The sequence below is a fragment of the Faecalibacterium tardum genome, assembly GCF_040096515.1.
Lineage (GTDB): Bacteria > Bacillota > Clostridia > Oscillospirales > Ruminococcaceae > Faecalibacterium > Faecalibacterium tardum.
On the sequence record NZ_JBBMEO010000007.1, the window covers coordinates 57672 to 111567 of the forward strand.

At 56.6% G+C, this 53896-nt stretch carries 54 protein-coding genes, 4 tRNA genes, 1 pseudogene and 1 riboswitch (1 of these 60 running past the window's edge); of the genes and pseudogenes, 39 read left to right on the forward strand and 20 right to left on the reverse strand.

Annotated elements, in window-relative coordinates; genetic code table 11:
• The 13 genes from WMO44_RS06710 to WMO44_RS06770 form a co-directional block, all read left to right on the forward strand.
• Positions 1–359, forward strand: partial view of a CbrC family protein gene (locus WMO44_RS06710; protein ID WP_020225633.1) — the 3' portion only. 505 nt of this gene lie to the left of the window's left edge; 359 of the gene's 864 nt are visible here — the last part of the coding sequence; its start codon lies beyond the left edge, outside the window; the stop codon is at positions 357–359.
• A 15-nt stretch (positions 360–374) separates the two neighbouring features.
• The gene (locus WMO44_RS06715) at positions 375–1154 is read left to right on the forward strand and encodes a hypothetical protein (protein WP_024724967.1); all 780 of its coding nucleotides are present in this window, start codon (positions 375–377) and stop codon (positions 1152–1154) included.
• A gap of 17 nt (positions 1155–1171) precedes the next feature.
• Entirely contained in the window at positions 1172–2056 is an 885-nt protein-coding gene (locus WMO44_RS06720; RefSeq protein ID WP_435387729.1) for a spondin, read from the forward strand.
• Positions 2053–2931 carry a DUF4261 domain-containing protein gene (locus WMO44_RS06725; RefSeq protein WP_349152123.1) on the forward strand — a complete coding sequence of 293 codons (879 nt, stop codon included), beginning with the start codon at positions 2053–2055 and terminating at the stop codon, positions 2929–2931. Before WMO44_RS06720 ends, WMO44_RS06725 begins: the two co-directional genes overlap by 4 nt.
• A 169-nt stretch (positions 2932–3100) precedes the next feature.
• Positions 3101–4063: a helix-turn-helix transcriptional regulator gene (locus WMO44_RS06730; protein ID WP_002589002.1), complete on the forward strand. Its 963-nt coding sequence runs from the start codon at positions 3101–3103 to the stop codon at positions 4061–4063.
• A 131-nt stretch (positions 4064–4194) separates the two neighbouring features.
• Positions 4195–4563: a helix-turn-helix domain-containing protein gene (locus WMO44_RS06735; protein WP_002569119.1), complete on the forward strand. Its 369-nt coding sequence runs from the start codon at positions 4195–4197 to the stop codon at positions 4561–4563.
• Positions 4564–4631: 68 nt separating this feature from the next.
• Positions 4632–5189 carry an ImmA/IrrE family metallo-endopeptidase gene (locus WMO44_RS06740; RefSeq protein ID WP_006059621.1) on the forward strand — a complete coding sequence of 186 codons (558 nt, stop codon included), beginning with the start codon at positions 4632–4634 and terminating at the stop codon, positions 5187–5189.
• Positions 5190–5293: 104 nt separating this feature from the next.
• Positions 5294–5830, forward strand: a complete 537-nt coding sequence (locus WMO44_RS06745; RefSeq protein ID WP_002592913.1) for a hypothetical protein — start codon at positions 5294–5296, stop codon at positions 5828–5830.
• 300 nt (positions 5831–6130) lie between these two features.
• The gene (locus WMO44_RS06750; protein ID WP_006059623.1) at positions 6131–6679 is read left to right on the forward strand and encodes a sigma-70 family RNA polymerase sigma factor; all 549 of its coding nucleotides are present in this window, start codon (positions 6131–6133) and stop codon (positions 6677–6679) included.
• 487 nt (positions 6680–7166) lie between these two features.
• Positions 7167–7547: a type II toxin-antitoxin system PemK/MazF family toxin gene (locus WMO44_RS06755; RefSeq protein WP_002569115.1), complete on the forward strand. Its 381-nt coding sequence runs from the start codon at positions 7167–7169 to the stop codon at positions 7545–7547.
• A gap of 30 nt (positions 7548–7577) precedes the next feature.
• Positions 7578–7805 carry a helix-turn-helix domain-containing protein gene (locus WMO44_RS06760; RefSeq protein WP_002569114.1) on the forward strand — a complete coding sequence of 76 codons (228 nt, stop codon included), beginning with the start codon at positions 7578–7580 and terminating at the stop codon, positions 7803–7805.
• A 104-nt stretch (positions 7806–7909) separates the two neighbouring features.
• Positions 7910–8347 carry a helix-turn-helix domain-containing protein gene (locus WMO44_RS06765; protein WP_349152124.1) on the forward strand — a complete coding sequence of 146 codons (438 nt, stop codon included), beginning with the start codon at positions 7910–7912 and terminating at the stop codon, positions 8345–8347.
• Positions 8325–9716: a tyrosine-type recombinase/integrase gene (locus WMO44_RS06770; RefSeq protein ID WP_024724965.1), complete on the forward strand. Its 1392-nt coding sequence runs from the start codon at positions 8325–8327 to the stop codon at positions 9714–9716. Before WMO44_RS06765 ends, WMO44_RS06770 begins: the two co-directional genes overlap by 23 nt.
• A gap of 348 nt (positions 9717–10064) precedes the next feature.
• On the opposite strand, the gene WMO44_RS06775 is transcribed toward WMO44_RS06770, so the two are convergent.
• Positions 10065–10141 (reverse strand) — tRNA-Arg (locus WMO44_RS06775).
• A 258-nt stretch (positions 10142–10399) separates the two neighbouring features.
• Between WMO44_RS06775 and WMO44_RS06780 the strand changes: the two genes are divergently transcribed.
• Positions 10400–11797 (forward strand): TrkH family potassium uptake protein, encoded by a 1398-nt coding sequence (locus WMO44_RS06780; protein WP_118658831.1) that lies wholly within the window; start codon positions 10400–10402, stop codon positions 11795–11797.
• A gap of 357 nt (positions 11798–12154) precedes the next feature.
• Here WMO44_RS06780 and pepT read toward each other — a convergent pair whose 3' ends face one another.
• Entirely contained in the window at positions 12155–13372 is a 1218-nt protein-coding gene (gene pepT / locus WMO44_RS06785; RefSeq protein ID WP_349152125.1) for a peptidase T, read from the reverse strand.
• A 262-nt stretch (positions 13373–13634) separates the two neighbouring features.
• Here pepT and WMO44_RS06790 point away from each other — a divergent pair, with 262 nt between their 5' ends.
• Positions 13635–14630, forward strand: a complete 996-nt coding sequence (locus tag WMO44_RS06790) for a D-isomer specific 2-hydroxyacid dehydrogenase family protein (protein WP_349152126.1) — start codon at positions 13635–13637, stop codon at positions 14628–14630.
• A 197-nt stretch (positions 14631–14827) separates the two neighbouring features.
• On the opposite strand, the gene WMO44_RS06795 is transcribed toward WMO44_RS06790, so the two are convergent.
• Positions 14828–15907, reverse strand: coding sequence for a 6-phosphofructokinase (locus WMO44_RS06795; protein WP_005924931.1), 1080 nt, complete (start codon positions 15905–15907; stop codon positions 14828–14830).
• A 272-nt stretch (positions 15908–16179) separates the two neighbouring features.
• Here WMO44_RS06795 and WMO44_RS06800 point away from each other — a divergent pair.
• Together WMO44_RS06800 and WMO44_RS06805 are read left to right on the forward strand one after the other, a co-directional pair.
• Positions 16180–16253: transfer RNA gene (locus WMO44_RS06800), tRNA-Gln, on the forward strand.
• Positions 16254–16284: 31 nt separating this feature from the next.
• Positions 16285–16360: transfer RNA gene (locus tag WMO44_RS06805), tRNA-Pro, on the forward strand.
• A 105-nt stretch (positions 16361–16465) separates the two neighbouring features.
• On the opposite strand, the gene WMO44_RS06810 is transcribed toward WMO44_RS06805, so the two are convergent.
• The 5 genes from WMO44_RS06810 to WMO44_RS06830 all read right to left on the reverse strand — a co-directional run bounded on the left by WMO44_RS06810 (position 16466) and on the right by WMO44_RS06830 (position 20221).
• A complete protein-coding gene (locus WMO44_RS06810; protein WP_349152127.1) occupies positions 16466–17116 on the reverse strand; it encodes an HAD family hydrolase in 651 nt (216 codons plus the stop codon).
• A gap of 15 nt (positions 17117–17131) precedes the next feature.
• A complete protein-coding gene (locus tag WMO44_RS06815) occupies positions 17132–17659 on the reverse strand; it encodes a QueT transporter family protein (RefSeq protein ID WP_349152128.1) in 528 nt (175 codons plus the stop codon).
• A 7-nt stretch (positions 17660–17666) separates the two neighbouring features.
• Positions 17667–17768: riboswitch (PreQ1-III riboswitch) on the reverse strand.
• 220 nt (positions 17769–17988) lie between these two features.
• On the reverse strand, positions 17989–18879 hold the full coding sequence (locus tag WMO44_RS06820) for a DegV family protein (RefSeq protein WP_330220871.1): 891 nt from the start codon (positions 18877–18879) through the stop codon (positions 17989–17991).
• Positions 18870–19376: a tRNA (cytidine(34)-2'-O)-methyltransferase gene (locus WMO44_RS06825; RefSeq protein ID WP_097779495.1), complete on the reverse strand. Its 507-nt coding sequence runs from the start codon at positions 19374–19376 to the stop codon at positions 18870–18872. The genes WMO44_RS06820 and WMO44_RS06825 overlap by 10 nt, the downstream gene beginning before the upstream one ends.
• On the reverse strand, positions 19373–20221 hold the full coding sequence (locus tag WMO44_RS06830) for a bifunctional hydroxymethylpyrimidine kinase/phosphomethylpyrimidine kinase (RefSeq protein ID WP_118658827.1): 849 nt from the start codon (positions 20219–20221) through the stop codon (positions 19373–19375). The genes WMO44_RS06825 and WMO44_RS06830 overlap by 4 nt, the downstream gene beginning before the upstream one ends.
• A gap of 164 nt (positions 20222–20385) precedes the next feature.
• Here WMO44_RS06830 and WMO44_RS06835 point away from each other — a divergent pair, with 164 nt between their 5' ends.
• A complete protein-coding gene (locus tag WMO44_RS06835) occupies positions 20386–20592 on the forward strand; it encodes a hypothetical protein (protein WP_097779496.1) in 207 nt (68 codons plus the stop codon).
• A 49-nt stretch (positions 20593–20641) separates the two neighbouring features.
• On the opposite strand, the gene WMO44_RS06840 is transcribed toward WMO44_RS06835, so the two are convergent.
• The 4 genes from WMO44_RS06840 to WMO44_RS06855 form a co-directional block, all read right to left on the reverse strand.
• Complete coding sequence (locus WMO44_RS06840) at positions 20642–21115, reverse strand: pilin (protein ID WP_349152129.1); 474 nt, start codon at positions 21113–21115, stop codon at positions 20642–20644.
• Between the two features lie 225 nt (positions 21116–21340).
• The gene (locus tag WMO44_RS06845; protein ID WP_349152130.1) at positions 21341–22894 is read right to left on the reverse strand and encodes a 4Fe-4S dicluster domain-containing protein; all 1554 of its coding nucleotides are present in this window, start codon (positions 22892–22894) and stop codon (positions 21341–21343) included.
• 245 nt (positions 22895–23139) lie between these two features.
• On the reverse strand, positions 23140–24435 hold the full coding sequence (gene mtaB, locus WMO44_RS06850; protein WP_349152131.1) for a tRNA (N(6)-L-threonylcarbamoyladenosine(37)-C(2))-methylthiotransferase MtaB: 1296 nt from the start codon (positions 24433–24435) through the stop codon (positions 23140–23142).
• A gap of 169 nt (positions 24436–24604) precedes the next feature.
• Positions 24605–25198, reverse strand: a complete 594-nt coding sequence (locus tag WMO44_RS06855) for a twin-arginine translocation signal domain-containing protein (protein ID WP_349152132.1) — start codon at positions 25196–25198, stop codon at positions 24605–24607.
• A 218-nt stretch (positions 25199–25416) separates the two neighbouring features.
• On the opposite strand from WMO44_RS06855, the gene WMO44_RS06860 reads away from it, so the two are divergent.
• From WMO44_RS06860 to plsY, 8 genes are all read left to right on the forward strand, one after another.
• Complete coding sequence (locus tag WMO44_RS06860; RefSeq protein WP_349152133.1) at positions 25417–26649, forward strand: D-alanyl-D-alanine carboxypeptidase family protein; 1233 nt, start codon at positions 25417–25419, stop codon at positions 26647–26649.
• Positions 26650–26874: 225 nt separating this feature from the next.
• Positions 26875–28206 (forward strand): glucose-6-phosphate isomerase, encoded by a 1332-nt coding sequence (locus tag WMO44_RS06865; protein ID WP_005920256.1) that lies wholly within the window; start codon positions 26875–26877, stop codon positions 28204–28206.
• Between the two features lie 61 nt (positions 28207–28267).
• Positions 28268–28672 carry a hypothetical protein gene (locus WMO44_RS06870; protein ID WP_005944262.1) on the forward strand — a complete coding sequence of 135 codons (405 nt, stop codon included), beginning with the start codon at positions 28268–28270 and terminating at the stop codon, positions 28670–28672.
• 145 nt (positions 28673–28817) lie between these two features.
• Positions 28818–29321, forward strand: coding sequence for a YceD family protein (locus WMO44_RS06875; protein ID WP_118658822.1), 504 nt, complete (start codon positions 28818–28820; stop codon positions 29319–29321).
• A 23-nt stretch (positions 29322–29344) separates the two neighbouring features.
• A complete protein-coding gene (gene rpmF, locus WMO44_RS06880) occupies positions 29345–29524 on the forward strand; it encodes a 50S ribosomal protein L32 (protein ID WP_005920250.1) in 180 nt (59 codons plus the stop codon).
• Between the two features lie 92 nt (positions 29525–29616).
• Entirely contained in the window at positions 29617–30954 is a 1338-nt protein-coding gene (locus WMO44_RS06885; protein ID WP_217297366.1) for a DUF512 domain-containing protein, read from the forward strand.
• A 50-nt stretch (positions 30955–31004) separates the two neighbouring features.
• Positions 31005–32348: a ribosome biogenesis GTPase Der gene (der, locus tag WMO44_RS06890; RefSeq protein ID WP_005920245.1), complete on the forward strand. Its 1344-nt coding sequence runs from the start codon at positions 31005–31007 to the stop codon at positions 32346–32348.
• A gap of 18 nt (positions 32349–32366) precedes the next feature.
• Positions 32367–33029: a glycerol-3-phosphate 1-O-acyltransferase PlsY gene (plsY, locus tag WMO44_RS06895; protein ID WP_055186517.1), complete on the forward strand. Its 663-nt coding sequence runs from the start codon at positions 32367–32369 to the stop codon at positions 33027–33029.
• 66 nt (positions 33030–33095) lie between these two features.
• Here the strand turns inward: plsY and WMO44_RS06900 are convergent, their stop codons facing one another.
• The 4 genes from WMO44_RS06900 to WMO44_RS06915 form a co-directional block, all read right to left on the reverse strand.
• Entirely contained in the window at positions 33096–33626 is a 531-nt protein-coding gene (locus WMO44_RS06900) for a hypothetical protein (protein ID WP_005920240.1), read from the reverse strand.
• 87 nt (positions 33627–33713) lie between these two features.
• On the reverse strand, positions 33714–34718 hold the full coding sequence (locus WMO44_RS06905; protein WP_349152134.1) for a substrate-binding domain-containing protein: 1005 nt from the start codon (positions 34716–34718) through the stop codon (positions 33714–33716).
• Between the two features lie 17 nt (positions 34719–34735).
• Entirely contained in the window at positions 34736–36364 is a 1629-nt protein-coding gene (locus WMO44_RS06910) for a DUF5046 domain-containing protein (RefSeq protein WP_349152135.1), read from the reverse strand.
• A gap of 122 nt (positions 36365–36486) precedes the next feature.
• On the reverse strand, positions 36487–37875 hold the full coding sequence (locus tag WMO44_RS06915; RefSeq protein ID WP_349152136.1) for an MATE family efflux transporter: 1389 nt from the start codon (positions 37873–37875) through the stop codon (positions 36487–36489).
• Between the two features lie 280 nt (positions 37876–38155).
• Here WMO44_RS06915 and WMO44_RS06920 point away from each other — a divergent pair, with 280 nt between their 5' ends.
• Positions 38156–38980 carry an RICIN domain-containing protein gene (locus WMO44_RS06920; RefSeq protein ID WP_349152137.1) on the forward strand — a complete coding sequence of 275 codons (825 nt, stop codon included), beginning with the start codon at positions 38156–38158 and terminating at the stop codon, positions 38978–38980.
• Positions 38981–39050: 70 nt separating this feature from the next.
• Here WMO44_RS06920 and WMO44_RS06925 read toward each other — a convergent pair whose 3' ends face one another.
• Positions 39051–39938 (reverse strand): hypothetical protein, encoded by an 888-nt coding sequence (locus tag WMO44_RS06925; protein WP_349152138.1) that lies wholly within the window; start codon positions 39936–39938, stop codon positions 39051–39053.
• 119 nt (positions 39939–40057) lie between these two features.
• Positions 40058–40149, reverse strand: a tRNA-Ser gene (locus tag WMO44_RS06930).
• A 262-nt stretch (positions 40150–40411) separates the two neighbouring features.
• Between WMO44_RS06930 and WMO44_RS06935 the strand changes: the two genes are divergently transcribed.
• Positions 40412–41431 carry an alpha-hydroxy-acid oxidizing protein gene (locus WMO44_RS06935; protein WP_349152139.1) on the forward strand — a complete coding sequence of 340 codons (1020 nt, stop codon included), beginning with the start codon at positions 40412–40414 and terminating at the stop codon, positions 41429–41431.
• Positions 41432–41489: 58 nt separating this feature from the next.
• Here WMO44_RS06935 and WMO44_RS06940 read toward each other — a convergent pair whose 3' ends face one another.
• Positions 41490–42440, reverse strand: a complete 951-nt coding sequence (locus tag WMO44_RS06940; protein WP_349152140.1) for an RluA family pseudouridine synthase — start codon at positions 42438–42440, stop codon at positions 41490–41492.
• Between the two features lie 215 nt (positions 42441–42655).
• Between WMO44_RS06940 and WMO44_RS06945 the strand changes: the two genes are divergently transcribed.
• The 7 genes from WMO44_RS06945 to WMO44_RS06975 all read left to right on the forward strand — a co-directional run bounded on the left by WMO44_RS06945 (position 42656) and on the right by WMO44_RS06975 (position 50996).
• On the forward strand, positions 42656–43084 hold the full coding sequence (locus WMO44_RS06945) for a hypothetical protein (protein ID WP_349152141.1): 429 nt from the start codon (positions 42656–42658) through the stop codon (positions 43082–43084).
• A gap of 435 nt (positions 43085–43519) precedes the next feature.
• Positions 43520–46180, forward strand: coding sequence for an alanine--tRNA ligase (gene alaS / locus WMO44_RS06950; RefSeq protein WP_349152142.1), 2661 nt, complete (start codon positions 43520–43522; stop codon positions 46178–46180).
• Positions 46181–46258: 78 nt separating this feature from the next.
• Positions 46259–46591 (forward strand): histidine triad nucleotide-binding protein, encoded by a 333-nt coding sequence (locus WMO44_RS06955; protein WP_055186528.1) that lies wholly within the window; start codon positions 46259–46261, stop codon positions 46589–46591.
• Between the two features lie 27 nt (positions 46592–46618).
• Positions 46619–47158 (forward strand): phosphoribosyltransferase family protein, encoded by a 540-nt coding sequence (locus WMO44_RS06960; protein WP_349152143.1) that lies wholly within the window; start codon positions 46619–46621, stop codon positions 47156–47158.
• 90 nt (positions 47159–47248) lie between these two features.
• On the forward strand, positions 47249–49288 hold the full coding sequence (locus tag WMO44_RS06965) for a ComEC/Rec2 family competence protein (RefSeq protein ID WP_349152144.1): 2040 nt from the start codon (positions 47249–47251) through the stop codon (positions 49286–49288).
• Between the two features lie 68 nt (positions 49289–49356).
• Positions 49357–50385, forward strand: a complete 1029-nt coding sequence (gene holA / locus WMO44_RS06970; RefSeq protein ID WP_349152145.1) for a DNA polymerase III subunit delta — start codon at positions 49357–49359, stop codon at positions 50383–50385.
• Positions 50382–50996: a ribonuclease M5 gene (locus WMO44_RS06975; RefSeq protein ID WP_349152146.1), complete on the forward strand. Its 615-nt coding sequence runs from the start codon at positions 50382–50384 to the stop codon at positions 50994–50996. Before holA ends, WMO44_RS06975 begins: the two co-directional genes overlap by 4 nt.
• A 4-nt stretch (positions 50997–51000) precedes the next feature.
• On the opposite strand, the gene WMO44_RS06980 is transcribed toward WMO44_RS06975, so the two are convergent.
• Positions 51001–51684 carry a sigma-70 family RNA polymerase sigma factor gene (locus WMO44_RS06980; RefSeq protein ID WP_242852972.1) on the reverse strand — a complete coding sequence of 228 codons (684 nt, stop codon included), beginning with the start codon at positions 51682–51684 and terminating at the stop codon, positions 51001–51003.
• A gap of 150 nt (positions 51685–51834) precedes the next feature.
• Between WMO44_RS06980 and WMO44_RS06985 the strand changes: the two genes are divergently transcribed.
• The 4 genes and pseudogenes from WMO44_RS06985 (at position 51835) to WMO44_RS07000 (ending at position 53852) form a co-directional block, all read left to right on the forward strand.
• Entirely contained in the window at positions 51835–52557 is a 723-nt protein-coding gene (locus WMO44_RS06985; RefSeq protein ID WP_349152147.1) for a replication initiator protein A, read from the forward strand.
• A pseudogene (locus WMO44_RS06990) lies at positions 52475–52735 on the forward strand (ParB/RepB/Spo0J family partition protein); the annotation flags it as partial. The gene WMO44_RS06985 and the pseudogene WMO44_RS06990, both read left to right, overlap by 83 nt.
• Positions 52736–52800: 65 nt before the next feature.
• Positions 52801–53271, forward strand: coding sequence for a hypothetical protein (locus tag WMO44_RS06995; protein ID WP_349152148.1), 471 nt, complete (start codon positions 52801–52803; stop codon positions 53269–53271).
• Positions 53272–53405: 134 nt separating this feature from the next.
• A complete protein-coding gene (locus tag WMO44_RS07000) occupies positions 53406–53852 on the forward strand; it encodes a DUF3846 domain-containing protein (protein WP_349152149.1) in 447 nt (148 codons plus the stop codon).
• Positions 53853–53896: the final 44 nt, after the last annotated feature.

A 53896-nucleotide genomic window follows, 5' to 3' on the forward strand; every position in this document is an offset into this window, starting at 1 on the left:
TCGCCAACGGCGAAGCAGCCCGGAAATATGACGGTAGTTTTCAAGATGATTTCTCTGTGGATGATGGTGTAGACGATCCGGAGAAGCTGGACGAGCTGATCCACCGCACCCCCGGCTACTCCGGCTGGCAGCAGGAATACTGGCGCGCCCACTGCGGCGACTACTGCGCCTACCTGGGCCATGTGGGTGCCAGGGAACTGCGGGCCCTGGGTGTGCTGGAGGAGGTACTGGACGATCCGATGTGGGACGATGAGCAAAAAGAAATGATCCGGGAATCTGTCAATGGCGGGCATCTGCAATGCTATCTGTTCCAGTGCCTCCACTGCGGAAAACACCTGGTCTGGATGGATTTTGATTGAAAAGGAGACATTACTATGGGACTTGACATCTACGCCGGGACGCTGACCCGGTACTATTCTCACAACTGGAAAACTGTTGTGCAGCAGTGGGCGGAGGAAAACGGATACTCTTTCAACCGCATCACCCCGGATGGAGAACCCGCCGACAACGAGGAGGAGCTGTCCTCGGCCGAGGTTCAGGCGGCGGTGGAGAACTGGCGGGATCAGATCTTAGCCGCCATTTCCCAGCCGAACCAACCGCCCTACACTCCATGGCCGGAGGACAACGAGCGGCCCTATTACACCGATAAGCCGGATTGGGATGCCTTTGGCGCTATGCTGCTGGTGGCCGCCTGTCGTACATACGAGGAACCGGTGCCTTCCACCGTGGAGAAGGACTGGATCTTCGGGGAGCATCCTCTGGTCGCCCGCCTTGCATCAGATGAGGAGCGGGTGTGGTCCCTGTTTCGTGGGGCTACCTGGTGGCTCCCTCTTTCTGACAGCTTTCTGTTCCAAGGGTCCTTGCCTACCGATGACACCGCCGCTATCGCCACCTTGGGCGGACTGCGGAAGGAGCTGGAAAAGCTGAACCAGCTGGCGTGGCAGGCCGATGAGGACACTATCCTTGGCTGGGCAGACACGGAGGGATACCCGGTAGACGGAACCGTAGACTCAGATGGACAGTACAGCAAGGCAGACATCCCGGAACACACCCAGTATGACACTCAATCCCTTGCCAAGTTTGCCTTCTCCATGTTCTGGCGGGCCATGCGGTTTGCCGAGGAGCAGCAGGTGCCTATCCTGCTTGACTATTAAAGAGAATTCGTCAGGGGGTGGAGACCGTGGAACAAAAACGGCCGGCAGATATAATTCAGGAACTTCTGGACTACCTGTGGAACGGCCTGGGCCTGGAGGAAAAGGGCTGGAAGCGTCTGAAAAAGGGCGACTTCAAAAAGAAAATGAAAAACGGGCTGACCTATCAGATCTGGTTTGACCGGAGCCGCTACAATTACATAGACTACGAAATCGGCCATGGGAATGTGGAGGTGGGCTTCAGCTGTATCATAAGGCAGGGAGATGACTACCTCTACTCTTTCAGAATTGAACCCACAACAGGCGGTTCATTCTTTCGGATGCTGACAGAGGACCTGCGGCTGAACACCGGGCTGCTGGACACCTTTCTGCCCCTGGTCAAAGCCAACTACCTCGACTTCATCGACCGCTTCGAGGCAGACCCCGTGGAGGCATTACAGCCGGTCTGCGCCCCCTTCACCGAGGCGGAGGACTACAGCTGGTTCATCTATGTGCGGGAGCAGATGGTGGAACGGTACGGAACGGCGGAGCAGATGGAGGAGTACCGCCGTCAGGCGGAATTGCGCGGAACGCCTGGACACAAGGCAAAGAACTGGATGGGTTCGATGTTGTTCCACCTCTCCCACGCCAATGATGTGGATCAAGCCTGGGCCTCAAGCCGCACCAGAGAGGAACTGGACCAGGTGGTGGAACCCTTTGTGCAGGCCAAGCGGCAGACAGGACAGTGGACACAGGAGGATGAGGCGGGCTATCAGCTCTACCGGCAGGAAACAGATCCGAAGAAGCGCACCTTTCGGGTATGGTATCTCATCGCCAACCCCCGCGGCCTGCCGAAAGAGTTTGTCCAGAAAGAGCTGGAGTTTCGGTGGAAACTGTTCCCAGAAAAGAAGGCGGAACCCAAATGAGCAATAAAGCTTTCCAGCAAAATCTGGACGACAAAAAAGGCCCCCAGCCCGGAGGTCCCTATCTCATTCAGATGCTGTTCAAAGAGCCGGTAGAAATGCCGGATAAAGAAAAAATGACTGCCATAATGGAGAAGCACATCGGATCAACAGAGTGCTTCTGTTATGATAAGAAAATGGCCGGCTTTGCCGCCCTGGATCATGTCGCGGAATTTCAGGACGGCAAGTGCCCGGTACAGCTGATGGTGATGAAATGCGACAAGTTCAAGGGCAAAGGCTTTGATGCCTTCCTGATGAGCCAGATGTGGGACTGCCAGGAGGACCGGGAGCGGATCTTCCGGGAGTGCAAATATCAGGTGGTGGCCACCGATATGCTGACTGCGGCGCTTCCAGCGCTGGAGCGTGCCAACCTGGACGCCGACTTTCTGGAGGCTCTGGCGGAGCTGTACCCCACCTGTGAGGCATTCTATTTCCAGAACTGCGGCAAGCTGTTTCTGGCAGAGGATGTGCGCTCCCATCAGATTGAGGGGCCAGATCGGTTTATCCGCTTTGGCGTCAATGTCCGTTTCTTCAACATTGAGGGTACGGAGGATATGCTCATCGACACGGTGGGTATGAGCACCCTGCTCCTGCCCGACCTCCAGTACCACTTCCACGGCATGGACCCCAACTGGGTGGTAAACCACGCCTACAATGTGGCATCGTACATATTGGAGCATGATAACCCCATTCAGGATGGGGAAACCATAGACGGCGTGGCGGATGGCCAGATGTGCCGGGAGATTCAGTGGAAGTGCCAGTATGAGGACGCCCTGATCCAGCCGCCCAGAGAGGTGCTGGACATCCACATGGGGAACTATGCCTCGGGAGGACGCTGAATGAACGGCGTTGTGCTCCTGGTGGGCGGACTGCTGCTTGTGGCGGTAATCAAGCTGATTATGGATCGAAATTGGACTGGCCTACTTCTCTGTGCTGTCGCCCTGCTTCTGGTCTTTGGAGCTGGACACCACACAAAATAGGCCATTTTAAGAATCGAGGAGGTGAAGTATGCAGAATTCAACAAATATGCGGATACTGGAATTACTCCGGTTTCTCTATGCGCGGACCGATGAAAACCATCCCGCCACAGTATCTGAAATCATTTCCCATCTGAATGGAAAAGGAATTCAGGCAGTGCGGCAGACTGTTTACGCGGATACCAATACTCTGATCGATGCAGGAATTGATATTGTGGTGGTCAAGAGTACCCAAAACCAATATTTTATGGGAAGCCGCCTGTTTGAGTATCCAGAACTGAAAATGCTGACAGACGCAGTAGCATCCTCGAAGATCATTTCTGCCAAGAAATCCGAGGAACTGGTACAGAAATTATGCCGTCTGACCAGCACACATCAGGCAGAGCAGCTTCAAAAATTTGCTGCTTTATCCAGCCGTGTCAAACCGCATAATGAAAAGGTTTACTATATCATTGATAATATCCAAACAGCGATTGGAAACCATCAGCAAATTCGGTTCCAATACTATGAATATACTCAGGAAAAAAAGAAAATCTTGAAGCATGATGGATATTATTATGTCGTAAATCCCTATGCGCTTGAATGGAAAAATGACCATTACTATTTGATTGGATTTTCTCTGAAGCATCAGAAGATTGCTCACTTCCGTGTAGATCGGCTAACAGGCGTAGAAACCCTTGAAACTTGCTTTATACCGATAGAGGGATTTGATGTAGCCTCCTATACAAACACAATGGTGGATATGTTTACCTCAGAGTCATCGAAAGAAGTAACCCTGGTATGTGAAAACGAACTGATGCGTGTAATCATAGATCATTATGGAGAAGATGTACCTGTTGAGAAATATGATGACGCACACTTCACAGCAAGAATTGAAGTAAACCCCAGTGGAACCTTTTATGGCTGGATATTCAAATTCAAAGGGAAAATAAAAATTCTCTCTCCCAAAGAGTGCATTACGGAAATGCAGCAAATCGCTCAGGAATTTATATAGCGCAAAAGAGGTGTTATTGATTTTTAACACCTCTTTTCAAATGAAATTTTTATCCTTGAAGTGAACGGATGTTCGATATACAATATAAGCAAGATGTTCGCAGTTCGTCGAACAAATGAGAGGTGAATGCTGTGGGCAATATAACTTTTGGATCATTTATAGCCGAGAAACGCAAGGCGCACAAATTCAATTTACGCGATACAGCCAAGCATTTGAATATTGCTTACGGTTATCTGTGTGATATTGAGCAAAGCCGCCGTCCTGCACCCAATGGAGATTTTGTGGAACGCATCTCTGCCTTTCTGAATTTGGATAAATCAGAACATGAGTTGCTTTTGGATCTGGCTGCAAAATCACGCAATACAGTATCTGCTGATTTGCCAGACTATATCATGGAAAAAGATATTGTTCGGGCAGCCTTGCGTGTGGCAAAAGAAGTAGATGCTACCGATGAAGAATGGCAGACATTTATGAAAATGCTAAAGGAGCGTAAACGATAGGGGGGAGAGCTTTGTCAATTCCACAAATCCGTACAGAAGCAATCGAGGCAGTAGGGCGAAAAATCCTGATGGAATATGATCCCTCTCTGCTATCCGGGCAACCATGTCCTGTGCCAATCGAAACCATTATCGAGACAAAGTTTGATCTAATCCTGGAGTTTCATACACTAAGAAAAAACCCCAAGATATTAGGGGAAACAATTTTCGATGACGGTGCTGTTGTCTTATATGACCAGATACAGAGACAGTATCGAATGATTGCAGTAAGAGCCGGTACAATCTTAATTGATGAACGGCTTTGTGATCCGTCAAAATTAGGGCGGCTCCGTTTTACCTGTGCCCATGAGCTGGCTCATTGGGTACTACATAAGAAGTTGTACTCCGGTACTGGAGATGTTGCTGCTTATAACGGAAATGTTTCTTCCGACGAAAGTCATGGCATAATTGAGCGTCAGGCGGATACTCTGGCTTCTGCTCTGCTGATGCCTTTACCGCAGATCAAAAAATGTTTTTACCGGCTTAAAATAGGCCGGACAGATGAACAGCTCATTGCTGAAATGGCAAATATTTTTGAGGTTTCCAAGCAAGCAATGCAGATTCGTCTAAAATCCAGAAACCTGATATAACCAAATGGGGGAATAGAGAGAGGCACTGCCCTCTCTCACGCTCCTCTGCTATGCTATTTTGTACCTAATATGTTCGCAATATTGCGAACAAGGAGGGATGTTCTATGAGAAAAGAAAGCACAACAATCCAAAAATGTAACAGCAGGCTAACAGCTTTGGGGCTTAACAGCGACGCTGCGTTTCATAGAAGTAAGCTGATTCTAAAGATTTACCGTGATGTAGTCTGGGTTCTGAGTGAACGGGCAGAAGAATTACAAGAAACTGCTTGGATTATGGGAGAACAAGATATAGAGTCTGGCCTCTGCTATCTTGAAAATTTTGCACCAGATATTGAACTGCAAGCCTTTGAAGAAAAAGTTTGCTGCCTTGTTCAAAATCAAATGCTGGTCAATATTATTGACCGTGCACTCCTTCGTCTGAAACGGTATCCGGATCGAGGAGAACTTTACTATGAAATTTTGACTAAGCAATTTATCTATCGGTTCAACAGTACAGAGAAAGAATTGCTGGAAGAACTAAATATAGAGCGCAGTGTCTTTTATGACCGAAAACGAGAAGCCATCTATTTATTTTCTGTTTGCTTGTTTGGATATTCTATTCCAGAAGTCCTGGAGGAGCTGCCCCGACTAAATCCCGACTAAATCCCGACAAATCCCCGACCTAATCCCTACTCCCTTCCGACTTCCGACCTGCTATACTTGTTATAGTGGCAGGAATGCGCTAAATTGAATACTTTTCTACATAAGGCCCGGCATTAACCGGGCTTTTTTCATTCCTGCTGCAATATGGCGGCAGGAACATGGCTGGAGGTGAAAACACTTCCGGCCTTTTTCTTTGCCCGGTATTAGGAGGCCGGTATGCGCTGGGAGGCGTACATAGCAAAATATCCATGACACCGTTCAAATTCGCTGACTACCAAGAATTTGAACGGAGGAAAGGATATGACGAGAGTATTCATTTGGAAAAATAACAGCCCACAGGAATGGGAGGAAATCAGTTTTTCAGCGTTCAGTAAGGCACGCCGCAATGGTTGCTTTACTGGGCGCTTTTTTGTTGAAACAGTCAAAATGTTCCGTGATGAAGATGACCGCATTATCATGGAATGTTCTCGCAAAGATTTTGAAAAATACCAACAGGAGGACCGCCACAGCCGCTATCTCCAGGAACATGAGAAAAGTCGCTCTATATTCCCGGCTTCTCATGTGGGAGATCGTGACGGCACAGAGGAAGGTTATCAGGATACAGATTTGTTTGTGGATGAATCTGTTGATACTGCGGAACAAGCTATTCAGAATTTACTTCTTGAGGATTTACACCAAGCTCTATTGAAACTGAGTCCGGCAGAACGAGATTTTATATTGTCCTATTATGAAATGAAAATACCAAATGCAACTTGTTTAGCCCAACGATATGGTATTACTCGGCAAGCCGCAGATAAGCGATTGAAAAAAATTGAAGAAAAAATAAAAAAGTTGGTTGCGATTTTCTAAAAAAGTGGCAGTAGCAAGTGAGAGGGAAATCCTTTCACTTGCACCTTGACAACCTCATATACGAATCATTAAGTTTGATCCTCTTTGGGCGTAATAGCCGCTACATCAGCGGTATATTTTCTGAGAGCTGCCACTCGCATAACAGGCCAACCCATTTTTGCTGTATAGATGAGTTTTCGGTTTATCAGAAATATATCAGGCTGGAATACATCGGATGGCATCCGGTCATGGCATAACAAGGAGGAAAGCTCTCTTACAGCCATAGTCCGAGCGTGATAATAACCGTCGCAGGCCATGGGTAAGACCAAACGAAGTGGAGGTGAAACTCCTGAGAAGCAGGCCAGCCACCTGCGGCTTAATGATTACCCAAATCCCTGGGGTGTCGTGGACAAGTAAGGGATAAAACAGGCGCTAAATTGAAGGAGACTCTGTAATTTGCAGAGCCTCCTTCTTACATAATCAAATCTCAAAACATAGGAGGATGAACATGAAAGAAGATTGGATTTATAAGCGTGGGGATTTATATTATGCCAATTTGAACCCTTATTTTGGATCAGAGCAAGGCGGCACCCGTCCTGTCCTGGTTCTTCAAAACAATGTGGGGAATTTTTTCTGCCCCACTTTGATCGTAGCTCCACTCACCAGTAAATGGATTAAGAAAAAGGAGCTGCCCACACACTATGCACTGGAGAGCGTTCCAGAGCTTGGACTGAAATCTGTTGTTCTGCTGGAGCAAATTAAAACGATTGATAAAAGGCGTGTTTTATCGTACATTGGGCGCGTATCTCGCGAAGAAATGAGAGCGATTGATGATGCTCTGCAAGTTAGTTTAGATATTCATATTCCGGAGGAAATGGAGGCTCCGTAAGGCCACTTACCGGATAAAGGAGGCGTTTTTATGTTTGAAGCAAGAATTGCGGAATTGAACCGCTTTAATGAACAAAATCCTGTCAGCTATGACAAAAGAACCTATACGGTCGATGAGATTCAGGACATTCTGGGTATCAGTCGTCCCACAGCATATAATCTGGTAAAACAGGGTGTATTCCACAGCGTCAGAGTCGGCGGTCATATCCGCATTTCCAAAAAGAGCTTTGATGACTGGCTGGATCACGCAGATGAATGATTTGTCAAGGATGCCGATCTCCAAATCGACATCCTTAACTTTTTTTCTGCTTTCTCTTACAATGAGGCCATAGCAAGAAAAACTTTATAGAGGAGGCAAAAGCCATGCAAAAACAAAGAGTAAAGACCAGTATGTCTGTACCAGAGATGGGCAAAATGCTTGGGCTTGGTAAAGTAGAATCCTACTGGTTGGTTAAAAAGAACTATTTCAAAACAATTCAAGTGGCCGGACGAATAAGAGTTATGCTGGATAGCTTTGAAGATTGGTATGCCGGCCAGTTCCACTATAAAAAAGTGGATGGTACACCGCCCGGAGAGAAATGGAGGCATACTACGATGTCAGTTCCGGAAATGGCGGATCTTTTGGGGCTGAAATCTGGCACAGCTTATGACCTTGTTAAAAGGGGCTATTTTGAGACGACCTTGATTGATCGAAGAATTCGTATCATTACCAGCAGTTTTGAAGCCTGGTATCAAAAGCAAACTCATTATGTGAAAATCTCAGAAAGGAGCAATGAAAATGGCATCTATCGTGAAGCGTAAAAGCAAATATTCTGTGGTGTATGATTACACAGATGAAAACGGAAAACGCAGACAGCGTTGGGAAACCTTCAGCACAAATGCAGAAGCAAAAAAACGAAAAAAGCAAATTGAGTATGAGCAGGACTCTGGAACCTTCTTTATTCCTACGGCAAAGACCCTGAACGATCTGCTCGATGAATATATGTCCATCTATGGTGTAAATACCTGGGCAATGTCAACATATGAAAGCCGCCGTGGTCTGGCGAGAAACTACATAACTCCTATTATCGGAGATATGTTACTATCCGACATCACTCCAAGGATGATGGATAAGTATTACCGTGATCTGCTCTCTGTGAAAACGGTAAGCGTCAACAACCGCAAACCCACAAGCGAATATCTGACCCCGCATACAGTAAGAGAAATTCACAAGCTACTTCGCAGTGCCTTTAATCAGGCGGTGCGTTGGGAACTAATCAGCCGTAACCCTGTCCTGAATGCGACACTTCCCAAAGAAGAACATAAAGAACGGGATATATGGACTGCCGAAACGCTGAGCAAGGCTATGGAAGTCTGTGATGATCCTATCCTCTCCCTTGCCTTAAATCTGGCGTTCTCCTGCTCTTTACGCATTGGCGAAATGCTGGGCCTTACCTGGGACTGCATTGATATTGCACCACAGAGCATAGAAAATGGTTCAGCTTATATATTCGTCAACAAAGAGCTGCAACGGGTTACACGAGGTGCATTGGACGATTTGAGCGACAAAGGTGTTATTAAGAAGTTTCCACCTTGCATAGCCAGTACCCATACTGCTCTGGTCCTGAAAGAGCCTAAAACCAAAACCAGTATTCGCCGCGTGTACCTGCCGAAAACAGTTGCCTATATGCTGGTAGAGAGAAAAAAAGAAATTGATGAGCTGATGGATCTGTTTGGAGATGAATACATCGACAATAACCTGGTCTTTTGCTCCAGCAATGGCCGTCCGATGGAAAGTCAGGTGATTAACCGTGCTTTCAATAAACTTATCAAAGAAAACGGACTGCCTCATGTTGTGTTCCATTCTCTTCGCCACTCCAGCATCACCTACAAGCTGAAACTCAATGGCGGCGATATGAAATCAGTCCAGGGTGACTCTGGTCATGCTCAGGTTAAAATGGTTGCGGATGTCTATTCTCACATCATCGACGAGGATCGGTGCATAAACGCTCAGCGATTGGAGGAAGCTTTTTATTCCTCTAAGACTCCTGACCCTGTTGAAGATACAGAGCCTAAAACTGCGGATACTGCCGTCACTGAAAGAGATGAAAGTGATGCAGCGAAGATACTGGAACTGCTTAAAAATCCCGAAACTGCCGCACTGCTCAAGCAGCTGGCAAAAGCTTTATAAAGTCCCTCCCTCAGAAGAACGCCTCTCACTTTGTGAGAGGTTTTCTTCGTTTGAACCACTTTGCACAGTGACCAAACACTTTTTTTGTTAGCAAGGTTCTGAAAGCATTTTTGAGCGATGTTAGCAAATTCGCGATTTTGTTTGCAACTTCCTCTAATTTCTGCTAACAAATGTTTGCAAGTTCCTTTGGTAAAAATCGAACCTCTGACTTACCGCCTTTCTTAGCAAAAGGCCAAATCTCGTTAGCAAATGTTAGCAAACCAAGGTTTTTTGCAAAAAAGCCACAAAAGCCGCAGAAATAAGAAAAGCCGAAAACCCTGATAAATCAAAGGTTTTCGGCGTGTTTGCTGGCGTCCCTGGCGGGATTCGAACCCACGGCCTTTCGCTTAGGAGGCGAACGCTCTATCCTGCTGAGCTACAGAGACTTATATTAAATTGAGACTGGCAACGATCACTTTTCCCCGTAAGGCAGCTGGTAGAGCACAACCTTAGGAGGCGGACGCTCTATCCAGCTGAGCTACGGAGACACAGTTCTGCATCTTTGGGGGCGGAACGAACCCCAAAAACGCAGTACCTTATTATAATACCGCAACTGGGCTGTAAAATCAAGTTGAACCTGCGGGCAAAATGGTGTATGCTATAAGGGAATGCAAAGCGGCTGCGTGCTGCGCAGGGAGGATGCTATGGAAAAGATAAAAAATATCCGCAAAAAGCTGCGGCACCAGAGGTCGGTCCGGCGGAGAAAGCTGGGACTGAGCACCCCGACCCAGATCATCTGCGTCAGCTTTATTATCGTGATCGCGCTGGGCACGCTGCTGCTCACTTTGCCCATTGCCAGCAGGCACGGACGGCTGGACGTGCTCAACGCCATGTTCACAGCTACCAGCGCCACCTGCGTTACCGGTCTGGTGGTGCGGGATACATGGTCGCAGTTCACATGGTTCGGGCAGGCGGTGGTGCTGCTGCTCATTCAGGTGGGTGGCCTTGGCCTTGTTACCCTCACCAGCTTTTTTGCGCTGGCCATGCGCCGGCGCATGGGCTTCCGTGATCTGCGCTTGCTGGGCGAAAGCGTCTCGGCAGACGGCTACGATCAGGCCAAAAGCGTGCTGAAGATCGTGGTGGGGCTGGCAGCGATGTTTGAAGGCATCGGCATTCTGCTGCTGCTGTTCGCCTTTGTGCCGCAGTTCGGGCTGGAGGGCGTCTGGATCAGCGTGTTCACCGCCATTTCGGCCTTCTGCAATGCGGGCTTTGACCTGTTCGGACGGTTCGGAGCGTACTCCTCGCTGGTGCCCTATGTCAACAACTACTATGTGCAGGCGGTGATCATATTCATGATCATCTCCGGCGGTCTGGGCTTTATGGTCTGGGTGGAGCTGTGCCAGTGGTACCAGAAACGCCGCCTGTCCCTGCACGCCAAGGTGGTGCTGTCCTTCTCGGTGATCTTATGGCTGGGCGGCGCGCTGGGGCTGGGACTGATGGAGTGGAACAACCCCGCCACACTGGGCGGGCTGTCGGTGCCCGGCAAGGTGATGGCTTCGCTGTTCCAGTCGGTATCCACCCGTACCGCCGGCATGAACACCGTGGATCTGGCCTCCTGCGGCACCCTGAGCAAGCTGCTCATGAGCGTGTTGCAGTTCATCGGCGCAGCGCCCGGCTCTACCGGCGGCGGCGTGAAGGTGACCACCTTCGCGGTCATCATCCTGACCATCCGCAGCGTGGCGCAGGGACGCGATGACTGTGTGATCGCTGACCACCACATCGAGTCCAAGACGGTCTACCGCGCGCTGACCATTATCGTGCTGGGCGCTGTGGCGGTCATCGGCTCGGCCATCGTGGTGTACTACAACACCTCGGACGCCGTGTCTGTGGTGGACGCCATCTTCGAGTCCTGCTCGGCCTTTGGCACGGTGGGCCTTTCCGTGGGCGTGACCAGCCAGCTGAACAACGGGGCAAAGATCCTGTATATGCTGGTCATGTTCATGGGCCGTGTAGGCCCGGTGGCCTTTGCCATGAGCCTGACCGCCAAACCGGACGACAACAAGCGCAAGATCATGCCGGTGGGGCATATCAATGTAGGTTAAATGAAAAAACGGCGGCTGCACAAAGCACTGTGCAGCCGCCGTTTTTGATGTTAAACGATTTTGAATGGCCTCCGCGTGCGCTTTGGCCATATTTTAAGGAAGATTATTTTTTACTTCGGGCTGACGGAGCGTCTGCGGAGCTTGTCGGGGCAAAGCCCCTCCATCTGCTAATGCAGACCGCTCTGCCGCTTAAAAGCCCCACTGGGGCTTTCATTGCTGCGCAAACGCGGACGCTCCGTCAGCCCATTTTCACGGGAAGGATTTTGACTAAAGCAATATCGGACAGCCCGAAGGCTGCCCGACATTACTTTTTTACAGGAGACTTTACAGCCCTATTCTGTTATATCTAAAAATAAATTACTCTGCGTACAGGGAAATGATATTCAGCACGATCTCGGTGCAGCGGTCCATCCGCTCCACGGTGGTGCACTCGCACACGCCGTGGAAGTTGAAGCCGCCGGTGCCCAGATTGGGGCAGGGCAGACCATTCCAGCTGAGGGTAGCGCCATCGGTGCCGCCGCGCACAGGCACCTCCACCGGCTCCAGACCGGCCATGCGTACAGCCTTGCGGGCAGTTTCGATGAGGTGGAAGTGGGGCTTGATCTTTTCCAGCATATTGCGGTAGCTGTCCTTGATCTCTACTTCTACGGTGCCTGCGCCGTACTTGCCGTTCAGGTAATCGGCAATGTCCTGCATGTTGTCCTTCTTGAACTGCAACTTGGCGGCATCGTGGTCGCGCAGAATGTAGCCCAGCTTTGCGGTGGTGACATCGCCGTACATCTGGCACAGGTGGTAGAAGCCCTGACGGCCCTCGGTGGTCTCGGGACGTGCCATCACGGGCAGAGCGCCGTGGAACTCCATGGCAACGTTGGAGGCGTTGATCATGGTGTCCTTGGCAGAACCGGGATGCACAGAGAAGCCGTGGACGGTTACGGTGGCAGCAGCGGCGTTAAAGTTCTCGTACTCGATGTCGCCGGCATCGCCGCCGTCCACCGTGTAGGCAAAGTCTGCACCAAAGCCGGGGATATCGAACAGGTCGGCACCCTCGCCGATCTCCTCGTCCGGGGTAAAGCCGATGCACAGCTTGCCGTGGGGGCGACCCTCGCGGATAACGGTCTCCACAGCGGTCATGATCTCAGCCACACCGGCTTTGTCGTCTGCACCCAGCAGGGTGGTGCCGTCGGTGGTGATCAGGGTCTCGCCCTTCATAGAGGCAAGAAAGGGGAAGGCGGAGACCTTCATCACCTTGCCGGTGGCGGGCAGCACCACATCGCCGCCGTCATAGTTCTCGTGCAGGATGGGGTTCACGTTCTCGCCGCTGGCATCCGGGGCGGTGTCCATGTGGGCGATCAGACCCAGTGCGGGCTTTTCCTCGCAGCCGGGGGTGGCGGGCAGGGAACCGTAGACGTAGCAGTGCTCGTCCACACGGGCATCCTCCACGCCCAGAGCCTTCAGTTCCTCCACCAGCTTGTGAGCCAGATCAAACTCCCGCGCAGTGGAAGGATGGGTACCGGACTCCGGGTCCGAGGTGGTGTAGACCTTGACGTAATCAAGCAGTCGTTCATAGGCGCGCATAACAAAGCACACTCCTTTAACAATATTGAAGGACCGCAGCTTTGCGATCCAGCTTCTATCATACCCTGTTTTTCCTGTTTTGACAACCTTTTTTGCGCACATGGGGCAGAAAGCACCGCTTCAACAACAAAATGAACAAAATTCACTATGAAAAAGCTGTCCTCCATCCGTAAACGTGCTACAATAAAGACATACTTACAAAGATGCAGGTCGCGCCGCACAGGCACGCATTCCGGTAAAGAAGGACCAGGAGGAGAATTTTATGGCAGTCAAAGTGTTTTTCTATACGCTGCGCCCCTACGATGAGCAGGGCATCTTGGAGAATCTGGCAAAGCAGCGGGGCATCGAGTACGGCTATACCGAGGCGTATCCTACCATGGAGAACGCCCAGTTGGCCGCAGGCTACGATGCGGTATCGCTGACACCCTGTGATATGAGCGCACCCATGCTGCAGCGCTTTCATGACCTTGGGGTGAAGGCCATCTGCTGCCGCTCCATCGGCTACGACCATGTGGATTTGGAAAAGGCGCGGGAGCTGGGCATGAAGGTTTCCAATGTGGATTATCCCCCCAACGGTGTGGCGAACTTTGCCATTATGCTCATGCTGATGAGCCTGCGCAAGGCGGGGCATATCCTCAAGCGCGGTGAGCTGCAGGACTACTCCCTGAAGGGCAAGATCGGCCGGGACATCTCCAACTGCACCGTGGGCGTTATCGGCACGGGGCGCATCGGGCAGACCGTGCTGAAGCACCTGTCCGGCTTTGGCTGTGAGCTGCTGGCCTACGACCTGTACCAGAACGATGAGGTGAAGAAGATCGCAAAGTATGTGCCGCTGGAGACCCTGATCGCGGAGAGCGATGTCATCACCCTGCACACTAACGCTACCGAGGAGAACCACCATCTGCTCAACGCCGATGCCTTTGCCAAGATGAAGCCCGGTGTGACCATCGTGAACACCGCCCGCGGCAAGCTGATCGACAGCGACGCTCTGCTGGCTGCGCTGGAAAGCGGGCAGGTGGGTGCTGCCGGTCTGGACGTGCTGGAAAACGAGAACGGCCTGTACTACTACGACCGCATGGGCGATGTGATCCCGAACCCGGAGCTGGCTGCCCTGCGCGCCATGCCCAACGTGATCCTGACCGACCACACAGCCTTTTACACTTACGAGGACGTGAAGAGCATGGTGCGCGGTGTGCTGGAAAGCGCCGCCGCCTTTGCCGAGGGCTCGCCCAGCCGGCACGATGTGACCAACCGCTGAGGAAGCATGAAATGCAAAAATCGGACAGACCACGGTCTGCCCGATTTTTGTTTGCGTTGATTTTTGCCCTAAAGCAGCAGCTTACTCAGCCAGAGCGGCGGCAACAGCTTTCAGGAAAAATGCCGTCCTCTGCCTGTAAAAATAGGACACAGGGGCAACTATGCTGCTCCGGTGTCCTGAACAGATCGATAAAAAACTCAGCCCAGACAGACGCCCATGCGGCGTGCCACGCTCAGCAGCTCGCAGTTTTCGGGCACATTGCGGGTCTTACCGGCAATGTCTGCCAGACGGTTCTCGGTCACACGGCGGTTTACCATGGCTACGGTCACGCCGTAGCGCTCCACCTCCACTAGCTGTGCGGCATAGCTGCCGAACTGGGTGGCCAGCACACGGTCGTAGGCGCTGGGGCTGCCGCCGCGCTGCATGTGACCCGGGATGCACACACGGGTCTCCATGCCGGTCTTTTTCTGCACGGCCTGTGCAATGCGGTTGGTGGCGGTGGTGCCAAGACCGGCCTCGGCACGCTTGGCCATCCAGTCCTTGCGTTTCATGCGGGCTTCCTCGGTGTTGATGGCACCCTCGGCCACGGCAAGGATGGAGAAGTTGGAGCCCTTCTTGGCGCGGCGCTCCACAGCCTCGCATACGCGGTCGATATCGTAGGGCAGCTCAGGCAGCAGGATGATGTCCGCACCGCCGGCAATGCCGGAGTACAGGGTAAGCCAGCCGGCCTTGTTGCCCATGATCTCAATGCACATCACGCGGCTGTGGCTGCCGGCGGTGGTGTGGATGCGGTCGATGACGTCCGTGGCGATGTCCACAGCGGTGTGGAAGCCGAAGGTCACATCGGTGCCGTAGATATCGTTGTCAATGGTCTTGGGCAGGCCGATGATGTTCAGCCCCTCCTGCGAAAGCAGGTTGGCGGTCTTGTGGGTGCCGTTGCCGCCCAGACACAGCAGGCAGTCGAGCTTTGCCGCCTTGTAGGTCTTTTTCATGGCGGCGACTTTATCAATATTGTCGTCCTCCACCACACGCATCAGCTTGAAGGGAGTGCGCTTGGTGCCCAGAATGGTGCCGCCTAAGGTCAGGATGCCGCGGAAGTCGTCCTCGTTCATCTCACGGTAGTCGCCGTTGATCAGACCGCTGTAACCGTTGGCGATGCCCACGATCTCCACGTTATCCCCCATGCGGGCGTACAGTGCTTTTGCAACGCCGCGGATGGTGGCGTTCAGGCCCGGGCAATCGCCGCCGGAAGTCAGGATACCAACACGTTTTTTCATTCAAATACCCTCTTTCATTATCATTCAGGCAAAGCCGAACGGTCCGGCAAAGGGTGCCGGGCTGACCGGGATCCTACATCTTTATAGTATTAGAGTATTCCGAAAGGGGAGTGCTGTCAAGAGAAAAACCAAAAATTTACAAGCCTGTGTGCAACGGAAAGCTGCTGTAAAAACTTTTACAGAAAAACTGAAAAAATGGTTGACAAGCAGCCCTCTGGCGTGTATAATATCCCTTGTCAGCGACGCACGGCGCGGCTGACAAAACCGAATATTGGGGATTTGCATAGTGGTAGTGCGGTAGACTCTGACTCTACTTGTGGGAGTTCGATTCTCTCATCCCCAACCAGTTACCGCAGCCGAATAAGCTGCGGTATTTTCGGGGCATAGCGCAGTTGGTAGCGCGCCTCGTTCGGGACGAGGAGGCCGTGGGTTCAAATCCCGCTGCTCCGACCAAAAAGACCAGTACACATTTGTGTACTGGTCTTTTTTTGCTTTTGCGCGAACAGACTGTAAAAAAGTGGCTCAGAAACGCCGACAGGTATTTCTGAGCCACTAATATTATATCGTTTCCAGCAATGCGGGCAACTGGGCAAGGTCGTCGATGACGTAGGGACTGGCCTTTTCCAGCCGGGTGCGGGACTGATGCCCGCCGGTGTACAGCACACAAGTCGCACCAATGGCAGCAGCCACTGCGGCGTCGTGGTCGGTGTCGCCGACCATCACGCAGGCCGCAGGGTCGATGCCGGTGCGGCGCAGATAATCGGTGCCAAGCTGTACCTTGCTTACACCGTAAATGTCCGCAAGGCCGAGCAACTCGGTAAAAAAGCCTTGCAGACCCCGGGCGGATACCTGCTCGATCAGGTAATCACGGCGGGAGGCAGAAAGCACAGCCTGCTGCCAGCCCATGCGGGCCAGCGTTTGCAGGGTGTCAACGGCGTGTGCCGTTACAGCGCAGCCGGGCACACCGGCGTTGTAATACTCCATAAAGCGGGCGGCAAGCTCCGGGTAGGGATGCCGCGCAAAGTCGAACCCGGCGCAGCGGTAGTAGTCCTCGATGGGAAAACCGAACAGCTCCCGGTAGGCAGCCAGATCGTACCGCTGGGGGTAGCCGTGGGTCTCCAGCATCCAGTTCAGGCAGCTGTGGGTAAAGTCCACATCGTCCATCAGGGTACCGTTCCAGTCCCAGAAGATCATACCGTTTGGCTGCATGGAAACCTCCTTGTGTTATTCCGTTGCAAACACTTTGCGCAGTGCGGCGTTGCTCTCGATCAACTTTACCAGCACAACGCCCAGCACCGTGCAGCTGATCACTTCGCCGATGCCCACCGAGATGCCGTTGGTGATGCAGGCCAGCCAGATGGGTGCACTGGACGTGGGGTCCGGGAACATGACGGCAATCTCAATGCCGATGATCACTGCGTTGAACAGCACCGGGGGCAGGCTGGCAGCAATGGCCAGACCCTTGAAGCGCACATTGCGCAGCTTGTAGGTGACAAGGCAGGCCAGCAGGGTAGCCAGTGTGCCAAAGATCACATCCACGATGGTGGAGCCCAGCAGGTTTGCAAGGAAGCAGCCCAGCACAACGCCCACGATGTACTCGGCACCGAACACGGGCAGCAGGCACAGAGCCTCGGCCACGCGCACCTGCACAGCACCATAGGAAAGGGGCTGCAATGCCAGACACAGCACCACATAGATGGCAGCCACCATGCCGCAGTGTACCAGTTTACGGACGGAAGAATTCTGATTCATGATAATACTCCAGCGGTTTGATTTTGACCGCACAGGAACCGCCAGCTCCTGTGGGTTTTGCCCAGCGCCGCTCGAGTGGCACCGGGGAGCCTAAAATCCTAAGTTGCTCTAAAGGAGCCGTGAAAAAACACAGCACAAGGGAGTATATCATAATTTTGGGCGGATTGCAATGAATTATTGCAGAATTGGGAACAGATGTAGGGTTTGGCTTGGACCCTTCCGGTAAAAAAGAGGTTTCGAAAAGCCCGCAGGCTTTTCGAAACCTCAAAGTAAAAATAGAATTACCGCTGAAATAGCCAGAGCGAAGCGGAGGCTATTAAAATCGCGTGTTACCCTCTGGGGTGGCCGGTATATGTCAGCGCTATGGTGTCGGGGCCGGTGTTGGCAGAGACCACGCCGCCCAGCTCAAACACGGCCAGCGGCGGCTTGCCAAAGGCCTTGCGGCAGGCCTTTTCCAGATCAGCGGCCTGCGGGATGTTGGTGTGGCCGATCATATACTCAAAATCCTCCACATCCCCGGCGCGCTTCTGGCACAGATCCACCATGGCGGGCACGACTTTTTCATCGCCGCGCACCTTAGCTTCCACCTTGGTCTTGCCGTCAATCAGGGTAATGATGGGACGGATGCCCATCAGCTCGCCCATGACGGCTGCGGCGGCAGAGATGCGGCCGCTCTTTTTCATCTGCCTCAGGCTGTAAGGCCCCAGCACGACCTCCATGCAGTTCATCTGCCGCTCAAACTCGTGGATGACGTGGCGGATCTCTGCGCCGTTCTGCAGCTTGCGTGCCATCTCGCACAGATACCAGCCGAACACCATAGAGTAGGTGTGGGGGTCCAGCAGATGGATGTTCAGATGATGCTCCGGGCGCTCCTCCCGCAGCATCCCCTGTGCCATCAGGGCGTTGTTGTAGGTGGAGGAGCCGGACTTGTTGATGGGCACATGGATGACATCCGTGTAGCCCTCGTCCACATACTGGCAGTATTTTTCACAGAACTGGATGGGCGTAATGGCGGCGGTAGAGGGCACACCCTTTGCCGCGCGCATCTTATCGTAGAATTCGGTGTTGGTGCAGTCCACACGCTCAACGTAGTCCACATCATCCAGCAGGATGTGGAAGCTCATGATATCAATGCCGTACTTTTCGGCCATCTCCTGCGGGATATCGCAGGAGGAATCGGTCAGAATTGCAATCTTGCTCATAGTGTCCCTCATTTCCATTCATAATCTCGTAAGTGGCCGTGGTCCAGCAGCTCCGGAAAATCCCACTGCCGCAGCACCTCGTACACGCCCACCGCCACGCTGTTGGAAAGATTCAGGCTGCGGCAGGTGTCCCGCATGGGCATGCGGATGCAGTGCTCCTGATTTTCCGCAAGCAGCGCCTCCGGCAGACCAGCATCCTCGCGGCCAAATACCAGATATGCCCCGTCCGGGTACTGTACATCGGTGTAGCGCTGGGGTGCCTTGGTGGTAAAGTAGTAGTAGGGGCCGTTGTTGCGGGCAAAAAAGTCCGCAAGGCCATCGTAATAGGTAATGTCCAGATAATGCCAGTAGTCCAGCCCGGCGTGTTTGAGCTTTTTGTCGTCAATGGCAAAGCCCATAGGCCCCACCAGATGCAGACGGCAGGCGGTGCAAGCACAGGTGCGCGCCACGTTGCCGGTGTTCTGGGGGATGCGGGGCTCCACCAGAACGATATTCAAAGTTGGTTTGTTCATCATAAGATGCCCTCCGGTTCCTCCCGCAGGGGGCACAGGCGGGGCAGCAGTGGCTCGAACCACACGCCGAAGCGGGTGTCCTGTGTGCAGGGTGTGCCCTGAATGGCCAGCGAAACAAATTCCGCTGCATTATCGGCAGCAGCGCTCAGGGCGTTGCCCTGCAGCAGCGAGCCGATGAGCACAGCGCCGTACAGATCCCCCGTGCCGGGGAAGCTGCGGCTGATGTGCAGCTTTTTGATGACGAAGCGGTCTGCGCCGGTACCGGCACAGCCGATGTACTTGCCCAGCGGCAGGCCGGTGACCACCGCGTTGGGGGCCAGCGGCTGCAACGCATCTGCCAGAGTCTGCGCAGCGGCATCGTCCAGCTGCTCGGTGACGGGCTGCTGCTGCAAAAGCAGCTGCGCCTCGGTGTAGTTGGGCAAGATCAGGTCTGCCGCGCGGCACAGGCTGCGGATGCGCTCGACCAGTGCCGGGGTGACGGTGGAGTAGGCCTTGCCGTTATCGCCCATCACAGGGTCCACCACCTTGTAGGCGGCAGGCCACAGGGCAAAGGCTTTTTCAGCCAGCGCTACCTGTGCTTCGCCGCCCAGATAGCCGGTATAGATACAATCAAATTGCAGCTCCAGCTCCTGATAGTGCTCCAGTGCGGCCATGCCGTAGGCACTGCCGTCCATCCGGGCGGGGGTGCCAAGGCCGCCGGTGTGAGTGGAAAGCACCACCGTGGGCAGTGCCACCGGCTGGAAGCCCATGACCGACAGTACAGGCAGGATCACCGCAAGGCTGCACCGGCCTACGCCGGACAAATCGTGGATGCAAAGGATCTTTTTGGGTTCAATGGGTTTTTGCAAATAGGAAAACCTCCTTGCTGAAAAGCCGCACGCAGCGGCTTATAAAAAGCATCATGCAACAGTATACCACAAATTGCAGCATAAAAAAAGCGTATACCAGATTCTTTTACGGAAATAATAGCACTGCAAGCCCTGTCATGACAGGCTGAAAGGAGAAATTCAGGATGAAACAGCGAGAAAATTCCGCCGCAGGCATGGTGGTGGGCATGGCCGCCGGTGCAGCCCTCGGGGCTGCCGGTGCCATGATGGCCACTCAGAGCAAGCGCCAGATGCGCCGCAACGTGCGCAAGGTGATGAAGGGTGCGGAAAACGCGGTGATGCAGCTGGATAAGATGGCCACCGACTTTGTGGAAAAGCACATCGACTGCTGAACAGCAAAAAGCGCCGTCCCGGATGGAACGGCGCTTTTTATCGTGCGTCTTATTTTGCCCAGATGCACATCCGGGCGGTAGTGTTGATCTCGCCCAGCAGGCTCAGATCCATCTGGATGTTGCAGGTCACGGTCAGCGACTTGTTTACATCGCTGCCGGTCAGCACCGAGGCGGGCAGGTTTTTGATGGTCAGGATGCCGTTGCCCTTTTCGATCTCGCCGATCAGGGTGCCGGTGTAGGTCACATCGCCGATGGTCAGGCCGGTCAGGTAACCGGTCACATTGAGCTTGGTCACCTGCTTGACGGGCAGCGTCAGGGTATAGGTGCCGTTGGACTGGCGGGTAAGGGAGGCCTCGCGGTCGGAATCAATGCCGGAGTTGGCCATGGATTCCTTATCGGACTTTTCCTTCCAGAATTTGACCCCCACGGGAGTGTTCGCGGCGGCAGAAGCGCCCAAGGTGAGCACACAGAACATCAGCAGTGTCAGCAGGGCAGCGCCGGTACGTTTTAAGGCAGTAGTCATGTTTTATCCTTTCTGCCGCAATTGCGGCATGGCGAAACAGAGTATATGATGCCCCATAAGGTACTGATTTGTCAATGCTAACATAACATGACCGGACGGCGTTGTCAATGCACCTTGGCAACCTTTCACAAAAATGTTTCGAATCCAACACAAAATGTAGAAAGTATGATAAAAAAGGACGCTGCGACGATGCAGCGTCCTTTTGGATGGTTACGTTATAGCGGCTCAGACCTCAAAGTTGGGGTCGTCCTTCAGCATGTGGATGTTGGACATAAAAGCGCTCTGCTCGGGATCGGTGAACTCGGCATCCTTCACATACTTGTTCAGCACAGCAGCGGTGCGCACGGGATCGGCAATGGTACCGGCACCGCCGATGCAGCCGCCGGGGCAGCCCATGCCTTCCAGCAGGTAGCCGTTGTACTTGCCGGCCTTGGCCAGCATCAGCAGCTTCTTGCAGTCGGCCAGACCCTGCGCGGAGGCGATCTTCACCTCCATGTCGGGACGCCATTCCTTGATCTTGTCGGCAACGGCCTTGGCAACGCCGCCGGACTGTGCAAAGCCGCGGCCGGCAGCAGAAGCGTAGCACAGATCCATCTCGGCGGGATCCACTTCCAAACTGTCCAGATCCAGATCCTTTGCCTCGATGATACCGGCCAGCTCCTCAAAGGTCAGCACGAAGTCCACGTCAGAGCGGACGGTGCGGCGGGAGGCCTCCAGCTTCTTGGCGGCGCAGGGTCCGATGAAGCACATACGAGCCTCGGGGTCAGCCTGCTTCATCATGCGGGCGGTGAACACCATGGGGGTCATGGTCATGGAGATGTTTTTGGCAAGGCCGGGGAAGGCATTCTTTGCCATCATGCTCCATGCCGGGCAGCAGGAGGTAGCCATGAAGTCCAGCTTCTCGGGCACTTCCTCAAGGAAGTCGTGTGCCTCGTCCACGGTGCACAGGTCGGCACCGATGGCAACTTCCACCACGTCACAGAAGCCGATGGCCTTCAAGGCAGCCTTCAGCTTGCCGGTGGAAGCCAGAGAGGGGAACTGGTTGATGAAGGCGGGAGCGACCAGCGCATAGATGCGGTCGCCGCGGTTGAAGCCCTGAATGAGCTGATAGATCTGACCCTTGTCGGCAATGGCACCGAAGGGGCAGTTCACCAGACACTGACCGCAGGATACGCACTTGCTGTAATCGATCTCGGCACGGCCCAGCTCGTCAGAGTGGATAGCGCCCATGCCGCAGGCAGCGGCGCAGGGGCGCTCGGTCTTGACGATGGCATTGTAGGGGCAGACGGTGACGCAGCGGCCGCACTTGATGCACTTATCCTGATCGATGGTGGAGCGGCCGCTCTCCCAAGTGATGGCCTTCTTGGGGCACACTTCCATACAGGGGTGTGCAAGGCAGCCCTGACACAGGTCAGACACCTTGACCAGTTTTTCGGGGCAGCGGTTGCAGGCAAACTTGATCACGTTGACCAGCGGGGGATCATAGTACTTATCGGCGATGGAAGCATCCTCCAGACCGGAGACCACGCTGTTGTGCTCGTCCATGCGGCGGGTGGGCAGACCCATAGCCAGACGCACGCGCTCCTCGACGATGGCACGCTCGAGGAAGATATCCTTGCGCAGCTTGCCCTCCTCACCGGGGATGATGGTATAGGGGATCTTGCGCATCAGGTGGTTGGCCTGCTCGCCCTTGACGTTGGCGTAAGCCATGCGGGCGACCTCGGTAAACACCTGACGGCGGATCTGGATGACCGTAGTATTGATTCCTCTGAAACTCATTCCAATCTCTCCTTGCTCAGAAACAGCCAAAAAAACGGAGCCGTCTGCCCTGCGTGCAGAACAAAAAACGGCGCTATACGGGCGCGGATGGTACCGTGCTGGTTGCTTACAGCACGCCGGACCCGATAAATCCATCTTCATTTTAACATAAAGACGTGCGTATGAAAAGGGCAAAACACAAAATTTGTTAAAAATTTATTGTATTCATGCGGATGCACAGAATGTATAAGTAAAATGAAAAATTTTCAGCAAAGTGCTGCACGCACCCGCTCGCCGTCGTAGCGGCCAAGCTTTACCCGCACGATCTGCCCGCTCTCGCAGCCGGGGGCAGAGACCACCACCGGGATGTACAGCCGGGTGTAGCCGGTAAACAGGGTGCCGGACAGGGGTGTTTCCAGCAGCACCTCGTCCTCGGTGCCCTCAAAGGCGGCCAGCGTCTCGCAGCGCACCTGCTCGGCTACGGCGTTCATGCGGCGGCTGCGCTCCTGCTTTTCCCGCTCGTGGATCTGATCCGGAAAATCGTAAGCCGGGGTGCCGCTGCGGCGGGAGTAGGGGAACACATGGACTTTGAGAAAGCCGATCTTTTTCAGAAATTCGCAGCTTTCCTCAAAGTCGTCTGCTGTCTCGCCGGGGAAGCCGCAGATACAGTCGGTGGTAAAGCTGACCGGTCGGCTGCCGTAGGCGGCGCGGATCTGCTCCACCACCTGTGCGTACTCCTGCGCGGTGTACACCCGGCGCATCCGTCGCAGGGTGGCGGTGCAGCCGCTCTGCAAACTCAGGTGGAACTGGGGGCAAAGCTTCTCCACCGCTGCCAAGCGGGAGATAAATTCCGGGGTGAGCATATCGGGGTCAAGGCTGCCCAGACGGATGCGCTCGATGCCCGGCACCTGTGCGCATTTTTCCACCAGTTCCACAAGGTTCGTGCCGGTGTCCAGCCCATAGCTGGGCAGGGAGATGGCGCTGAGCACCACCTCGCGGTAACCCGCAGCGGCCAGCTGGTGCAGCTCGGCCAGAATGCTCTCCTCGGCACGGCTGCGCACCGGCCCGCGGGCACGGGGGATGACGCAGTAGGCACACTGCCGGTTGCAGCCGTCCTCTACCTTGATAAAGGCGCGGGTGTGGGTCTCGAACCGTTCCACCGGCAGCTCCTCGAACTGCTCGCCGCGCTGGTGCGGGGCAATGGCTACGATGCGCTCGTGGCCGTCCAGCAGTTTTTGTACGTTCTCCAGAATGGCCTTGCGGTCGCCATTGCCGCACACAAGGTCGGCTTCCATGAACTGTGCGGCCTCCTCCGGGAAAGCCTGCGGGTAGCAGCCGGTCAGCACCGTTACCGCACCCGGATTCTCGCGCTTTTTGCGGCGCAGCCACTTGCGGCTTTTCTGGTCGCCGAAGTTGGTCACGGTGCAGCTGTTCACAATGAACACGTCCGCTGCTTCGCCTTCCTGCGCAATGGTAAAGCCGTGGGCGCGGAACAGCTGTTCCAGCGCGCCGGTCTCGTTCAGGTTGACCTTGCAGCCCAAGGTATAAAAACAAACTCGCATGAGAGGGGTTCCTTTCCACAAAATGGGATAAAAATAGGGTCTACTCTTCATTATATAACAAAACAACGGCAGTACGCAAGACCGGAATTGCACCGCCCGGCGGCAGAGGGTGGAAAAACGGCAGCAAAAAAGGGATGGACAAATGTCCATCCCCGGGAAAACCAGAATATCAGCCCTTGAGGGCAAGCAGCGCAATGGTAACCTTGCCATTTACGACGGTCAGGTTGTCGGTATAAGCCTTATCGATCTCAAGCTTAACTTGATTGTACGGCGGGTAGTTCAGCTTACTGTTGGCCAGCTCCAGTGCATCCTCTTCGGGAATCTTCGTCACGCCCTTGGGGAACTTCTGCTTGCCGGAGCTGACGCTCTTGCCGTTAACCAATACTTCGTAATCGACCTCGACCATGGCAAGCTTGACCGCGATGATCAGACTCTCCTTGCTGGTCTTCTCGTCCTTGATGAAGGTGAGAGAATTCGGGTAGCTGCTGTCAACAGACACATCGGCACCGCGGTACTCCTCGGGACCATGTTTCTTGACTAGATCCAGAGCCAGATTGATGTTGCCCTTTACAAAGTTGACTGCAATGCGAGGCAGAGTCTCGTGGAAAACCTCGTTATAGGTTTTGCCATCATCAACGCTGCCCATGATCACCAGCTCAATATTATCAAACCAGGAGCAGCCAGTCAGCATAGAAGCACCGGCGGTGGCAACCGCAGTAGCGCCAGCCAGTTTCAGGAAAGAACGGCGAGAAATCGTGCTCATAAAAATCCCTCCAAAATTTAATCAATACATCCAAAATGCAGAAGGTCTCTGCTACATACAGAATACCGCAGAATAAAGCGTTTTGCAACGGACGTGTTCACACTTTGTATATAAACACAGAATTCATGCGCCAAAACTGAACAAAATGCCCAGCGGCATACCGGCGCGGGCGGCGGCATACACTGCAAAAAGAGAGTTTGCGCGGGGAGGTATGAGGAATGGAACGGAGAAATCTGGCGCTGCTGTGCGCGGGGGTGGTCTGCTTCTGGTTGTTTGCACTGGCTTTCGGCACGGCGCAGGGCAAGGGGCTGCGCATCCAACCGGCGGTGCAGGCGCAGGCGGAACCGGCAGTGCAGACCCTGACAGTCACCCCGCCGCAGCTTACTCTGCCCTGCCGCGCGGCGATGCTCATTGACCAGACCAGCGGCACGGTACTTTACGAGATGAATGCAGACCAGACTATGCCCATCGCCTCCATTACCAAGGTGATGACCCTGCTGCTCACCTTTGAGGCGGTGCACGCCGGGCGGCTGACTATGGACACCGCCGTGCCGGTCAGCGAGCACGCCTACCACATGGGCGGCAGCCAAATCTGGCTGGAGCCCGGGGAGCAGTTCACACTGGACGAGATGCTCAAGGCCATCTGTGTGTCCTCGGCCAATGACGCAGCAGTGGCGGTGGCAGAGCTGGTGGGCGGCAGCGAGCCTGCCTTTGTGCAGCAGATGAACACCCGCGCCGCAGAGCTGGGCATGGAACACACCACCTTCCGCAACGCCTGCGGGCTGGACACCGAGGGACATCTTTCCACCGCACGGGATGTGGCCATCATGAGCCGCACTATCCTGAACACCTGCCCGGAGGTGCTGCACTATACCGGCATCTGGACGGACACTTTGCGGGGCGGGCAGACCCAGCTGGTGAACACCAATAAGCTGCTGCGGCGTTACAACGGCATCACCGGGCTCAAGACCGGCACCACCGGCGGAGCGGGGGTGTGCATTACCGCCAGCGCCACCCGGGACGGGCTGAACCTCATCGCCGTGGTGCTGGGTGCACCTTCCAGTAAGGAACGGTTCGAAGCCGCCACCACTCTGCTGGACTACGGCTTTGCGGCTTACCGCGCCGCACCGGTGCCCCTGCCGCAGGAGCGTCCGCTGCAATTAAAGGTAAAGGGCAGCACTGAGGAGACCGTGCCGCTGGATTATGCTGCCCTGCCGCAGACCGCGTTACTGCCCGCCGAAAGCGCCGGACAGCTGACCGTGCAGCTGGAACTGCCCGACACGCTGGAAGCCCCGGTGACCCGGGGACAGACAGTGGGCAAGGCGCAGCTGCTGTGCGGCGAAGCAGTACAGGGGGAGTACCCGGTGTGCGCCGCCGCCGATGCGCCGTGCATGGATTTTGGCACCGCGTTGCAGCTGCTGTGGGACAGCCTGCGGGGGACAGCAGCCTGACCCTGTGCCGAAAAAGGCGCTTCAGCGCACAAAAGTACGCCGGACGCCCGGCGGGACTGTTGGATACCTGAACAAATCTGGATGAAGAAACAAAAAAACACTATTAAAATTGTATGAAATCTAAGGAATTTGACCTTGACTTTACCCGGAGGGAACGGTACACTTATACCAAGATATTTCCTCGCAGGGCAAAGGCCCGGCAGATCGTTTGGAGGTTTTAATAAAATGAGTGTCGCACTGAACACGAAACACCTCTCCAGCTTCATCAGCGAAGAGGAATATGCAGCCATCTACCCGCAGGTAGAAGCCGCCCACAAGCAGCTGGAAGCCAAGAACGGCCCCGGCAGCGATTTTCTGGGCTGGATGACCCTGCCCCGGGATTACGACAAGGAAGAGTTCGCCCGCATCAAGGCAGCTGCTGCCAAGATCCGCGAGGACTCCGACGTTCTGGTCGTGGCCGGTATCGGCGGCAGCTATCTGGGCGCACGCGCTGTTGTGGAAGCCGTTAAGGGTATGTACCACAATGAGCTGGAGGATGGTCTGAAGATCTACTTCTGCGGCAACAGCATTAGCCCCACCTACCTGAACAACATCATCAGCCTGTGCAAGGGCAAGCGCTTCTCCATCAACGTCATCTCCAAGTCCGGCACCACCACCGAGACCTCTCTGGCCTTCCGTGTGCTGCGCGAGCTGCTGGAAAAGGAGATGGGCGTGGAGGAAGCCAACAAGCGCATCTACGCCACCACCGACCGTGCCAAGGGCACCCTGAAGCAGCTGGCTGACGCACAGGGCTGGCCTACCTTTGTAGTTCCCGATGACGTGGGCGGCCGCTACTCCGTGCTGAGCGCCGTGGGTCTGCTGCCCATCGCCGCTGCCGGCATCGACATCGATGCTCTGATGCAGGGCGCTGCCGACGCTATGGAGCGCTTCTCCGTGCTGAGCCCCGACAATGACGCCTACAAGTACGCCGCTATCCGCAACATCCTGTACCGCAAGGGCAAGGCTGTGGAGATCCTGGAGTGCTACGAGCCGGACTTCACCCTGATGAACGAGTGGTACAAGCAGCTGTTCGGCGAGAGCGAGGGCAAGGACAACAAGGGCCTGTTCCCCGCAAGCTGCATCTTCTCTACCGACCTGCACTCCATGGGTCAGTTCATTCAGGAAGGTGCCCGCATCATGTTCGAGACCATCGTGGACGTGAAGAAGCCCGCACAGGATCTGTTCATCGACCCGCTGGAGGGCAATTTTGACGGCCTGAACTTCCTTGCAAACCAGAACATGAGCGTGGTCAACCGTAAGGCTATGGAAGGCACCATTCTGGCACACACCGATGGCGGCGTGCCCGAGGTGCTGATCGAGGTGGACGATCTGTCTGCTTATAATGTGGGCTACCTGATCTATTTCTTCTGGCGTGCCTGCGCCTGCAGCGGCTATCTGCTGAGCGTGAACCCCTTCAACCAGCCCGGTGTGGAAAGCTACAAGAAGAACATGTTCGCCCTGCTGGGCAAGCCCGGCTACGAGGGTCTGACCGCAGAGCTGGAAGCAAAGCTGAAGTAAAAGCTGAACGTAAAAAATGATCTCCCGCCGCAAGGCGTGGAAAATACAGGAGGACTGAACTATGATTAAACTGATTGTTGGTACCAAGGGCTCCGGCAAGACCAAGGCTATGATCGACCAGATCAACGACGCGGTCAAGACCTCCAAAGGCAATGTTGTTGTTGTGGAAAAGGGCATGAAGCTCACCTACGACATCGCTCCTGCAGCACGTCTGATCGATCTGGACGAGTACAAGATCTCCGGCGGCGAAATGCTGTACGGCTTTGTGGCCGGCCTGATGGCAAGCAACTACGACATCACCGACCTGTACATTGACGGCATCCTGAAGGTGCTGGATCACGATATCAACCGTCTGGGCGTTGTGCTGGACGAGATGGCAGCCATTGCCGGCGACAGCGTCAAGGTCACCGTGACCGTCAGCGCAGACGAGGCCGCACTGCCCCATGATGTGAAGAAGTACCTGTAATTTGATAAAAGAACAGGGCTAAAGGCTTTTCCAACAGGCAGAAGACCGGAGAAAAATAAATTTTTTCGGTTTTCTGCCTGTTTTGGTGTTGACAAAGGGTTGCTTTGGCGCTATACTAACAAAGCAGCCTTTTCAGAGGTGTACTATGCAATTTGACCTGAGAAAGTTTATCGCGACCGGTGTAAAACCGTACCATGCAGAGTTTCAGTGTGATTTATCTGCGTACGATTATGCCGGTGCAAGGATCCCGCAGCCGGTCACAGCCGTCTTTGACGCGCAGACCGATGGCGACGAGGTCCAGATAACGTTGCGGGCAAAGGCATCGGTGCACGGAGAGTGCGCCCGCTGTCTGGACCCGGTCACCCGGGAAGAGACAGTCGATACGGAGTGGATCGTCAAGGAGCGGGATCTGGATGACCCGGATTTCGATCTTCCGCTGGACGAAAAAGGACATTTGGACGTGGACGAATGGCTTAATCAGGAGTTTATGTTCCAGATCCCCACGGTGCTGCTTTGCAGCCCCGACTGCACAGGGCTTTGCCCGCAGTGCGGTAAGAAAAAGGCGGAATGCACCTGCCCACCGGCAGAGCAGACCGATGCCCCCGTAGACACTAGGCTCGCGATCCTTAAATCACTGCTGAACAGATAAACCCATCAAGGAGGTGCAAAAATATGGCAGTACCTAAGAGACATCTTTCCAAGGCCCGCCGCGACAAGCGTCGCAGCAATGTTTGGAAGCTGGAGGCCCCCGCACTGGTGAAGTGCAGCAACTGCGGCTCTCTGAAGCTCCCCCACCAGGCATGTGGCAACTGCGGTTACTACAAGGGCGAGGAAGTCATCAAGAAAGCCTAATTTGCGCGTAATTGGTGGCATAATGGTGTTATGTACAGAAGGGGAGGGCGCAAAGCCTTCCCCTTCTTGTGCTTTCAAGGAGGTGGATGCAGATGGCGATTCGGATCGAGCAGGTGGATGCCGGCAGCGAGGCCGAGGCTCTTGGCCTTGCCCCCGGTGATGAGCTGTTGAGCGTGGACGACAACGAGCTGAACGACACGCTGGATTACGATTTTTATACCGACAGCAGCAGCTTCCACCTGAAAGCCCGGGTAGCGGACGGCATCCGGGAGTGGGAGGTGCAGCGGCCGCAGCGCGGCCCCTTTGGCTGCGGGTTCAAGACCTATCTGGGCGATGCAAAGCATTCCTGCTCCAACCACTGCATGTTCTGCTTCATCGACCAGCTGCCTCCGGGCATGCGCGAGAGCCTGTATTTCAAGGATGATGACGAGCGGCTGAGCTTTTTGTTCGGCAACTACATCACCATGACCAATATGCAGGATCACGAGATCGACCGCATCATCAAGATGCACATCTCTCCCATCAACATCTCGGTGCACACCACCAACCCCCAGCTGCGGGTGCGCATGCTGGCCAATAAGCGCGGCGGCGAGGTGCTCAAGTACCTGCCCCGTCTGGTGGAGGGCGGCATTGCCGTCAACTGCCAGCTGGTGCTCTGCCGCGGCGTGAACGACGGCAACGAGCTGCGCCGCACCCTTGCCGACCTGCTGGAGCTGACCCCCATGGTGCAAAGCATTGCAGCCGTGCCCTGCGGCATTACGGATTACCGCAAAAATCTGTACCCGCAGGTGCCCTACGATGCAAAGACCAGTGCCGAGGTCATCGACATTATGGAAGAATTTGGCGATGAATGCAAGCGCCGCCACGGCAAGCGTATCATCTACCCCAGCGATGAATGGTACCTTAAGGCAGGCCGCCCCATCCCTGCGGCGGCGTTCTACGAGGACTACGACCAGCTGGAAAACGGCGTGGGCATGCTGCGCCTGTTCGAGGAAGAGTTTCTGGCCGAGCTGGACAAGCCCCACCGGATCTACGGCACCAAGGAACTGGACGTGGTCACCGGTACCATGGCAGCGCCCCTTATTACCCGCATGATGGAGGAGCTGCACCGGCAGTACCCCATGATCACCGTGCACGTCCACACCATCCAGAACCGCTTTTTCGGCGGCAATGTGGGTGTGACCGGCCTGATTACCGCCACCGATATCATTGCCCAGTGCGCAGGCAAACTTGCCACAAAAACGCTGGGCATCCCGGCTGTGATGCTGCGGGAGGAAAAGGATACCTTCCTTGACGATATCACGGTGGAGCAGCTGGGGCAGCAGCTGGGCGTAAAAGTGGAGGTACTGCCCACGGCAGGCGGGGACGAAGCCCGCGCCCTGCTGCGCAGCGGCCTGCACATTGCCCGCAGAAGGAAGAGCGGCAGCTGATAACGCCATTTTTATTGTATTTTACCCCTTTTAAGAAAGGAGGAGACCCCATGAGCAAACCGATCGTAGCAGTGGTGGGACGCCCCAACGTGGGCAAATCCACCCTGTTCAATAAGCTGTGCGGCCAGCGCCTTGCCATTGTGGAGGATACCCCGGGCATTACCCGCGACCGCATTTTCGCCAACTGCGAGTGGAACGGCCACGAGTTTTTGCTGGTGGATACCGGCGGCATTGAGCCAAAGGCTACCGAGGGCATTCTGGCCCACATGCGCGAGCAGGCGCAGATCGCCATTGACACCGCCGACTGCATCATCATGGTCACGGACGTGCGCAACGGCCTGACCGCAGCCGATGAGGATGTGGCGCACATGCTGCGCCGCAGCCACAAGCCCATCATTCTGGCTGTGAACAAGTGCGACAAGGTGGGCGAGGCTCCCATGGAGCTGTACGAGTTCTACAACCTCGGCTTTGACGAGGTGATGCCCATTTCTTCCGTGCACGGTCACGGCACGGGTGATCTGCTGGATGCCGTGTGTGCCCATCTGGACTTCAGCGAGACCGTGGTGGAAGAGGACCGTATCCCTGTTGCCATCATCGGCCGTCCCAACGTGGGCAAGTCCAGCCTGACCAACCGCATTCTGGGCGAGAACCGCATGATCGTGGCCAACGAGGCCGGCACCACCCGTGATGCCATCGACACCCCGGTGGACAACGCCTACGGCAAGTTCATCTTTACCGATACCGCCGGTCTGCGCAAGCGCAGCAACATCAGCGATGGTCTGGAGCGCTACATGGTGGTGCGTGCACTGGCCGCTGTGGAGCGCAGCCGCGTGGCGCTGATCCTTGTGGATGCCACCGTCGGCTTTACCGAGCAGGACAGCAAGGTGGCAGGCTACGCCCACGAGCAGGGCAAGGCCTGCATTATTGTGGTGAACAAGTGGGATGCCGTGGAAGGCAAGGAGACCAACACCATGGAGCTGCAGCGCCGCGGCTATGCCGAGTGCTTCAGCTTTATGGGCTACGCACCCATCATCTTCATCTCTGCCCAGACCGGCTACAACGTGAACAAGTTGATGCAGCTGATCCGGGATGTGGACGCCGAGAACGGCGCCCGCGTGCCCACCGGCGTGCTGAACGAGATGCTGGCCCGCGCCACCGCCCGGATGCAGCCCCCCAGCGACAAGGGACGCCGCCTGAAGATCTACTACCTGACGCAGGCCTCTACCCGTCCCCCCACGTTCGTGGCCTTCGTCAACGCAAAGCACCTGTTCCACTTCAGCTATCAGCGGTATCTCATCAACCAGATCCGCGAAAACTTTGGTCTGGAGCATACGCCCATCCGTCTGGTCGTGCGGGAGCGCGGCTCCGGCGAGGTGGGTGCCAAGGACGTATAACACGTCAGGGAGGCTCAGATGATGAAATCTGTTCTCATCGCGGTGGTGTCCGCTGTGCAGGCTTACCTGCTGGGCAGCATCGACACCGGTATCCTCGTCAGCAAGTTTTTGTACCACGATGACGTGCGCAAGTACGGCAGCGGCGCTGCGGGCATGACCAACATGCTGCGCACCTTCGGCAAAAAGGCGGCGGCGCTTACCGCTTTTGGTGATGTGCTCAAGGGCGTGTTGGCCGTGTGCATCGGCCGCTGGCTGTTCACCCTGATGCCGGAAAGCACCACGCTCTCGCCTTATCTGGCGGTGTACCTTGCCGCCATCTTTGCCATTATCGGCCATTTGAAGCCCCTGTATTTCGGCTTCAAGGGCGGCAAAGGCGTGCTGGTGGCGGGCGGCACCATTCTGGCCATCCAGCCGGTGCTGATCCCCTTTCTGGCGGTCATCTTTCTGGCCTGCCTGCTGCCCACCGGTATGGTGTCGCTGGGCAGCGTGACCATGGCAGCACTCTACCCGGTGCTCACCATTCTGTACGGCGTGTTCCGGGGCTACTCTGCCGCCGACCTTACTGTGTGCGCCATCGGCTCGGTGATCATGGGCGCAATGGTCATTTACATGCACCGCTCCAACATCCAGCGCATCCGCGAGGGCAAGGAGTACCGCTTTGGCCGTCACGGCAAAAAGTAACAGAAAATAGTAGACCACCCCGCAGCAGCCGTTCGCCGGCCACTGCGGGGTGGTTTTTGTATCTGCTTATTCCTTTGTCTCGGTCTCTTCCTCAGGCTTTGCTTCGGAATGCCGCCGACGGAACCAGTCGGCGGGGATGCCGCTCTGGGCAGGGGTAAGATCCGGCGCGGGGTGACCGTCCGGCAGGTGCGCACCGAAGGCAGGGACAAAGAAGAACTTGCGCACGATGAAGATCAGTGCGATCGCGCCAACGCTGAGCAGGTTCTCCACGGCGGAATCGTGCCCCACCACCAGATGGCGTGCAATGGCGTAAAGCAGCACCTCAAGGCTGCTGCCGGGGCTGTGCTTAGCCAGCATCTTGATGAACTCGATGCCGATCACAATGTCCAGACTGCGCTCCAGAAAGGTGCGGATCTCTGCTTCGTTGCCATCGAACAGCAGGCCGGGCATCCAGCGGATGAGGGGCACAACGCTGAGCAGCAGACCGATCAGCACCAGCCCGGACAACAGCACCTCCAGCAGACTGGAAGCCTGAATAATGCGGTTGCGCAGGGAAGTGCGCCAGTGGCTTTCTACCGGGTGAGAGGGATGTTCCATAGTAAGACCTTCCTTTCGGCATTCTGCTGCATAAAGATCGACAAAATCCTGCCTTTATTGTAGCAGACGAGAGAAGGTCTGTCAATTTCAATCCACGATGGTGACGGTGGTCTGCGGGCCGACGGCCACATAGCCGGACTTTTTGATGCAGTCCTGCCCGGCGTCGGTGTCCAGCCAGTCGTACAGACGGCGTTCCGGGCTGTCGGCAGCAGCATCCGGGTGGATGACGGCGTAGAAATCGTTGCACAGGGGGTAGCTGCCGTCGGCAAGGGTGTCGTTGCTGGGGGCTACATCGTCCACCGCCAGCAGCCGCAGCCCGGGCTTGGAATACATCTGGTCGATGTAGTAATATACGGAAAAGCCGATGGCGTTGGCGCTGTTGTTGTAATCGGCAATGCTGTCCACCAGCTCACCCATGGCGGCGGGAGCCAGCTCAGAGGGCGGGGTCATCAGCTCACCGCCCTGAATGAGCAGTTTTTTGAACAGGGTCTGGCTGCCGGAGTCCTCGCCGCGCTGGAAAGCAACGATGGCCTGATCCTTGCCGCCCACGTCTTTCCAGTTGGTGATCTTTCCGGCGTAGATGTCCCGCAGCTGCTGCCGGGTAAGCGCCTGCACGGGGTTGTCCTCGTTGACGATGAACACCAGCGCGTCCACCCCGATGGGTTTCTGCTCCAGCTCCACGTTGGCCTCCTGCAGCTCTTCCTTTACATAGTCCGGCGCTTCATACACCACCAGCATCCGGGTGGTGGTGTCGTACAGGCCAAAGTTCTCCCATGCGTAGGCGGTGGTGCTCACCGTGATGCTGCTGCGGGCTTCTTCCAAGTCCATACCGGTGGTATCGGCCAGCATCTGCGCCATCAGCGGGATACAGGCGGTGCTGCCGTCCAGCGGGGGAAAATCCTCCACGGTCAGAAACGGTTCTGCCTGCTGCACAGCGGGGGTCGCCGCAGAGGATGCGGGCGGCTCTGCGGCAGAGGAAGCCGTGCTGCCGGAGGGCGCATCCGTGCCCTTGCAGGCGGTCAGTACCCCGGCAGCGGAGCAGGCAGCCAGCCCCAGCAGAAAGCTGCGGCGGGAAATTTTAGCGTTTTTCATAAGAAAGCCCTCCTAACTCAATAGCCGTAACTCGGTTCATCGTCCGCAGTGGCAGACGAGAAAATACTCTGGCAGTACAGCCAGTTGCCGCTTGTGTCCATCCAGCCCACATAGAAGCCCCGTTGTGCAGCAAACACATGGTCGGGCAGGGCGTTCAGGCTGTTAGAATAGTACCCGGCGCAGCTGGCAAGCCCCTGTAATACTACCTTGCCGTCTGCGTCCAGCACATCGCATACGTTGCCGTAGGCGCTGCCCACAGCGCTGCGGCTGCCGTAGAACATGGGTCTGCCGTCGGGGTCGGTGGTCAGGTAGTTGACGTAACTGTATTTGCCCTGCAGGGCGGTCAGGTCGCTGACAAGCCCCTGCGGGCCGTACAGCCGGGTGGCGGTGGTCTCGTAGCGGTCGTTGTCCTGCAATTTCAGCCAGACGTAGCCGCTGCCGTAGTTGCTCATCCGTACCCGCTGCTGGTGCTCCACCGGCTCTACGGTGGTGTCGGTCAGCAGCTTGCCGTTGTCCTTGCTGTACACCCGCAGGCTGCCGTCCAGCGCGTAGACGGCTATGGTGTTATCGGTGGTGTTCACATCGTACAGCGGGGTCTTGGTGCCGGTTTCCAGATCATAGAGCTCGTAGCCATGATCCTCGCCGCTGTGCCATGTTACCACATAGCCCGGGAAATATTGGCTGGGCTGCTCGTCAAAGGCGGCAATCAGTCCGCGGTCCTCTGTGGTCATATCCCGCAGTTCGTACCGGCCATCGCCGGTGGAAAAGCTGGCAAGACCGCCCGGGTAGACCTGCAAAAAGCCCGTGTACTGCTCGCCGGTCTGGGTGTTATACAAAATCTGGTCGGTGGTCTCGGCTCCGGTGGCAACGTCCAGCTCCACCCAGTCGCTCAGGGTATCGCTGTCGTAGAAAAGGCGGTATGCCGAGGCGGCATCGGCGCGGTAGACGGGGGTGCTGTCCTTTTCCTGCACAACTACCCAGCGGTTCTGTTGGTAATCCATATCCCAGTCGTAATCGTCCAGCCCTTCCGGGCGGGCGTAGCAGCTGAACACCAGCTTATCGCCGCATACGGTGCAGCTGTATGCGCCCTCCGGCACCGGCAGCGCTGCGCCGGTGGCAAGGTCGATGACCTGACAGGTGCCGTAGCCGGACTCCGGGACGTAGCCGCCATCGACAAGGCGGCTCTCCTGCAGCACCAGCAGGCCGTTTTGCAGGGTAGCGTTCTGCTCGCCCTCAAAGGACATCACCTCAGTGCCGGTCTTGTCGTACAGGGCGGTGCGGCGTCCGCCCCGGCCGGTGGGGTCGGACCAGCTGCGCAGCCAGTAGTCCGCGATGCCGGTGGCACTGTCCTCCACCAGCGAGACGTTCTCGCTGCGGGCAGCCTGATGCAGCGGGGTGCTGCCGCACAGGATGGTGGTGCTGCTCCCCGCGCGGTCATAGCAGTACAATACCCGCAGACGGTCATCGTTCAGCACGGCGGGGTCGTACAGGGGCTTGCCGCTGTCGTCCGTGGGCACGGAAACGGCAGAGCTTGCAGCGCCCGGCACGCCGGTGGCGGGCGGCAGCAGGGCACAGCCGCAGCCCAAGGTAAGGGCAAGGGCTGCGCAGACCGCCCCGCAGCCGATACGCAAGACAACACGCTTCATAAAAACCACTCCTTTGCAAAAAACAGGGAGGAAAATTTTTCCGTTCACTCAGAATACGAAACAGCCGCATTTTTCATTGCAGAGCTTGCAGAAAAATGCGGCTAAAAATGGTTACAATTGCATTACAGCTGCGCCGGGGCATGGGACGCTTCTGCCTTGTCCATCTGCTCCAGCTGCCGCAGAAAGGCCAGCAAAAAGGGCAGCGAGATGAAGAAGGTGAGCGCATCCGCAATGGGCTGGCAGAGCTCCACACCCACAAGACCCAGCACCCGGGGAAGTACAAGGATCAGCGGGATAAAGCACACGCCCTGTCGGCAACAGGCCAGAAAGGTGGCGCGCCCGGCCTTGCCAACGCTCTGGAAGGTCATGTTGGCCACTACGATCACCGGCTGCAAAAGGACGGCAAAGCACTGGTAACGGAAGGCAGGCAGCGCCACGGCGGTGACTTCCGGGTCATCCCGGAACAGACGAATCAAAGCTTCATCCTTCCACCAGCACACCGCGATCAGCGCCACCAGCAGCACAAAGGCGGCTTTCAGGGTAAAGACAGCGGCCTGCCGCACCCGGTGGTACTTGCGTGCGCCGTAGTTGAAGGACGCCACCGGCTGCAGGCCCTGTCCCACGCCGATGACCACCGAGAGGATGAACATAAAAATGCGGGACACGATGCTCATGCCCGCCACGGCGGCGTCGCCGTAGCTGCGGGCGGCAATGTTCAGCAGCATCCCGCCGATGCTGTTCAGTCCCTGTCGGCCAAAACTGGGCGCGCCGCCTGCAAGGATCTGTAAAAACTCACGCGGCTCCCGGGTGACAGTGGAAAGCCGGAACTGGCTGACCGTTTTGCCCCGCAGGAACATATACAGCAGAATGCCAAAGCTGATGGTCTGGCTGAGGGCGGTGGCAATGCCGGCACCGGCAGTGCCCAGCCCTAAAGCGAACATGAACAGCGGGTCCAGTGCGATGTTCAGAAGTCCGCCGGTGACCAGCCCGACCATGGCAAGGTTTGCTTTGCCCTCATACCGCAGGATGTTGTTCATCACCAGACTGGAGATCATCAGCGGTGCAGCAAGCAGGATGGGGCGGGCGTAGGCGCAGGCGTGGGGCAGAATGGTCTCGGTGCTGCCCAGCAGCATCATGAAGTCCGGCAGGGTGGCAAGACCGACCACTGCCAGCACTACGCCAAAGGCCAGCGCCGTAAAAAAGCTGGTGGAAGCAAAGCGGGTGGCGGCGTGGGTGTCCTGACTGCCCAAGCGGCGGCTGATGATGGTGCCGGAGCCGTGCCCCAGCATAAAGCCCAGCGCCTGTATGATAGCCATCAGGCTGGAAACGACGCCCACCGCGCCGGAAGCGCTGGTGGAGATGCGCCCTACAAAAAAGGTATCGGCCAGATTGTAGATGCTGGTGATCAGCATACTTAAAATCGTGGGCGCGGCAAGGCTGAGGATCAGCCGGGGGATAGGGGTCTCGGTCATTTTGTGATACTGCACCGCAGTGCGGTCCTGCTGGGTCATGGGCAAATATCCTCCTTCAAAAACGAGAAAGCCGCCCCTTCCAGAGCGGCAGATAGTCCTGATAGAAACAGTATAACGCAGTTGCGGCAAAATGTCGAGAGGAAGAAAAAACGGCCTTTCTCCCCTGCGAAGGGGCGAAAAAGCAGGTGAAAACAGGGTGCTTTCTATATAAAATGCTAAAGAATTGTCGAATTGCTTGTGAAAAATCACGATATGTGGTATTCTTTATGAGAAGGAATTGGAAAAATCTGTGTATTTTATGATTGGGAGGGATTTATACATGAAATCCGTAGCACAAACCGTGATCGAGGCCGACCGCTTTTATACCATTGCCGCTCACACCGGCAATGTCATTCAGGCAGTGGAAGGCAGCAAGGATGGCGGCACTGTCCGTCTGGGCAAGTACGACCACAAACCTGAGCAGGAGTGGAGTTTTGTCCGAGAGGGCGATGGCGTGTACCGCATCCGCAACCGCGCTTCCGGCAAGTTACTGGATCTGACCATGACCGGCACTGCCAACGGCACCTGGCTGCACCTGTGGGAGGACGTGGGTGGCACGTCCCAGATGTGGAAGGTGGAGCACACCCCGGAGGGCACCGTGCGTCTGCGCTCCTCTTGGGCAGGCGGCAAGTGCGTGGACACCGTGGGCATCGGTGCCGAGGTGGGCGCTGTGCTGCAGATCTGGCAGGAAGTACCCGGCGGTGGCGACCAGCTGTGGGTCATCTCTGAGGTAAAGGATCGCGTAAAGCGTGCTGCTAAGGTCGAGGAAGCACCCACGCCCGCTGCTGAGACTACGGCAGCACCGGCCAAGGAAGCCACTTCTGCCCAGAAGCCCACAGCCCGCAAGCCCCGCACCACCAAGAAGGCGGAGGAGAAGCCCGCTGCGCCCGCAGTAAAGGCCGCAGAGCCGGTCAAGGCAGAAAAGACCGCTGCGAAGAAGGCTGCTAAGGCAAAGGCTGAACCTGCTGCCCCCGCCGCAGAGGTGAAGGCTGCGCCCGTTGTGGAGACCAAGGCTGAGACTGCTGTCCCTGCAACTAAGGCCGCACCTGCCGCCGCAAAGCCCAAGGCAAAGCGTGTACCCTGCAAAAAGACCGTAAAGAAGTAAGAAATCATAAAACGCAAAAAAATCGGACAGACCGCAGTCTGTCCGATTTTTTTGCGTTTATAGAAGCTTTTTATGCAGCAGGGGAGGCGGCATCGCTCTGGGCGGCGGTCTGCACGAACTGCACGATGCTCTCGATGGTCTTGCGCAGCTGCACAAGGCTTTCCACGTCAGAGTCCTGCATCCGGGAAGCGGGGGCGGTCACCACGGTCTGCGCAGCAGTTACCGTGCCGGTCAATTCCGCATGGATATGGTGGGCGGGCACGTCCAGCAGGATGTGCACCTTGGGGGACAGGGTCTTGAGCAGACCCTGCTTTTCGATGCCCAGAATCAGCTGCGGCGCATCCTCCCCGGCGGCGAGGTTCGGCAGCTGGAGGTAGAGGTAACCTTCTTTCGCGTTGGCGGGCTGCACGGTTTTGAGCTGCTTGAGATCCAACTGAAAGTCGTTTACCTGCTGCAAGCTGGTGGCAGTGGGGTCTACTCCCAGCAGGGTAGCCAGCTGGTCTTGGGAGATATAGCTGCCCAGCGACCAGCCCGGCAGCAGCAGGCTTGCCAGCGGATACTCGGCTACAACCGTGCTGCGCAGCTTGTTGTACAGCTGTCCGGCGTCGTACAGGGTCTCTTCCTCGCTGATGTACATCCGGGTCAGAGGGGCATCGTTGACGGTGCTGGTGCCCGTTGGGTACAGCGCCAGCTGCACCGCCCGGGGGGTGTACTGGCCGGTCAGACTGCCGGTGGTGCCGCCGAACTTGTCCAGCAGGGCGTAAAGAGCAGGGGGGGCGGCCTCGGTGGAGGTGATGGTGTAGTCCAGCGCAAAGCTGGCACCGCTCTGGAATGCCTTGATCTTACGGCTGACGAAGCTGTACAGCACTGCCGCAGCCACCGCGCACACCAAAACCAGACACAGCAGAACGATCAGCGCCGCCCGCAGACCAGTGCGCTTTTTGTGGGAAGATGCCATGGGAAACCTCTCCTTCCGGTAAACGTATTTGCTTCAGCATAACGGAACTGCACGCAAATGTCAAGCGCCGCAAACTGCGGACAAAACAAAAAACCTGAAACATTTCTGTTTCAGGTTTCTGGCGGAAAGATGGGGATTCGAACCCCAGAACGCTTTTGACACGTTACACGATTTCCAGTCGTGCGCCTTAGACCAACTCAGCCATCTTTCCACATCTTTTGTTCTGCCTTCGGGCGGGTGCCCTTGGCGCTCCACTATAATACCTGAAAGCAGGCTTTTTGTCAAGGATTTTTTTGAAAAAAATCAGACTTTTTTAAAAATGACGAAAAAACGCGAGAAAGTATTCTGCCGCATGGATGGAAAGCACAAAAAGCCCTTGACGCACCTTTAAAATAGGTCTATATTGAGGGCAAAGAGCACTGCGGTGGGTCATTTTGTGCCGCAGCGGCGGGAAATATAAGGAGGATGCTTTTATGACTTATCCTGAAGTACTTGCCAATGCCCGTACCTGCATTGGTCAATACTGCAAGGCCTGCCCGGTGTGCAACGGCGTGGCCTGTAAAAACCAGATCCCCGGCCCGGGTGCCAAGGGCGTGGGCGATACCGCTATCCGCAATTATAATAAGTGGGCCGATATCCGGGTGAACATGGATACTCTGTGCCCCGGCGGTGCACCGGATACCACGCTGGAGCTGTTCGGCAAAAGCTTCCGCTATCCCTTCTTTGCGGGCCCCGTGGGCGCAGTGAACCTGCACTACTCCGATACCTACACCGACATGACCTATAATGACGTACTGGTGCGCGCCTGTGCCGAAAACGGCATTGCAGCCTTTACCGGCGACGGCACCAACCCCACCGTGATGGAGATGGCTACCCGCGCCATTGGCGCTGCGGGCGGCTGCGGTGTGCCCACCATCAAGCCGTGGAACATCGACACCATCCGCGAGAAAATGGCACAGGCCAAGGCCAGCGGCTGCTTTGCCATGGCCATGGACGTGGATGCAGCGGGTCTGCCTTTCCTGAAAAACATGACCCCGCCCGCCGGCAGCAAGAGCGTGGAGGAGCTGACCGAGATCGTGCAGTTGGCAGCGCGCCCCTTCATCGTCAAGGGCGTGATGACCGTTAAGGGCGCACTGAAGGCAAAGCAGGCCGGTGCCGCTGCCATTGTGGTGTCCAACCACGGCGGCCGTGTGCTGGACCAGTGCCCTGCCACCGCTGAGGTACTGCCGGAGATCGCCGCAGCGCTCAAAGGCACCGGCGTGAAGGTGCTGGTGGACGGCGGCATCCGCACCGGTGTAGATGTGTTCAAGGCACTGGCACTGGGTGCAGACGGCGTTCTGATCTGCCGCCCCTTCGTGACTGCTGTCTACGGCGGCGGCGCAGAGGGCGTGAAGTGCTACATTGATAAGCTGGCCGGGGAACTGGCCGACACCATGCAGATGTGCGGTGCCCATACGCTGGCGGAGATCACCCCGGATATGGTGCGGGTCTGAGCGTTCTATTATAAGTAACAAAAAAAGGAGATGCCCGGCAGGACATCTCCTTTTTTTGTTACTTCAAGGTGCCGTCCAGCACCTGCTGGTAATACCACGGCTTCGGGGCGTGGAAGGTCTTGCCGCTGAGGAAGGCAAAGTCCGGCTGGGTGAAGCGGGGCATGATCAGCTCCCATGCGCACAGTGCCTGATACTTCAGCTTCAGCTCCCGGTTGGCACTGTTGTTGCCGTACTTGCTGTCGCCAAGGATGGGGCAGCCGATGCTGGCCATGTGGGCGCGGATCTGGTGGGTGCGGCCGGTGATCAGCTGCACCTTCAGCAGGGCAAGACGACCGGAGACGGCGATGGTCTCGTACCGGGTCTCTACCTCCTTGGCGCCGGGCTGCTTGTCCTCCACGATCTTCACAATGCCGCGGTCGGCGTCCTTCAGCAGATAGCCGCCCAAGGTGGCGTCCGGCGGCATGGGACGGCCAAAGGTGACGCAGAGGTAGGTCTTTTGCACCTCACGGTTCTTGATGGCGGAAAGGAACAGCTCCTCAGCCTCCGGGGTCTTGGCAATGATCACAAGGCCGCTGGTGCCGGTGTCCAGCCGGTGGCACAAGGCGGGGGTGTACAGGTCATTCTCCTTGTACTCGCCCTGCTTGTTCAGGTACAGCAGCGCACGGTTCAGCAGGGTGTCGTCATCCGGGCCATCCACCGCAACACCGGCGGGCTTGTTCACGATCAGGATCTGCGGGCAGTCGTACACCACCTGCGCCGGGGTGCGGGCGTTCTTCCACGCGGGGCCATCTACCCGGCGGTCAGCGTCCAGCACATCGTCCAGAATGAACAGCTTGATCTCATCGCCTGCCATCACGCGGGTGGAAAGCGGCTGCTTTTTGCCGTTCAGCTTGATCTTGTTCTCCCGCAGCGCCTTATTCAGGCGGCCGGGGGTCAGGGCGGGGTACTGCTGGGTCAGATAATTGTCCAGCCGGGTAGGGGCAAGACATTTTACTTTTAAAATTTTCACGGGAAATTCCTCTCTATACGCGATAATAAGAATAAGCTTTACGTTGTTTTTATTGTAACGGAAGTAAAACCGCGCGTCAAGCACAGAAAATCTTATTTTTATGGCAGAACAGAAAGGGAGGAAAAAGCAACGACGAAAGCTTGAATGAAAAAATACAGTAGTAAGGTCAGCAACTCCGCTAAAGGGCAACTGCAAGACAAAAAGGAGAAACAAAAATGATTTTTAAACAGGATACGGAAAAAAATGAACTGAATCTGATTTTTACGGAAACGGATGAAGTGGGCACTGTGAAGCTTGTAGAGGATTTCTGCGATGGAATGGCATGGTTTTTTATCATGTTTGCGGCGAGAGTGGGCTGTCAGTCTGAAAATGCAAAGGTACTGAAAAAAGTTTGCATGGAACAGATCGAAAAGACTGTTGATGCTGTCATCGATGACGGAAATCTGGAGAAATTGCAGAAAGTGCTGGAGGAAAGCATCCCGGAGGAATATGCTGAACTCGCGCAGAAGATGGAAGAGGAAGGCTTTGATGAGGACTGGATTCGGGGAGCGATCCGTTTGGCCCAAGAATGCGGCAGCGTGGAGAATGCAATCGATTTTCTGAAGGATGAGTTCGGAGAGCTGGAGTGTGAAGATGATGAATGACCGCGATGCGGCGTGTTAAACAGGTCTTGACAAACGTTTTGCGTATGCTATAATTTAGCTGTACGCAAAGGGGCACTGCGCTGCTTTGCGGAATGTAAAATTATGACAGATGGCAATGATGGGGTCAGAAATGCACACACCACCGTCCAGAGAGAGCGCCCATGGCTGTAAGGTGCTCCGGTCGGGATCATTTCGCGCCACCCCGGAGCTTCCGGCGAACAAAAACCGGACGCTGCGCAGCGTTAATGCGCCGAAAGCGGCAGGGGACACGTAATCCTTTGCAATTTGGGTGGTACCACGGAGTTTGATGCACAAGCAGCCTTCGTCCCTTTTGGGATGAGGGCTGTTTTTTGTTTTTTCTCCGTGCCGCCCCTCTGCCATAACAGCATAAAAACGGCGCCTGAGCGCCAAAAACAATTGAGGAGAGAAAGATCTATGCAATGGACCGGTTTGAATGAACTGCGCGAAAAGTACCTGAGCTTCTTTGAAAGCAAGGGACATCTGCGTCTGGACAGCTTCCCCCTTGTTCCCAAGAACGACCCCAGCCTGCTGCTGATCAACAGCGGCATGGCTCCTATGAAGAAGTGGTTTCTGGCACAGGAGGAGCCGCCCCGTCATCGCGTGACCACCTGCCAGAAGTGCATCCGCACCCCGGATATCGAGCGCGTGGGCATCACTGCCCGCCACGGCACCTTCTTTGAGATGCTGGGTAACTTCTCCTTCCAGGATTACTTCAAGGACGAGGTCATTCCTTGGGCTTGGGAGTTCCTGACCAGCGATGAGTGGATGGCGATTCCCAAGGACCGTCTGCACATCTCTGTGTACGAGGAGGACGACGAGGCCTACGATATCTGGACCAAGAAGGTTGGCATTGCCCCGGACCACATGGTGCGTCTGGGCAAGGAGGACAACTTCTGGGAGCACGGCTCCGGCCCGTGCGGCCCCTGCTCCGAGATCTACTTTGACCGCGGCCCCGAGTACGGCTGCGGCAAGCCGACCTGCGGCGTGGGCTGCGACTGCGACCGTTATATGGAGATCTGGAACCTCGTGTTCAGCCAGTTCGACGCCGACGGCAAGGGTCACTACGAGCGTCTGGCACGCCCCAACATTGATACCGGCATGGGCTTGGAGCGTCTGGCCTGCGTGATGCAGAACGTGGGCAACCTGTTCGAGGTGGATACCGTGCAGAGCGTGCTGCATCATGTGGAGCACATTGCAGGCAAGACCTACAAGCAGGATCCCAAGAACGATATCTCCATCCGCGTCATCACCGACCATATCCGCAGCTGCACCTTTATGGTGTCTGACGGCATCCTGCCTTCCAACGAGGGCCGCGGCTATGTGCTGCGCCGTCTGCTGCGCCGTGCCGCCCGCCATGGCCGGATGCTGGGCATCGACCACCCCTTCCTCGTGGATCTGGTGGAGACCGTCATCCAGTCCAGCGAGTCCGCTTACCCCGAGCTGCGTGAGCATGACGCCTACATCAAGAAGGTCATCGGCACCGAGGAAGCAAACTTTGCCCGCACCATCGATGCCGGCATGAACATCCTGAACAACATGATCGACCGTCTGGAGAAGGCACACCAGAAGCTGCTGAGCGGCATGGACGCCTTCAAGCTGAACGATACCTTCGGCTTCCCGCTGGATCTGACCAAGGAGATCGCCGCCGAGCAGGGTCTGGAGATCGACGAGGACGGCTTCCACGCAGAGATGAAGAAGCAGAAGGAGCGTGCCCGCGCCGAGCGTCTGAAGAAGAACATCTCCGGCTGGAGCGAGGATCTGTTCGGCGCACTGGAAGCCGAGCCCACCGTCTTTACCGGCTACGACACCCTGACCGACAAGGGCACCGTTGTGGCGCTGAGCGATGAAGAGACTCTGACCGATGCCATTGCCACCGACGAGGAGGCAAAGGACGGCGTGCTGGTGGTGCTGGATAAGACCCCCTTCTACGCTGAGATGGGCGGTCAGGCTGCCGACCACGGCGTGCTGAACGGCACCGAGTGCAGCCTGCGTGTGCTGGACGTGAAAAAGACCCCCAAGGGCTACTACGTCCACACCTGCGTGCTGGAAAGCGGCATTGTGAAGGTGGGCGATGTGCTGACCGCACAGGTGGACAAGGGCTACCGCATGGCCATTGCCCGCAACCACACCGCTACCCACCTGCTGCAGGCCGCCCTGCGTGAGGTTCTGGGTGACCATGTGCATCAGGCTGGTTCCTATCAGGATGCCTCCATCACCCACTTCGACTTTACCCACTTCAGCGCCGTGACCCCCGAGGAACTGGCACGGGTGCAGAAGATCGTCAACGATAAGATCTTTGACTCCATGAACGTCACCGTGCAGGAGATGCCGGTGGAGGAAGCCAAGAAGCTGGGCGCAATGGCTCTGTTTGGCGAAAAGTACGGCAAGGTGGTCCGCGTGGTGGATATCGAGGGCTGGTCTACCGAGTTCTGCGGCGGCACCCATGTCAAGAACACCGCCCAGATCGGCGGCTTCAAGATCGTCAGCGAGTCCTCTGTGGCTGCCGGCATCCGCCGTATCGAAGCCGTCACCGGCCGCAACCTGCTGATCCGTGCAAACCTGCAGGAGGCTATGCTGCATGATGTGGCCAACACCCTCAAGGCCAACAACGTGGCTGCACTGCCCGCCCGCGCCGAGGCTGTGATGGCTGAGAACAAGGCCATGAGCCGCGAGCTGGAGGAGATGAAGGCGAAGATCGCCGCCTCCAAGGTGGACAGCCTGTTCGATAATGCCGAGGAAGCAGACGGCGTGAAGATCGCTTCTGCATACTTTACCGGTACCACCGGCGACACCCTGCGCGGTATGTGCGACAGCATCCGCGACAAGGCCGTGAACCCCGTGGTGGCTGTTCTGGTGGGCAAGGCCGAGGATAAGATCACCATGGCTGTTACCGTGAACAAGCTGGCACAGGAAAAGGGCCTGAAGGCCGGTGTGCTGGTCAAGGAACTGTCTGCTATCGCCGGCGGCAAGGGCGGCGGCAAGCCGGACTTTGCAATGGCCGGTCTGAAGGACGAGACCAAGATCGACGAAGCACTGGCTGCTGTGAGCGCTATTGTCAAGAAGGCTCTGGGCTAAAAAAGATCCATGTCCCCGCCCGGTGCCGGATGCGCGCCGGGCGGTGGGCTTTTGTAGAAGCAGGAAGGAGTGTTCCCCATGGAAGATTGTCTGTTTTGCATGATCGCAGAGGGCAAGATCCCCTCTAAAAAGCTGTACGAGGATGACCAGGTAGTGGCATTCTACGACATCAACCCGCAGGCAAAGGTGCATTTCCTTGTGGTTCCCCGCAAGCACATCTCCTCTGCCGCTGTGCTGACCGAGGAGGATGGTGCTCTGCTGGGCCACATCTTCGCCGTCATCGCAAAGCTGGCCAAGGAGCAGGGATTGGAAAACGGCTACCGCATCATCTCCAACGTGGGCGAGGACGCAGGCCAGACCGTGAAGCATCTGCATTTCCATGTTCTGGGCGGCGAAAAACTGCCTGTCTGATTCCAATACGAAAGGGAGATTTTGATTATGGCTGAAACTTATACCCTGCATGTTGCAGGCCTGACCCGTGAGCTGACCATCTGCAAGGTGAACGACCACATGGACATTGCCGCATTCATCATGCTGGGTGATGCCGAGCTGACCGTGGCCGCTGCTGCGGAACTGCTGAAGAAGTGCCCGGATTTTGATATCCTGCTCACCGCCGAGGCCAAGGGTATTCCGCTGGCACACGAGATGAGCCGCCAGAGCGGCAAGCCCTATATCTGCGCCCGCAAGGGTGTCAAGCTGTATATGCCGGACCCCGTTGTGGTGGAGGACCAGTCCATTACCACTGCCGGTAAGCAGAAGCTGGTCATCGACCGCAAGGAGCTGGACAAGATGAACGGCAAGCGTGTGCTGGTGGTGGACGATGTCATCTCCACCGGCGGCTCTCTGAAGGCACTGGACGCGCTGGCTGAAAAGACCCAGTGCACCATCGTGGGTCAGGCCGCTGTTCTGGCCGAGGGCGACGCTTCTGAGCGCAAGGATATCATCTTCCTTGAGCCGCTGCCCCTGTTCTTCCACTAAGCTGGGATGCGCCGCCCGCTCTGCGCGTTCTGCGCCGGAATGATGGGCCTTAGTTTCCTGTGGACTTTTTTGCCGCAAACGGAGCTTTTTATGCCGTTTGCGGCATTTTTTGTTGCCTTTTTGCTGCTGCTCTGCATCCCGCGCCGCAGCCGCAAGCTGGCGGTCTGCCTGCTGCTGGGCGCGCTGGCCGGGCTTTGCGCGGTGTACACTACAAACGCCCGGCTGGAGCGTACCCGGGCAAACTATGCTGGGCGCACCGTGCTGCTGACCGCCGAGGTGGAGCGCGCGGACAGCACCTATTTTTCGGACACAGTGGACGCGACCCTGTGGGTGGAAAGCGTGAACAACAGCCCGGCGGGCTTCCGCATCACCTGTGCTGAACTGCCCGCCTGTGCGGCGGGGCAGCGGGTGCAGGGCCGGTTCACGCTGCAACAACCGGATATGGAAGAACGGACGGCGCAGTACGCGGACGGTATCGCCTTGCAGGCAGAGCCCTTGGCCGAAAAGCCGCAGCTCACCGTGCTGGGCGAGAGTGGCAGCTTCCGCGCCCGCACCCACCGCTTGCAGCAAAAACTGAGCGAGAGCCTGCGCCGGGAGATGCACCGGGACACCGGCGGCGTGCTGGCTGCCATGACGGTGGGCGACCGCAGCGGGCTTTCGGCGCAGCTGCGCAGCGCCTACCGGGGCGCAGGGCTTTCCCATGTGCTGGTGGTCAGCGGCATGCACGTTTCCATCCTGTGCGGGGATATCCTGAGCGTTTTGCTGCCCTATCGCTGGGAGCAGAGCTACCGCCGCCGCAGACGGCGCACAGTCTGGAAAAGCCTGCTGGCGCTGGTGCTGATGGGCGTGACCGGCTTTACGCCCTCGGTGCGCCGCGCCGCCGTGGCGGTGTGGGTCAGCGCCTTGGGCGTGTGGGTGTGGGGACCTCCGGACGCCCTCACCTCGCTGGCGGCGGCGGGCATCCTGATGACTGCTGCCAACAGCTATGCGGTGTGGGATATCGGCTTTGAACTCTCTTTTGCGGCAGTGGTGGGCACGGTGGCGGGTTCTGCCTGCATCCGCCGGATGCGGGACGCCCGGGACAGGCGCTTCTGGGGCAAAGCAGGGGAGAACCGGCAAAGGCCGGTCAGACGTCCGTGGTACAGCAAATTGCCGAAGGGGGTGCAAGGTCTTGCAGAAAGCGCCTGCATTGCCGCCTGCGCCTCGGCAGCTACCTTCCCGGTGCTGGTGCTGCGGGGGTTGAGTGTCAGTGCGTGGGCGGTGGTTTCCAGTATCGCAGTGCTGTGGATGGTGCAGCCGCTGCTTTTGCTGGGGCTGGCGGTAGCTTTTGTGGGACTGGTGCCGTGGCTGGCACCGGTGCATGGGGTGCTTTCCCGGGCGGCAGACCTGCTCACCGGGCTATTGAATGGCTGGGCGGTCTGGCTCAGCACAAAGCCCGGGGCGTCCATCTACTTTGACACCGCCTACGCGGCGCTGGTCTGTCTGCTGCTGTGCGGGCTTGGGGTGCTTGCCTTCCGCTGGCGGGTGCGTCTGCGGGTGGCAGTGCCGGGCATTCTGCTGGCAGCAGCGGTGGGCATCGGGCTGGGCAACGCCCTCAGCCGGGACGTGGTGCACATCGACCTTGTGGGCAGCGCACAGGCACCTGCGGTGGTGGTTGCCCAGAACGACCGGGCAGTGGTGCTGTTCCGGGGCGGCAGCGCCGCCCAGCGTGCGGTGGAAAACCAGCTGGCACGGCGGGGTGTGCGCACCGTGGAACTGGTGGTAGACCTGCGCATGAACGCAAAAACCGCCTGCACCCTGCCCGCGCAGCAGGGCATCCGGGCAGAGCGTCTGCCGGTCAATGCCAGCCGTAAGCTGCGCTGCACCCCGGCGGCGGTGGAACTGCTGCGCACCCGGGAAGGGTGTCTTGTGCGGCTGAGCATCGGCAACCGGCAGTTTGTGACCTTGAGCGGAAAGGCAGAGCTGGCGCAGCCGCTGCAAACGGAGTGGCTGGTGGCCTCGGCCAAAAAGCCGGAGGTGGTGCAGTACCAAAAGCTGCTGGCGCTGCGCAGCTACAGCTGGATGCCGCCGGAAACGCAGTACACTGCCTCCCTCAGTCTGCGCCGCACCGGCGGCGAAAGGCTGGGGTAGCGCTTTGCAATCCGGGCCGAGTGTGGTACAATACAAAGAGCAATTTATAACAGGAAAGGGGCATTTGCATGGCCACGGAAGCAAAACTCCGGCAGCTGGCCGACAAGGGCTGCCCGGTCTACTATTTTTATTCCAGCGAGCGGTATCTGGTGCGGCAGGCAGTGGCGGCGGCGGTGCGGGTGCTGTCGGCAGACAGCGACGAGGACGCTACCATCCTGGACGGTGCCGCCCCGGAGCTGGAACAGCTTATCATGGCAGCGGGCACCATCTCCTTTTTTGGCACCCGGCGCGTGGTGGTGCTGCCGGAAATAGACCCCGCTGCCTACGGCAGCAAGGATTTGGACGAGCTGTGCAGCACCCTTTCCAGCTTGGAAAACGCCGTGGCAGTGCTGGGCAGTGTGTTCCCGCTGGAGCGCAGCAAGCTCAAGCTGGGCAAGCAGGCGCAAAAGCTGCAAGCCCAGTGCAAAGCCATCGGCTACACGGAGGAGCTGGCAAAGCCCCGCCCCTTTGAACTGAAAAATCTGATGATGGAGCGCGCAAAGGCGCAGGGCGCAACCTTGCCGGACGGCGCAGCCACCGCATTGCTGGAGCGCTGCGGCGAGGACCCGTTTCTGCTGGAAAACGAGGTGGACAAGCTCTGTGCCCTGTCCGGCTACCAGACCGTGAGCGCCTCCATGGTGGCAGAGATGGGCACAGTGAGCCTTGAAGCGGATGTGTTCGAGATGATCCGTATGATCACAGCCAAAAACGCCACCGGAGCCTGCAAAAAGTTACAGACTCTGCTGCGGCTGCAGCAGGAACCCATCGCCATTACAGCGGCGATGATTGGCAGCTATGTGGACCTGTACCGGGTCAAGCTTGGGGCGGCAAAACGGAAAAATTACAGTGCAGTGCACAAGGATTTTGGCTATAAGGGCAGCGACTACCGGCTGAAGCGCTCGGCAGAGACTGCCACCCACTACACCCTGCCCCAGCTGGAGGCCTGCTTGCAGGTGCTGCTGGAGCTGGACCAGAGCCTGAAAAGCCAGCCTGTGGCGGCGCAGACACTGCTGGAAACAGCACTGTGCCGTCTGGCGCTGGCGGGGAGCGGAAGATGATGCAAAGCGAGATGATCCATACCGACCGGGTGCTGATCGTGGAGGGCAAATACGATGCCGTCCGTCTGGCGCACCTGACCGATGCCATGATCCTGCTGACGGATGGTTTTGGCATTTATAAAGACAAACAGCGCCAGCAACTGTTCCGGGCGCTGGCGCAGAAAAACGGTCTGATCTTACTTACAGATTCGGACGCGGCAGGTTTCCGCATCCGCAACTACATCACCAACATGGTGGGTGCGCAGAACGTGGTGCAGGCTTATGTGCCCGCCATCCATGGCAAGGAAAAGCGCAAGGCGCAGCCCGGCAAGGAGGGTCTGCTGGGGGTAGAGGGCGTGGATGACGTCCTTGTGCGGCAGGCACTGCTGGACGCCTTGGGCGCAGAAGCCGGAGCCGCGCCGGTGCGCCCGGCGGGGCGGCAGATCACCTATACCGATTTATACGAGTGGGGGCTTTCCGGTAAGCCCGGCAGCGCCGAGCGCAAGGCTAGACTCTTGAATGCGCTGGGGCTGCCGCCGCGCCTTTCCAAAAAGGAACTGGTGGAGGCTTTCAACCGCCTGTACACTTTTGAACAACTGGACGAATTGCAGTTAAAAATTTTGCAGGAGTGAAAAACTAGCTGCGCTTGCCCCACGCCTGCCGCAGCAGTTCCAGTGCGTGGGTCTCCAGCCGGGAAACATAGCTGCGGCTGATGCCCAGCAGCCCGGCGGTCTCCAGCTGGGTCAGGGGCGGCTGCCCTGCCAGCCCGTACCGCAACAGTAAGATCTGCCGCTCCCGGGCAGGCAGAGTGTCCAGCAGCTGCCGCAGCCGCCGGACATCCTCCTGCCGCTCACAGCTGTCCTCCATGCAAAAGCCGTCCTGTATCACGTCTGCTAAGGTCAGCGCCGAGTCCCCGTCGGTCTCCAAAGCTTCCTGTAAGGAGACGGTCTGCCCGCTCTTGCGCTCCCGCCGGAACTGCATACGAATCTCGTTTTCAATGCAGCGGCTGGCATAGGTGGAAAACCGCGCCTTGCGTGTGGCATCAAAGGTATCTACCGCTTTCATCAGCCCGATGGTGCCGATGGAAACAAGATCTTCCTGATCGCCCGGCAGGGCGTAATATTTTTTTACGATATGCGCCACCAACCGCAGATTGTGGCGGATCAGCTTTTCCCGGGCGGCGGCATCCCCGGCGCGCAGGGCGCTGAAGGCGGCAGCTTCTTCCCGGGCTGTGAGCGGACGCGGAAAGCAGCCGCTTTCCAGATGGAGTGCCAGAAACAGAAATTTTGTGGCGAAAAATTGTAGCAAGGTCAGCAGCACACGATATCCCTCCCGGTACATAGTTGTTAGATTGTATGAGCCGGGGCGCGGATAGTTGCCGGAGAAGCCTTTTGTGCGCAGCAGCTTTTCTGCGAGGGAAAAGCGTGGTATATTGAGGGGGATAACTCGGAATTTAGAGGTGTAAGATGGATGCAAAGTGAGCAACAATTTCTCACTCTAGTTGACTTGTCCACCGATGCAAAGACCCTGTACGGCATCCTGCTGGACCGCATGAGCCTGTCCGTGAAAAACGGCTGGTTAGACGGGCAGGGGAGAGTGTATATCATTTTTCCCATACAGGAGGTTATGGATGCGCTTGGCTGTGCCGATAACAAGGCAACGAAGCTCTTCCGGGAGCTGGAAAACGCCGGACTTGTTGAACGGAAACGCCGGGGCTTGGGAAAGCCGAACCTCATCTACGTCAAAAACTTTGCAGACCAACGATACCACAATCGTGATAAGAACGATTCCGGTAACGCTGATTCCGGGGAACAGGATGCGGCAAAACAACGAAGAAATAAGACTGAGTGGAATAAAACCGAGGGGAGTGAACCTGATCCTTTCTCTTCCGACGCGGAGGACGAACCGGATGAGCGCACACGGCTGGAAGCGTATTTTATGCAGTCGTTGGAGGTGGGCTTGCTGCTCCGGGTCTGCCCGGATGAGGAGGACACTATCGATCAAATCGTGAATCTTCTGGTGGATACCTGCTCTTCGAAACGCAGAATGCTGCGGGTGGCAGGGGACGACAAGCCTGCGGAGGTCGTGCGCAGCCGATTCATGAAGCTGAATGGACGAGACCCAAAACGCGCCGTCCCTGTCGCAGGCGCAGCGAATGAAAAAGCTGGCGCAGGAGGAAAAGTTCACCTATGAAACCGCCTTTGCCATTATGGGGAAAGCCAAAAAGGATGAACTGGATAAGGTGGTCATCAAAAACGATACCCTGAAAAAGTATTTTCCCCGCAGCTACACGCCCCGGCAGATGGAAGATGTCATCATCAAGCTGCTGGAACAGTGGCAGCGCAGACAACAGCGTCAGAACGAACGCTGACAAAATCGGAACCGAAAGACCCATGAGGTCTTTTCTTTTTTGCAAAATTTTGGAGGACAACGACTATGAATACCACGATTGATTTCAAGACCGCAAAGACCATTGAGAACATGAGCCGCAAAATCGACGGCATGGAGCGTGCCATTTCCGGCTTCTTCAACAAGATGAGCGACATTGCAGAGCGCAAGCACGGTGACCCGCAGGTTTATCTGGCGGCAGTCGGCCCGGCGAGGGACCTGAGCGCCATTCTGCTGGAAGAAGCGCCCGGCATTCTGCCCTGCTTTGACGAGACGGATGACACCTTCGGCATTTCCAAGGAGCTGCCCGTGGCGGGCTGCTACAACCCCAAGCAGGTGCTGGAGTTGTCGGGCAAGCGCTACCTGACCGGTCCGGTCGTCTTCGTCCGCTTCAACATGGAAGGCGAGTATGTCTCCCTGACGATGGGCGACCTGCACTGCATTCAGGAGTATCTGGAACAGCACAGCACGGCGCTTATGGCCGACGGCAAGAACCTGAACTGCATCTGCCTGGACTGAGGAGGCCGCAATGATGAGCTCTTTTGTGGGCTTTGCTTTCTTTGAACTGGGCGTTTTCTGCGGCTTTTTTGCCGCTTCCCTGATGCAGGCGGCACGAACCGGAGAAATTGTGATTACGGTAAAGGAGGATACGGATGGAACAGGAAAAGAATACCCTTTCGGTGCTGAAAATTGCACCGGGACAGTATCCGCAGCAGGTCGAGATCGATAACGACCTGAAAGCCTTGCAGCAGGCGGTGGGCGGTTCCATCGGCGCAAGCTACCCTTTTGAAGATCAGGTTGCCATCGTTTATAACGATGACGGCAAGCTTATGGGTCTGCCGCTGAACCGGGCCTTATGGGACGAGGATGGGCTGATGTACGATGTTATTGCCGGAACCTTTCTGGTGGTGGGACTGGGAGAGGAGGACTTTGTATCGCTCTCCCCGGAACTGGCGCAGAAGTATGAAGAAGAATTCCATCAACCCGAAGCTTTTCTCCCTCTGGGGCGTCGCCTGATGGTCATTCCGGTGCCGGATGAATCGGTTCAGAATGACGCAGAAAAGGCTGTAAACAAGCCCCCGGTGGAACATGACCGCTAAGACGATTTTCTGCACAGGAGGTGGTAACGATGCAGGAAGAAATC

Bases quoted from the DNA above. Each gene is read 5' to 3' on its own strand.
- WMO44_RS06905 (WP_349152134.1), bottom strand. From the start codon at position 34,718: ATGAAAAACGCTAAAATTTCCCGCCGCAGCTTTCTGCTGGGGCTGGCT.
- WMO44_RS06965 (WP_349152144.1), top strand. From the start codon at position 47,249: ATGCCGTTTGCGGCATTTTTTGTTGCCTTTTTGCTGCTGCTCTGCATC.
- WMO44_RS06725 (WP_349152123.1), top strand. From the start codon at position 2,053: ATGAGCAATAAAGCTTTCCAGCAAAATCTGGACGACAAAAAAGGCCCC.
- pepT (WP_349152125.1), bottom strand. From the start codon at position 13,372: ATGCGCGCCTATGAACGACTGCTTGATTACGTCAAGGTCTACACCACC.
- WMO44_RS06750 (WP_006059623.1), top strand. From the start codon at position 6,131: ATGACGAGAGTATTCATTTGGAAAAATAACAGCCCACAGGAATGGGAG.
- WMO44_RS06845 (WP_349152130.1), bottom strand. From the start codon at position 22,894: ATGAGTTTCAGAGGAATCAATACTACGGTCATCCAGATCCGCCGTCAG.
- WMO44_RS06815 (WP_349152128.1), bottom strand. From the start codon at position 17,659: ATGAATCAGAATTCTTCCGTCCGTAAACTGGTACACTGCGGCATGGTG.
- WMO44_RS06910 (WP_349152135.1), bottom strand. From the start codon at position 36,364: ATGAAGCGTGTTGTCTTGCGTATCGGCTGCGGGGCGGTCTGCGCAGCC.
- WMO44_RS06995 (WP_349152148.1), top strand. From the start codon at position 52,801: ATGAATACCACGATTGATTTCAAGACCGCAAAGACCATTGAGAACATG.
- WMO44_RS06885 (WP_217297366.1), top strand. From the start codon at position 29,617: ATGGCGATTCGGATCGAGCAGGTGGATGCCGGCAGCGAGGCCGAGGCT.
- WMO44_RS06820 (WP_330220871.1), bottom strand. From the start codon at position 18,879: ATGGAAATGAGGGACACTATGAGCAAGATTGCAATTCTGACCGATTCC.
- rpmF (WP_005920250.1), top strand. From the start codon at position 29,345: ATGGCAGTACCTAAGAGACATCTTTCCAAGGCCCGCCGCGACAAGCGT.
- WMO44_RS06810 (WP_349152127.1), bottom strand. From the start codon at position 17,116: ATGCAGCCAAACGGTATGATCTTCTGGGACTGGAACGGTACCCTGATG.
- WMO44_RS06765 (WP_349152124.1), top strand. From the start codon at position 7,910: ATGCAAAAACAAAGAGTAAAGACCAGTATGTCTGTACCAGAGATGGGC.
- WMO44_RS06860 (WP_349152133.1), top strand. From the start codon at position 25,417: ATGGAACGGAGAAATCTGGCGCTGCTGTGCGCGGGGGTGGTCTGCTTC.
- WMO44_RS06975 (WP_349152146.1), top strand. From the start codon at position 50,382: ATGATGCAAAGCGAGATGATCCATACCGACCGGGTGCTGATCGTGGAG.
- alaS (WP_349152142.1), top strand. From the start codon at position 43,520: ATGCAATGGACCGGTTTGAATGAACTGCGCGAAAAGTACCTGAGCTTC.
- WMO44_RS06935 (WP_349152139.1), top strand. From the start codon at position 40,412: ATGACTTATCCTGAAGTACTTGCCAATGCCCGTACCTGCATTGGTCAA.
- WMO44_RS06760 (WP_002569114.1), top strand. From the start codon at position 7,578: ATGTTTGAAGCAAGAATTGCGGAATTGAACCGCTTTAATGAACAAAAT.
- WMO44_RS06960 (WP_349152143.1), top strand. From the start codon at position 46,619: ATGGCTGAAACTTATACCCTGCATGTTGCAGGCCTGACCCGTGAGCTG.
- WMO44_RS06870 (WP_005944262.1), top strand. From the start codon at position 28,268: ATGATTAAACTGATTGTTGGTACCAAGGGCTCCGGCAAGACCAAGGCT.
- mtaB (WP_349152131.1), bottom strand. From the start codon at position 24,435: ATGCGAGTTTGTTTTTATACCTTGGGCTGCAAGGTCAACCTGAACGAG.
- WMO44_RS06855 (WP_349152132.1), bottom strand. From the start codon at position 25,198: ATGAGCACGATTTCTCGCCGTTCTTTCCTGAAACTGGCTGGCGCTACT.
- WMO44_RS06945 (WP_349152141.1), top strand. From the start codon at position 42,656: ATGATTTTTAAACAGGATACGGAAAAAAATGAACTGAATCTGATTTTT.
- plsY (WP_055186517.1), top strand. From the start codon at position 32,367: ATGATGAAATCTGTTCTCATCGCGGTGGTGTCCGCTGTGCAGGCTTAC.
- WMO44_RS06915 (WP_349152136.1), bottom strand. From the start codon at position 37,875: ATGACCCAGCAGGACCGCACTGCGGTGCAGTATCACAAAATGACCGAG.
- WMO44_RS06840 (WP_349152129.1), bottom strand. From the start codon at position 21,115: ATGACTACTGCCTTAAAACGTACCGGCGCTGCCCTGCTGACACTGCTG.
- WMO44_RS06715 (WP_024724967.1), top strand. From the start codon at position 375: ATGGGACTTGACATCTACGCCGGGACGCTGACCCGGTACTATTCTCAC.
- WMO44_RS06985 (WP_349152147.1), top strand. From the start codon at position 51,835: ATGCAAAGTGAGCAACAATTTCTCACTCTAGTTGACTTGTCCACCGAT.
- WMO44_RS06825 (WP_097779495.1), bottom strand. From the start codon at position 19,376: ATGATGAACAAACCAACTTTGAATATCGTTCTGGTGGAGCCCCGCATC.
- WMO44_RS06865 (WP_005920256.1), top strand. From the start codon at position 26,875: ATGAGTGTCGCACTGAACACGAAACACCTCTCCAGCTTCATCAGCGAA.
- WMO44_RS06795 (WP_005924931.1), bottom strand. From the start codon at position 15,907: ATGAAAAAACGTGTTGGTATCCTGACTTCCGGCGGCGATTGCCCGGGC.
- WMO44_RS06790 (WP_349152126.1), top strand. From the start codon at position 13,635: ATGGCAGTCAAAGTGTTTTTCTATACGCTGCGCCCCTACGATGAGCAG.
- WMO44_RS07000 (WP_349152149.1), top strand. From the start codon at position 53,406: ATGGAACAGGAAAAGAATACCCTTTCGGTGCTGAAAATTGCACCGGGA.
- WMO44_RS06900 (WP_005920240.1), bottom strand. From the start codon at position 33,626: ATGGAACATCCCTCTCACCCGGTAGAAAGCCACTGGCGCACTTCCCTG.
- WMO44_RS06740 (WP_006059621.1), top strand. From the start codon at position 4,632: ATGGAATATGATCCCTCTCTGCTATCCGGGCAACCATGTCCTGTGCCA.
- WMO44_RS06920 (WP_349152137.1), top strand. From the start codon at position 38,156: ATGAAATCCGTAGCACAAACCGTGATCGAGGCCGACCGCTTTTATACC.
- WMO44_RS06875 (WP_118658822.1), top strand. From the start codon at position 28,818: ATGCAATTTGACCTGAGAAAGTTTATCGCGACCGGTGTAAAACCGTAC.
- WMO44_RS06730 (WP_002589002.1), top strand. From the start codon at position 3,101: ATGCAGAATTCAACAAATATGCGGATACTGGAATTACTCCGGTTTCTC.
- WMO44_RS06955 (WP_055186528.1), top strand. From the start codon at position 46,259: ATGGAAGATTGTCTGTTTTGCATGATCGCAGAGGGCAAGATCCCCTCT.
- WMO44_RS06925 (WP_349152138.1), bottom strand. From the start codon at position 39,938: ATGGCATCTTCCCACAAAAAGCGCACTGGTCTGCGGGCGGCGCTGATC.
- WMO44_RS06770 (WP_024724965.1), top strand. From the start codon at position 8,325: ATGGCATCTATCGTGAAGCGTAAAAGCAAATATTCTGTGGTGTATGAT.
- holA (WP_349152145.1), top strand. From the start codon at position 49,357: ATGGCCACGGAAGCAAAACTCCGGCAGCTGGCCGACAAGGGCTGCCCG.
- WMO44_RS06780 (WP_118658831.1), top strand. From the start codon at position 10,400: ATGGAAAAGATAAAAAATATCCGCAAAAAGCTGCGGCACCAGAGGTCG.
- WMO44_RS06835 (WP_097779496.1), top strand. From the start codon at position 20,386: ATGAAACAGCGAGAAAATTCCGCCGCAGGCATGGTGGTGGGCATGGCC.
- WMO44_RS06755 (WP_002569115.1), top strand. From the start codon at position 7,167: ATGAAAGAAGATTGGATTTATAAGCGTGGGGATTTATATTATGCCAAT.
- der (WP_005920245.1), top strand. From the start codon at position 31,005: ATGAGCAAACCGATCGTAGCAGTGGTGGGACGCCCCAACGTGGGCAAA.
- WMO44_RS06745 (WP_002592913.1), top strand. From the start codon at position 5,294: ATGAGAAAAGAAAGCACAACAATCCAAAAATGTAACAGCAGGCTAACA.